Annotated in this window: 50 protein-coding genes and 3 rRNA genes; 22 read left to right on the plus strand and 31 right to left on the minus strand. The window is 59.6% G+C overall.

Annotated elements, in window-relative coordinates; genetic code table 11:
• Positions 1–325: 325 nt before the first annotated feature.
• From RVM26_RS08260 to RVM26_RS08275, 4 genes are all read right to left on the minus strand, one after another.
• Positions 326–1,312, minus strand: a complete 987-nt coding sequence (locus tag RVM26_RS08260) for a metallophosphoesterase (protein WP_039179469.1) — start codon at positions 1,310–1,312, stop codon at positions 326–328.
• Position 1,313: 1 nt separating this feature from the next.
• A complete protein-coding gene (locus RVM26_RS08265) occupies positions 1,314–2,246 on the minus strand; it encodes an NAD(+) kinase (protein WP_039179466.1) in 933 nt (310 codons plus the stop codon).
• Between the two features lie 108 nt (positions 2,247–2,354).
• On the minus strand, positions 2,355–3,224 hold the full coding sequence (locus tag RVM26_RS08270) for a carboxylate/amino acid/amine transporter (protein WP_039179463.1): 870 nt from the start codon (positions 3,222–3,224) through the stop codon (positions 2,355–2,357).
• Positions 3,225–3,303: 79 nt separating this feature from the next.
• The gene (locus RVM26_RS08275; RefSeq protein ID WP_498941627.1) at positions 3,304–3,891 is read right to left on the minus strand and encodes a YqaE/Pmp3 family membrane protein; all 588 of its coding nucleotides are present in this window, start codon (positions 3,889–3,891) and stop codon (positions 3,304–3,306) included.
• Positions 3,892–4,041: 150 nt separating this feature from the next.
• Between RVM26_RS08275 and RVM26_RS08280 the strand changes: the two genes are divergently transcribed.
• The 6 genes from RVM26_RS08280 to RVM26_RS08305 all read left to right on the plus strand — a co-directional run bounded on the left by RVM26_RS08280 (position 4,042) and on the right by RVM26_RS08305 (position 12,101).
• On the plus strand, positions 4,042–4,449 hold the full coding sequence (locus RVM26_RS08280; protein ID WP_081191941.1) for a CBS domain-containing protein: 408 nt from the start codon (positions 4,042–4,044) through the stop codon (positions 4,447–4,449).
• A 229-nt stretch (positions 4,450–4,678) separates the two neighbouring features.
• A complete protein-coding gene (locus RVM26_RS08285; protein WP_039179455.1) occupies positions 4,679–5,038 on the plus strand; it encodes a hypothetical protein in 360 nt (119 codons plus the stop codon).
• 24 nt (positions 5,039–5,062) lie between these two features.
• Positions 5,063–5,890 (plus strand): helix-turn-helix domain-containing protein, encoded by an 828-nt coding sequence (locus tag RVM26_RS08290; protein ID WP_498941628.1) that lies wholly within the window; start codon positions 5,063–5,065, stop codon positions 5,888–5,890.
• A 280-nt stretch (positions 5,891–6,170) separates the two neighbouring features.
• A complete protein-coding gene (putA, locus tag RVM26_RS08295; RefSeq protein WP_498941629.1) occupies positions 6,171–9,362 on the plus strand; it encodes a bifunctional proline dehydrogenase/L-glutamate gamma-semialdehyde dehydrogenase PutA in 3,192 nt (1,063 codons plus the stop codon).
• A 354-nt stretch (positions 9,363–9,716) separates the two neighbouring features.
• Complete coding sequence (gene putP / locus RVM26_RS08300) at positions 9,717–11,207, plus strand: sodium/proline symporter PutP (protein ID WP_096922728.1); 1,491 nt, start codon at positions 9,717–9,719, stop codon at positions 11,205–11,207.
• A gap of 267 nt (positions 11,208–11,474) precedes the next feature.
• Positions 11,475–12,101 (plus strand): OmpW/AlkL family protein, encoded by a 627-nt coding sequence (locus tag RVM26_RS08305; protein WP_498941630.1) that lies wholly within the window; start codon positions 11,475–11,477, stop codon positions 12,099–12,101.
• Between the two features lie 99 nt (positions 12,102–12,200).
• On the opposite strand, the gene RVM26_RS08310 is transcribed toward RVM26_RS08305, so the two are convergent.
• Positions 12,201–12,533: a YqcC family protein gene (locus RVM26_RS08310; RefSeq protein WP_498941631.1), complete on the minus strand. Its 333-nt coding sequence runs from the start codon at positions 12,531–12,533 to the stop codon at positions 12,201–12,203.
• A 284-nt stretch (positions 12,534–12,817) separates the two neighbouring features.
• Between RVM26_RS08310 and RVM26_RS08315 the strand changes: the two genes are divergently transcribed.
• The 4 genes from RVM26_RS08315 to RVM26_RS08330 all read left to right on the plus strand — a co-directional run bounded on the left by RVM26_RS08315 (position 12,818) and on the right by RVM26_RS08330 (position 15,849).
• Entirely contained in the window at positions 12,818–13,864 is a 1,047-nt protein-coding gene (locus RVM26_RS08315) for a DUF3549 family protein (RefSeq protein WP_287804969.1), read from the plus strand.
• Positions 13,865–13,922: 58 nt separating this feature from the next.
• Complete coding sequence (locus RVM26_RS08320) at positions 13,923–14,363, plus strand: ATP-dependent zinc protease family protein (RefSeq protein WP_039179438.1); 441 nt, start codon at positions 13,923–13,925, stop codon at positions 14,361–14,363.
• A 42-nt stretch (positions 14,364–14,405) separates the two neighbouring features.
• Positions 14,406–15,314 carry a 30S ribosomal protein S6--L-glutamate ligase gene (gene rimK, locus RVM26_RS08325; RefSeq protein ID WP_016914261.1) on the plus strand — a complete coding sequence of 303 codons (909 nt, stop codon included), beginning with the start codon at positions 14,406–14,408 and terminating at the stop codon, positions 15,312–15,314.
• Between the two features lie 88 nt (positions 15,315–15,402).
• Complete coding sequence (locus RVM26_RS08330; RefSeq protein ID WP_039179432.1) at positions 15,403–15,849, plus strand: hypothetical protein; 447 nt, start codon at positions 15,403–15,405, stop codon at positions 15,847–15,849.
• 19 nt (positions 15,850–15,868) lie between these two features.
• Here the strand turns inward: RVM26_RS08330 and RVM26_RS08335 are convergent, their stop codons facing one another.
• From RVM26_RS08335 to RVM26_RS08380, 10 genes are all read right to left on the minus strand, one after another.
• On the minus strand, positions 15,869–16,669 hold the full coding sequence (locus tag RVM26_RS08335) for a SanA/YdcF family protein (protein ID WP_287804971.1): 801 nt from the start codon (positions 16,667–16,669) through the stop codon (positions 15,869–15,871).
• 18 nt (positions 16,670–16,687) lie between these two features.
• Positions 16,688–17,257 (minus strand): putative Fe-S cluster assembly protein SufT, encoded by a 570-nt coding sequence (sufT, locus tag RVM26_RS08340; RefSeq protein WP_039179426.1) that lies wholly within the window; start codon positions 17,255–17,257, stop codon positions 16,688–16,690.
• Between the two features lie 8 nt (positions 17,258–17,265).
• Entirely contained in the window at positions 17,266–18,531 is a 1,266-nt protein-coding gene (locus RVM26_RS08345; RefSeq protein WP_218313522.1) for a SufS family cysteine desulfurase, read from the minus strand.
• A gap of 14 nt (positions 18,532–18,545) precedes the next feature.
• Positions 18,546–19,886 (minus strand): Fe-S cluster assembly protein SufD, encoded by a 1,341-nt coding sequence (gene sufD / locus RVM26_RS08350; RefSeq protein WP_016914266.1) that lies wholly within the window; start codon positions 19,884–19,886, stop codon positions 18,546–18,548.
• Positions 19,883–20,632, minus strand: coding sequence for a Fe-S cluster assembly ATPase SufC (gene sufC, locus RVM26_RS08355; RefSeq protein WP_039179419.1), 750 nt, complete (start codon positions 20,630–20,632; stop codon positions 19,883–19,885). The genes sufD and sufC overlap by 4 nt, the downstream gene beginning before the upstream one ends.
• A gap of 39 nt (positions 20,633–20,671) precedes the next feature.
• Positions 20,672–22,114, minus strand: a complete 1,443-nt coding sequence (sufB, locus tag RVM26_RS08360; protein ID WP_227406654.1) for a Fe-S cluster assembly protein SufB — start codon at positions 22,112–22,114, stop codon at positions 20,672–20,674.
• A 69-nt stretch (positions 22,115–22,183) separates the two neighbouring features.
• The gene (locus RVM26_RS08365; RefSeq protein WP_016914269.1) at positions 22,184–22,648 is read right to left on the minus strand and encodes an SUF system Fe-S cluster assembly regulator; all 465 of its coding nucleotides are present in this window, start codon (positions 22,646–22,648) and stop codon (positions 22,184–22,186) included.
• 233 nt (positions 22,649–22,881) lie between these two features.
• Entirely contained in the window at positions 22,882–23,223 is a 342-nt protein-coding gene (locus tag RVM26_RS08370; protein ID WP_287804980.1) for a zinc ribbon domain-containing protein YjdM, read from the minus strand.
• 94 nt (positions 23,224–23,317) lie between these two features.
• Positions 23,318–23,794: a YbhB/YbcL family Raf kinase inhibitor-like protein gene (locus tag RVM26_RS08375; RefSeq protein WP_498941632.1), complete on the minus strand. Its 477-nt coding sequence runs from the start codon at positions 23,792–23,794 to the stop codon at positions 23,318–23,320.
• A gap of 53 nt (positions 23,795–23,847) precedes the next feature.
• Entirely contained in the window at positions 23,848–24,615 is a 768-nt protein-coding gene (locus RVM26_RS08380; RefSeq protein ID WP_287804983.1) for a hypothetical protein, read from the minus strand.
• Here RVM26_RS08380 and RVM26_RS08385 point away from each other — a divergent pair.
• A complete protein-coding gene (locus tag RVM26_RS08385) occupies positions 24,614–25,075 on the plus strand; it encodes a flavodoxin family protein (RefSeq protein ID WP_498941633.1) in 462 nt (153 codons plus the stop codon). The genes RVM26_RS08380 and RVM26_RS08385 overlap by 2 nt on opposite strands.
• Positions 25,076–25,159: 84 nt before the next feature.
• On the opposite strand, the gene fadA is transcribed toward RVM26_RS08385, so the two are convergent.
• Positions 25,160–26,338, minus strand: coding sequence for an acetyl-CoA C-acyltransferase FadA (gene fadA / locus RVM26_RS08390; protein WP_287804987.1), 1,179 nt, complete (start codon positions 26,336–26,338; stop codon positions 25,160–25,162).
• Positions 26,339–26,362: 24 nt separating this feature from the next.
• Positions 26,363–28,549 carry a fatty acid oxidation complex subunit alpha FadB gene (gene fadB, locus RVM26_RS08395; RefSeq protein WP_287804989.1) on the minus strand — a complete coding sequence of 729 codons (2,187 nt, stop codon included), beginning with the start codon at positions 28,547–28,549 and terminating at the stop codon, positions 26,363–26,365.
• A gap of 291 nt (positions 28,550–28,840) precedes the next feature.
• Here fadB and RVM26_RS08400 point away from each other — a divergent pair, with 291 nt between their 5' ends.
• The gene (locus RVM26_RS08400) at positions 28,841–29,998 is read left to right on the plus strand and encodes a DUF5924 family protein (RefSeq protein WP_287804990.1); all 1,158 of its coding nucleotides are present in this window, start codon (positions 28,841–28,843) and stop codon (positions 29,996–29,998) included.
• A gap of 71 nt (positions 29,999–30,069) precedes the next feature.
• Positions 30,070–30,528 (plus strand): transcriptional regulator SlyA, encoded by a 459-nt coding sequence (gene slyA, locus RVM26_RS08405; RefSeq protein WP_287804992.1) that lies wholly within the window; start codon positions 30,070–30,072, stop codon positions 30,526–30,528.
• Between the two features lie 29 nt (positions 30,529–30,557).
• Here slyA and RVM26_RS08410 read toward each other — a convergent pair whose 3' ends face one another.
• The gene (locus RVM26_RS08410) at positions 30,558–31,091 is read right to left on the minus strand and encodes a hypothetical protein (protein WP_039179390.1); all 534 of its coding nucleotides are present in this window, start codon (positions 31,089–31,091) and stop codon (positions 30,558–30,560) included.
• Positions 31,092–31,232: 141 nt separating this feature from the next.
• Here RVM26_RS08410 and RVM26_RS08415 point away from each other — a divergent pair, with 141 nt between their 5' ends.
• Positions 31,233–31,685, plus strand: coding sequence for a universal stress protein (locus tag RVM26_RS08415; RefSeq protein ID WP_016914281.1), 453 nt, complete (start codon positions 31,233–31,235; stop codon positions 31,683–31,685).
• 64 nt (positions 31,686–31,749) lie between these two features.
• Here RVM26_RS08415 and RVM26_RS08420 read toward each other — a convergent pair whose 3' ends face one another.
• The gene (locus RVM26_RS08420) at positions 31,750–33,669 is read right to left on the minus strand and encodes an ATP-binding cassette domain-containing protein (RefSeq protein ID WP_498941634.1); all 1,920 of its coding nucleotides are present in this window, start codon (positions 33,667–33,669) and stop codon (positions 31,750–31,752) included.
• Between the two features lie 153 nt (positions 33,670–33,822).
• On the opposite strand from RVM26_RS08420, the gene RVM26_RS08425 reads away from it, so the two are divergent.
• A complete protein-coding gene (locus RVM26_RS08425) occupies positions 33,823–34,836 on the plus strand; it encodes an AraC family transcriptional regulator (RefSeq protein WP_498941635.1) in 1,014 nt (337 codons plus the stop codon).
• Positions 34,837–34,840: 4 nt separating this feature from the next.
• Here the strand turns inward: RVM26_RS08425 and RVM26_RS08430 are convergent, their stop codons facing one another.
• From RVM26_RS08430 to RVM26_RS08450, 5 genes are read right to left on the minus strand one after another with little or no spacing between them, the layout of a single operon-like run.
• A complete protein-coding gene (locus tag RVM26_RS08430; protein WP_498941636.1) occupies positions 34,841–36,493 on the minus strand; it encodes a fatty acid--CoA ligase in 1,653 nt (550 codons plus the stop codon).
• A gap of 39 nt (positions 36,494–36,532) precedes the next feature.
• A complete protein-coding gene (bktB, locus tag RVM26_RS08435; RefSeq protein ID WP_498941637.1) occupies positions 36,533–37,717 on the minus strand; it encodes a beta-ketothiolase BktB in 1,185 nt (394 codons plus the stop codon).
• A gap of 36 nt (positions 37,718–37,753) precedes the next feature.
• Positions 37,754–38,896: an acyl-CoA dehydrogenase family protein gene (locus tag RVM26_RS08440; protein ID WP_498941719.1), complete on the minus strand. Its 1,143-nt coding sequence runs from the start codon at positions 38,894–38,896 to the stop codon at positions 37,754–37,756.
• Positions 38,896–40,470: a fatty acyl-CoA synthetase gene (locus RVM26_RS08445; protein WP_498941638.1), complete on the minus strand. Its 1,575-nt coding sequence runs from the start codon at positions 40,468–40,470 to the stop codon at positions 38,896–38,898. The genes RVM26_RS08440 and RVM26_RS08445 overlap by 1 nt, the downstream gene beginning before the upstream one ends.
• Before the next feature lie 6 nt (positions 40,471–40,476).
• A complete protein-coding gene (locus tag RVM26_RS08450; RefSeq protein WP_287805006.1) occupies positions 40,477–41,706 on the minus strand; it encodes an ABC transporter substrate-binding protein in 1,230 nt (409 codons plus the stop codon).
• A 255-nt stretch (positions 41,707–41,961) separates the two neighbouring features.
• Between RVM26_RS08450 and RVM26_RS08455 the strand changes: the two genes are divergently transcribed.
• Both RVM26_RS08455 and RVM26_RS08460 read left to right on the plus strand, forming a co-directional pair.
• On the plus strand, positions 41,962–42,822 hold the full coding sequence (locus tag RVM26_RS08455) for a TatD family hydrolase (RefSeq protein ID WP_100731697.1): 861 nt from the start codon (positions 41,962–41,964) through the stop codon (positions 42,820–42,822).
• Between the two features lie 14 nt (positions 42,823–42,836).
• Positions 42,837–43,316, plus strand: coding sequence for a hypothetical protein (locus RVM26_RS08460; protein ID WP_016914304.1), 480 nt, complete (start codon positions 42,837–42,839; stop codon positions 43,314–43,316).
• On the opposite strand, the gene RVM26_RS08465 is transcribed toward RVM26_RS08460, so the two are convergent.
• Positions 43,313–43,894: an elongation factor P hydroxylase gene (locus RVM26_RS08465; protein WP_287805009.1), complete on the minus strand. Its 582-nt coding sequence runs from the start codon at positions 43,892–43,894 to the stop codon at positions 43,313–43,315. The two genes, RVM26_RS08460 and RVM26_RS08465, sit on opposite strands and share 4 nt — an antisense overlap.
• A 137-nt stretch (positions 43,895–44,031) precedes the next feature.
• Here RVM26_RS08465 and RVM26_RS08470 point away from each other — a divergent pair, with 137 nt between their 5' ends.
• The 3 genes from RVM26_RS08470 (at position 44,032) to RVM26_RS08480 (ending at position 47,300) form a co-directional block, all read left to right on the plus strand.
• On the plus strand, positions 44,032–45,450 hold the full coding sequence (locus RVM26_RS08470) for an MATE family efflux transporter (RefSeq protein WP_287805010.1): 1,419 nt from the start codon (positions 44,032–44,034) through the stop codon (positions 45,448–45,450).
• Positions 45,451–45,454: 4 nt separating this feature from the next.
• Positions 45,455–46,468 (plus strand): DUF3080 family protein, encoded by a 1,014-nt coding sequence (locus RVM26_RS08475; protein WP_498941639.1) that lies wholly within the window; start codon positions 45,455–45,457, stop codon positions 46,466–46,468.
• Positions 46,469–46,580: 112 nt separating this feature from the next.
• Positions 46,581–47,300 carry a hypothetical protein gene (locus RVM26_RS08480; RefSeq protein ID WP_498941640.1) on the plus strand — a complete coding sequence of 240 codons (720 nt, stop codon included), beginning with the start codon at positions 46,581–46,583 and terminating at the stop codon, positions 47,298–47,300.
• A 60-nt stretch (positions 47,301–47,360) separates the two neighbouring features.
• Here RVM26_RS08480 and tusA read toward each other — a convergent pair whose 3' ends face one another.
• The gene (tusA, locus tag RVM26_RS08485; RefSeq protein ID WP_039179343.1) at positions 47,361–47,612 is read right to left on the minus strand and encodes a sulfurtransferase TusA; all 252 of its coding nucleotides are present in this window, start codon (positions 47,610–47,612) and stop codon (positions 47,361–47,363) included.
• Between the two features lie 28 nt (positions 47,613–47,640).
• Here tusA and RVM26_RS08490 point away from each other — a divergent pair, with 28 nt between their 5' ends.
• A complete protein-coding gene (locus tag RVM26_RS08490) occupies positions 47,641–47,928 on the plus strand; it encodes an antibiotic biosynthesis monooxygenase family protein (protein ID WP_016914310.1) in 288 nt (95 codons plus the stop codon).
• A 25-nt stretch (positions 47,929–47,953) separates the two neighbouring features.
• Here RVM26_RS08490 and rlmM read toward each other — a convergent pair whose 3' ends face one another.
• From rlmM to RVM26_RS08505, 3 genes are all read right to left on the minus strand, one after another.
• Positions 47,954–49,021, minus strand: coding sequence for a 23S rRNA (cytidine(2498)-2'-O)-methyltransferase RlmM (gene rlmM / locus RVM26_RS08495; RefSeq protein ID WP_287805019.1), 1,068 nt, complete (start codon positions 49,019–49,021; stop codon positions 47,954–47,956).
• Between the two features lie 307 nt (positions 49,022–49,328).
• Positions 49,329–49,444, minus strand: a 5S ribosomal RNA gene (rrf, locus tag RVM26_RS08500).
• A gap of 134 nt (positions 49,445–49,578) precedes the next feature.
• Positions 49,579–52,471, minus strand: a 23S ribosomal RNA gene (locus RVM26_RS08505).
• A 138-nt stretch (positions 52,472–52,609) separates the two neighbouring features.
• Between RVM26_RS08505 and RVM26_RS08510 the strand changes: the two genes are divergently transcribed.
• A complete protein-coding gene (locus RVM26_RS08510; protein ID WP_498939990.1) occupies positions 52,610–52,768 on the plus strand; it encodes a hypothetical protein in 159 nt (52 codons plus the stop codon).
• Here RVM26_RS08510 and RVM26_RS08515 read toward each other — a convergent pair.
• Together RVM26_RS08515 and RVM26_RS08520 are read right to left on the minus strand one after the other, a co-directional pair.
• Positions 52,766–54,298: ribosomal RNA gene (locus RVM26_RS08515) — 16S ribosomal RNA — on the minus strand. The genes RVM26_RS08510 and RVM26_RS08515 overlap by 3 nt on opposite strands.
• Together the 16S, 23S and 5S rRNA genes form the textbook arrangement of a ribosomal RNA operon.
• Positions 54,299–54,861: 563 nt before the next feature.
• Positions 54,862–56,667 carry an acyl-CoA dehydrogenase C-terminal domain-containing protein gene (locus tag RVM26_RS08520; RefSeq protein WP_287806687.1) on the minus strand — a complete coding sequence of 602 codons (1,806 nt, stop codon included), beginning with the start codon at positions 56,665–56,667 and terminating at the stop codon, positions 54,862–54,864.
• Positions 56,668–56,813: the final 146 nt, after the last annotated feature.

The raw sequence follows: 56,813 nt of genomic DNA on the forward strand, positions 1-56,813 counted from the left end.
CTTTTGGCCCGCTCGCCCTGCTTGGCAGTGCCTCGTATCCGATTCTTGTTCATCGGCTCACGGTTTACGCTCCACGCTTCCTCCCCACGGTCGGTCGCCCTTCCGCAGTTGCGCTTCGCTTCGTTCGCTGTGGCCAGCTCACGGGAGGACTTGCACCTCCAGGAGTGCGCCCGTGCCGGGCGCACCAAAAAAATCCGGCGGAGGGGGCCGCCGGATAAAAGCAAGGGATCATTCAAGGGAACACTTACTCTGATAGCCGGCAGCAGGGTTAGTTCAGCAGTTTTGCAAAAAATATGTAACCAATTGTAATAATTGCTCAAAAGGGTCAATCAAAATCGATCTCCCAGGGCTTGGGCAATGCCCGCTCTTCTCTAGGCACTTGAATCCAGACGAAATGATCGGCATTCAACTGGCGTTCACCGCTCCAACGATAGGCCACCAGCCGACCAAATTTTACCGCACTGTAGTCCAGGCAAGCGATATTGGCGGCGGGCAAGGCGGGAATGCCCTCGCACCAGTAGTGGCCGATGAACAGCGGCGGCTGCTCCGGGCCGTAATAGCTGAGCCGCTCGCGCTCCTGCAGCGTCAATGGCCGCGTCTCCAGGTCGCCCGGCAGGTTATCCGGCTGGAATACCACATCGCCCCACTGCTGCGGGTTGGCCGACCAGAAGTGCGCGCGAAAGGTCTGGCGGGTAAAGCCGTCGCCCGAGTGGATGGCCACGCCCTCCGGTAGCCGAATGTGCGGGCCACGGGTCAGGCGGTCGAGAATTCGGAACGCTTGGGTCGAGGGGTCGGTGGACTCCACCAGAAAGCGGTCGTCCAGTTGGGCAGACGGGGAGCGCTGGCGAAGCTGGCGAATCAGCTCGTCGTCCCAACAGGCGTGCACCACCCGGATACCGTCCAGTTCCAGGCACAGCGGAATGGTCTTGAACCAGGCCAGGGTATCTTCCCACTCGTTGGTATGGTCACGATACTGGTCGAGGGTATCCTGAATGATGCGATTATGGCGCGGCGTATGCTCGCGCAGCCAGCGCTTGGCGCTGCCCGGCGGGGCCGGGTGCATATAGGCCAGGGCGTTGTATTCATGATTGCCCATGACGATATGCGCCTCGCCCTCCTCGACCATGCGCCGCGCGATGGACACCGCCAGCCGAATGCGGGGGCCGCGATCGATCAGATCCCCCAGGAAGATCACCTTGCGGCGCGGGTGGCGATACACGCCCTTGCGCTGATGGTAGCCAAGCTTCTCCAGCAGCGAGGCCAGTGTGGCACCGCAGCCGTGGACATCACCAATGAGATCGTACCCCTCCATGTCAATCTCCTAGCCGATGGCTCCAACCGAGTTTGCTGCGCAGCACTTCATAGAAGTTATGCCCCAAGGGGTGTACCAGTTGAACGCGCTCCGGTTTGCGGGTAATCACCAGCACATCGTCGGGTTTGGCCACCGCGCGGGTTTGCCCGTCGCAACTGATATGCGGGTAGGTCTGGTTGGTTTCGCCGATGTGTATACGAATCTCGCTGGCGGCATCGATCACGATCGGTCGGCTGGAGAGGGTATGCGGGAACATGGGCACCAGCGTGACCACATCCAGCTTGGGGTGCATGATGGGGCCCCCACCGGAAAGCGCATAGGCCGTCGAGCCAGTCGGGGTAGCGACGATCAAGCCATCGCTGCGCTGGCTGTAGACGAACTGGCCATCGATGAACAGCTCGAACTCGATCATGCGAACCGCTTTGCCAGGGTGCACGACGACTTCGTTGAGCGCTTCGCCGTTACCCACCGCCACGCCATTGCGGTACAGCACGGCATCCAGCAGAAAGCGCTCTTCTATTTCGAACTCGCCTGCCAGCACCTCCCCCACGCGCTGCTCCAGCTCGTCGGGGGAGATATCGGTCAGGAAGCCGAGCCGCCCGCGGTTGACGCCCAGAATCAGCGTGCCACTGCGGCACAGGGTGCGGGCGGCGCCCAGCAAGCTACCGTCGCCGCCCACCACGATGACCAGATCGCACAGCTCGCCCAGCATGCGACGACTGGCTTCCGGCTGGCCATGATGCGGCAGCGCGGTGGCGGTACGGTCCTCGATCAGCACCTTGTAGCCATGGCCAACCAGGTAATCCACCAAGCGCTGGAGCGAGTCCAGCACCTTGTCGCTGCCCAGGCGGCCAATCAGGCCAATGGTCTTGAACGGCGGCGTGGCTGGACGCTGGCGCCCGGCGGCGGTTTGTGAGGTTGAGGTATGAGACATGGGCGACTCTCGCTGGCATCAGCCCACATTATGGGGAGTCACGAGGTATCGGGCAAATCCGACGGCGTGGCGATGCCCCCTGCCACGCCGTAAAATCAGCAGCTTGGGTCAGGCCAGGGCAACCTTGCGGCGCTGCAGCCACCAGTGGTTGAGCCACAGAGACGCCCCCATGATGGCCGCGCCCAGCAACAGCTTGCCCAAGTCTGCATCGCGGTTCCAGATGACCAGGTTGACCACCAGCCCGGCAGGCACCAGCGCGTTGTTCATGATGGCCAGGGTGCCCGCATCCACCCGGGTGGCGCCCTGGTTCCAGGCGAAGTAGCCCACCCCGGAAGCCACCAGGCCCAACCACGCCAGTACGCCCCACTGCACCGGAGTGCTGGGTAGCGCTGACACGTTGCCGAACAGCAGGAAGGCCGGCAGCGCCACCAGCATGGCGCCGATGAAGAACCAGCCAAACACGTTGTGCCAGGCCAGGGTGGGCGGCAGGTCTGCCGCTAGACGCCGATAGCCCACCTGACCAATCGCAAAGCACAGGTTGGCCCCTTGAACGACCAGAAAGCCCAGCCAGAAGCCGCTGTCGATGCCGTCGTAGCGGATCACCCCGGCCCCGAGCACCGCCAGCAGCGCTGTGACCAGATAAATGGGCGTGAATCGCTTGAACATCAGGTCATCCAGCAGGGCGATATACACGGGGGTGAAAATGGTGAACAGCAGGACTTCCGGCACCGACAGCAGCAGGAAGGATTGGTAGAAGAAGGTGTACATGACGCCCAGCTGAATGGCGCCCAGCGCCATCAGTGCCAGCCGCTGCTTACCCTGCAGCAGGCCCGGCCGTAGAAACGGCAGGAACACCAATGTAGCAAGTGCCACCCTGATCAGAACGGCAAAGTAGCTATCCACCTGCCCCGCCAGGTAGACGCCAATCAAGGAGAAAGAGAAGGCCCAAAGCGCCGTGACACCGACCAGATAGCTCATCAGTAAACCCCGAAAAACATAAAAGTTGACGGAGATTATACGCAGTTATCGTTGGCTGCCAATGGCCACGGCGAGGAAATCAGCGCTCAGCGTGATGTTTGCCAAGCCAGCGCCAGGCGTAGATCACCCCAGGTACCCAGCCCAGCAGGGTCAAGAGCGTCGCCGTGGCCACCCGCTGCCCGCCTCCATCGGTCAGCCCCACCGCCAAAGGCGGCAGCAATATGGCCAGCGCGCGATAGGCCAGGCGCAAAGCGGCCGGTTCCTGCATGGCGGGCTGCCCAGGTGATGCCTGCGATGCGTTCAATGACGCAGGCTGCGCCACCGCTGGCGGCGTATAGTGCCCTACCGGGTCCGGGGCATGGGCTGGCGTGTTTGTGGCCTGCGTAGCCGGGGCCTTCGCCTCTGACGCTTCGGCCTTCTCCTGAGCGCGGGCCAGCGCTTTGCGGTGCGCTTCCTTGTTGATTTTTTGCTCCAGGGTCTCGACGCCTTCGGTTAGGTCATCGTGAAAACGCTCCCAGTCTTCCCAGTCATGGGGCGTACCCGCCTTGGGGCGCTGGTTACCGGAGCCGCGCGCCCGCTCCCAGGCTTTCTCTTCCAGGGTATTGGGGCGCTCCGGCTCTCGCTCCAGACCGACTCCCTTACGGTTGAGGTATTCACGTGCGTCCATAAAAGCTCCTGACTACGTCGCTGACGATTCGACCATGGTCAACCGTTGAATGTCTGGAGTATGGGGGCAAGGCAGGGCAAGTTAAATCTCCTACAGTAAAAGAGTTGGCCGTGCCTGGCGGCCACTGCGTCACGCTCGAGGAGACTGCCCATGAACAACAAGATTCCGGATACCGTACGCGATATCATGTCCCGCGATTGCTACCGCGTCTCGGGGGAGACGTCCATCACCAACCTGGCGCAAGGCCTGGCGCTGCACCGCCTGCCCGGCGCACCGGTCGTCGATGCAGCCGACCGGCTGATCGGCTTCATTTCCGAACAGGACGTGCTTGGCCGCGTACTGGACAGCATATACCATGACGACGAAGCTCCACTGGTCAAAGAGCTGATGCGCCAGGATGTGCTGACCGCGTCGCCCAATCAGAGCATCACCGACCTGGCTCAGGAGATGCTGGGCAAGAAGCCCAAGATCTATCCGGTGGTCGAACAACAGCGGTTGGTTGGCATCGTCACCCGTCGCGACATCCTGATCGCCCTGTTGACCATTCGACGTCATTGAGCCGACATTTTCTTCATCGCAAAAAAACCGCTGCTTGAAAAAGCAGCGGAAGCAAGGGATCGAAAACAATAGCCAGAACAACACTATTAGCGACTGCCATCGCGATGTTGCCTGTACACTATCAGACACTGCCCAGAGGAAAAGTTCGCACAAAGGTCAAAATTTTCGTCTTCCCCAAGGGACGCGTATACTAGCCACTCCTCTCTCACCGCGACACAGGGAGCGTGACATGGCACTTTATTTACTGGTCTTTGGCGTTTGCGTCGTGGTGATTGGCGGCGTGCTGTTGGCGCTGATGACCGCCAGCACACCGCGCTACCGCACCGAGCCTCAGGATCTGATCGCCCTTTTCGACAAGGCCCTGGCCAGTCAGGTGAGCGAAACCGAGTGGAACACCATCATTGGTTACCCCATTCGTCATGACGAATATCTGGATAACATACGCCGTCGCGCCTCGCACTTGATGGATAGCCACGGCAGACGTTGGCAGATCGCCCAAGGCAAACCGCTGCTCAACGCCACCGGGCAGGAAGAGCTTCAGGCCCTGCGCGATCATCTGGCGGCCCATACCGCGCTACGCCAGCGTTAGCCTTGCATCGTCGAGGAGACCTTCATGCCCAGCACCATTCGCCAAATCCCGCTGGAGAGCGCTACCCGCCACCACGCCCATGACTTTCATCAGATCGTCATTACCCTGTGCGGCTCGTCCGAGTTCGAGATCGAGGGATTGGGCGGACGCGTCAATGCGTTTTCAGGCTGTATCGTCCCCGCCAATCACGAGCATTACTACTCCGGCAGCGGCCATAACCGCCAGCTGATTCTGGACCTTCCGGAAGACGCCCCCGCACTGACGGGAGAGCATCGCGAGCTGGTGGCGCTGTTCGATGCGCCGCGTTTTTTTGCGCTGGACAGCGCATTACGCCACTACCTGACCTTCGTCGAAAGCGAGCTGGCCCGAGGATTCGACAATTCGGCCACCTCCTTTCAGCAGGACCGTCTGGCCGCGACGCTGCTGGGGTCGTTGAAAGCCCGCCTGGGGGCAGAGCCATCCGCTGCCCAACGGCGCATCGACCTGCACCAGATCGACCGTTTCATTCGCCGCCATCTGGCCGATGAGCTGCGCGTTGCCGACCTGGCCAAGCTGGCCTGCCTGAGCGAGGCCCACTTCTCGGAACGCTTCCGTGCCCAAACAGGCTTGTCGCCTTGGCAATACGTGCGTCGACAGCGCCTGCACGCCGCTCGGCAGCTGATTCTGCAAAGCCGCCTGCCTTTGACCGACATTGCCATCCAGACCGGCTTTGCCAACCAGAGTGCGCTCTCTCATGCGTTTCGACGCAGTTACGGCGCGTCGCCTCGTCAGTTGCGCCAGGGCACTGCCAGCGCCACCCTCCCCACGACCAATGGAACGCCGAGCACTGCCTCTGCTGCTCCCTCACGCTAGGCTCGGTTCGGCTGGCACAGACTGGCATTCCCCTATGACGGCCCGGCAGCGTTGATAGCGGTGCTGGCAAGGCGCCAACCGCTCTACTAAAGTCGTAACCAGGCACTTCTTGCCGAGAATTTGACACGTTTTGCCATGAAAACGACATACAACTGACGGGCGCGCGCTCTACATTCGACAACATACTGGGCACCTGCCCTGCTATCACTGTTTTTAAATGCTGGTGAATCCAGCCATTCGCTTCAGCAGCCTGTTTCAGACCTGTCTTACGGGGGCCTCAATGCTTAATGCCAAGAAAATGCGTGACCCAGTCATCTGGCAAACCGACCTTGATACGCTGATGGCGCGTATTAGCGACCACTACATCGTGGATGAGGATGCCTACGTCAGCGAGCTGATCAAGGTACTGAACGCCGACTCGGACGATTTCTCCCGCATCGAAGCCAACACGGCCGCGCTGGTACGAGAAGTGCGCAACATGGATACCGCCGTCGACACCATCGACGAGCTGCTGCAGCAGTACAGCCTGGACACCCATGAAGGCCTGATGCTGATGTGCCTGGCCGAAGCCATGCTGCGCATCCCGGACACCGCCACCGCCGACGCCTTGATCGAAGACAAGCTGGGCCCGGCCGACTGGCAGTCCCACGTGGGCAAGAGCGAGTCCTGGATGGTCAACGCCTCGACCTGGGGCCTGCTGATGACCGGCAAGGTACTGAAGCTGGACCACCCAAAAGAGGGCCAGCCTGCTCACTTCATCAATCGCATGGTCAACCGTATGGGTGAGCCGGTGATTCGCCGGGCGATGATGGAAGCCATGAAAATCATGGGCAAGCAGTTCGTGCTGGGCCGCGATATCAACGAAGCGCTCAAGCGCTCGAAGCGGCTGTTCAACAAGGGCTACACCTACTCCTACGACATGCTGGGGGAAGCCGCCCGCACCCGCGCCGATGCCAAGCGCTACTTCGACGACTACGCCCGTGCCATCGAGCAGGTGGGCAAAGCCTGCAAGACCCTGGGCGACAAGACCCCCGCACCGTCGGTGTCCATCAAGCTGTCGGCCCTGCATCCGCGCTATGAGTTTGGCCGTCGCGAGCAGGTGCTGGCCGAGCTGGTGGACACCGTGATCAAGCTGGTCACCAAGGCACGCGAGCTGGACGTGGCCGTCACCATCGACGCCGAAGAGGTAGACCGCCTGGAGCTCTCGCTGGAGGTCTTCCGCGCCATTTACCAAAGCAGTGCTGCCAAGGGATGGGGCCACTTCGGCCTGGTGGTGCAAGCCTACTCGAAGCGTGCGCTGCCCGTGCTGCACTACCTGAACCGACTGGCCGACCAGCAAGGCGACGAAATTCCGCTGCGCCTGGTGAAGGGCGCCTACTGGGACAGCGAGATCAAGGAGTCGCAGCAGCTGGGGGTCGATGGCTACCCGGTCTACACGCGCAAAGCGTGTACCGATGTGGCCTACCTGGCTTGCGCCCAGTTCCTGCTCTCCGACGACACCCGCGGGCGCATCTTCCCGCAGTTCGCCACCCACAACGCGCATACCGTGACCACGATTCTGGAGCTGGCCAACCAGGACAGCCGCCCGTTCGAGTTCCAGCGCCTGCACGGCATGGGCGAAGCGCTGTATGACGCCGCCCTGGCCCGTGCCCCCAAAGGCACCTACTGCCGCATTTACGCCCCGGTGGGCGCCCACAAGGACTTGCTGCCCTACTTGGTGCGCCGTCTGCTGGAAAACGGCGCCAACTCCTCGTTCGTGCACCAGATCGTCGATCCCGAAGTGCCAGTGGAGTCGCTCTGCAAGCACCCCATCGAAACCCTGCGCCAGCAGAAGAGCTTCTACAACAAGCGGATTCCGCTGCCCAAGGACATCTACGGTGCGAAACGCCGCAATTCCCGTGGCGTCAACCTCAATATCCGCAGCCAGTACTATCCGCTGATGGAGAAGATGGCCACGTTCATGGACAAGCAGTACCCCACGCGGCCGCTGCTGGCGTTCGACGTGGCCGAAGATGCGGGCAATACCCATCGCGTGACATCGCCCTTTGACCGTCGCCAGACCGTGGGCAGCGTGCAGTGGACCAGCAAGGAGCAGGCGGCCAAGGCACTGGACGCTGCCTGGGAAGCGTTCCCGCGCTGGGATGCCACGCCGGTTGCCGAGCGCGCGGCCATCATTCGCCGCCTGGGCGACCTGATGGAAGAGCACATGGCCGAGCTGATGACACTCTGCTCACGAGAGGGTGGCAAACTGCTCACCGACGGCGTGGACGAGATCAAGGAGGCCGTGGATTTCTGCCGCTATTACGCCATGCGCGCCGAAGAGTCGTTCGGCGCGCCCATCGAGCTGCCCGGCCCCACCGGTGAATCGAACCGGCTGTCCATGGGTGGCAAGGGCGTGTTTGCCGCCATCAGCCCCTGGAACTTCCCGGTGGCCATTTTCTGCGGGCAGATCGTCGCAGCCGCCGTGGCAGGCAACACCGTGCTGGCCAAGCCCGCCGAGCAGACCTCCATCGTCGCGCATCGCGTCATCGAGCTGCTTTACGAAGCGGGCATGCCCCGCGATGTAGTGCAGCTGCTGCCGGGCGACGGCCCCACCGTGGGTAGCGTGCTGACCTCCGACCCGCGCATCACCGGCGTAGTGTTCACCGGCGGTACCGATACGGCTCAGATCATCAACCGCGCCCTGGCCGCCCGCGAAAACGCGCCGCTGCCAACCCTGATCGCGGAAACCGGCGGCATGAACGCCATGATCGTGGATTCCACCGCCCTGCCCGAGCAGGTGGTCATGGACACGATCCAGTCAGCGTTCCAGAGCGCCGGGCAACGCTGTTCTGCCCTGCGTGTGCTTTACCTGCAGGATGACGTGGCCGACCGCGTCATCGAGATCCTCAAGGGGGCCATGAGCGAACTGCGGATCGGTGATCCGCGCGATTTGGGCACCGACGTGGGCCCGGTCATCGATGAGGACGCGCGCAAAGGGCTGCTGGCACATATCGACAAGCTCAAGGGCGAAAACCGGCTGGTCGCCGAAACCCCGATGACCGCCGAGCATACTCAGCACGGCACTTTCGTGGCCCCGGTCGCCTTTACCATCGACAGCATCGATGCGCTGACCCGCGAGCAGTTTGGCCCCGTGCTGCACATCGTGCGCTACAAGGCCCGCGAGATCGACAAGGTGATCAACGACATCAACGGTCGGGGATATGGCCTGACGTTTGGCGTGCATAGCCGTAACGAATCCTTTGCCGCTGAAATAGCGCAGAAAATTCGAGTAGGCAATGTGTACATCAACCGTAATATCATCGGCGCAGTGGTCGGCGTTCAACCATTCGGCGGTCAGGCCCTTTCGGGCACCGGCCCCAAAGCGGGTGGCCCGCACTACCTGCAGCGCTTCGTGACTGAAAAGACGATCACCAACAACACCGCCGCCCTGGGTGGCAACGCGTCGCTACTGGCGCTAGGGGATGAGTAGAACGCTCATCGACATAAACTAACCTGAACTCCTGAAAAGGATCCGTCTCATGGTTGACAATAATAGCGTGACTGCCTGCGCTGCCACGGCCCTCCCAGACCGTGCACCAGGCACAGGGAACTCGACATCGATACTCCGCCATACCCTTTCCGGCGCCCTGCTTGACGGCTCGAGCCGTGGCCAGCCACTGGCCACGCCGAATCGGCAGGGAAATTAACAACAAGATCAACGCGCTTTGGCCACCTATCGCCAAAGCGCTGACGCTGTCGGAGTCAAGGATGTACGAAAGAGCCGCCAGCACGCGCGGGCTTTCGTAGGTCACCTGACTCCGTTCTGACGAACTGGAGAAGTGTTATGGCTACTGGTGTTTGGATTAGCTTGCTTGGATATTTTGCGCTCATGATCGCCATCGGCATCTATGCCATGCGCAAAGCGACCTCTTCCTCGGAAGATTACATGTTGGGGGGCCGTACTCTCAGCCCGCAGGTCGCGGCACTCTCGGCAGGGGCCTCCGATATGAGCGGCTGGCTGCTGCTGGGCTTGCCCGGGGCCATGTTCGTGTCTGGGCTGGGCTCTGCCTGGATCGGCATTGGCCTGCTGGTGGGCGCACTGCTCAACTGGATACTGGTCGCGCCTCGCCTGCGCGAGCAGACCATTCATTACGGCAACGCGATTACCATTCCGGCGTTTCTGGCCAACCGATTCCCGACCCGTGCCCTGGCACTGCGCACCGTGTCGGCCATCGTGATCGTGATCTTCTTTGCCGTGTATACCGCCTCGGGCCTGGTAGCCGGTGGCAAGCTGTTCGAAACGGCCTTTACCGGAGTGTACAACTTTGGCGACATGAGCAATTACGCCATGGGCGTCATCATTACCCTCGGCGTGGTGCTGATCTATACCGTGGTAGGCGGCTTCCTGGCCGTGAGCATGACCGACTTCGTGCAGGGCTGCATCATGATGCTGGCCTTGATCATCATGCCTGCGGTGGTGCTGTTCGGTGACGGCGGCGGTGGTTTCTCACAGGCGTCGGAGACGCTCAACAGTGTCGATCCCACGCTGCTCTCCTGGACCACGGGGCTGACGTTCGTAGGCTGGCTGTCGGCGGTGACCTGGGGCCTGGGCTATTTTGGTCAGCCGCATATCATCGTGCGCTTCATGGCCATTCGCTCACAAGAAGACGTGCCTGTAGCGCGTAACATCGGTATGGGCTGGATGCTGGTTTCGCTGATCGGTGCCGTGTCGCTGGGCCTGGCGGGTCGCGCCTTCGCAGTGCGTAACGGCATGGACATCCAGGATCCTGAAACCATCTTCATCGTGCTGGCCAACCTGCTCTTCCATCCGCTGATCACCGGCTTCCTGTACGCGGCGCTGCTGGCAGCGATCATGAGCACCATCTCCAGCCAGCTGCTGGTGTCCTCCTCTTCGCTGACGGAAGACTTCTACCGCCTGTTCCTGCACAAGAATGCCACCGAGCAGCAGTGCGTGGCGGTGGGCCGTGTGTGCGTCGTGCTGGTGGGTATCGTGGCCGCCATCATTGCCTCCAATGAAGACTCGCAGGTGCTGGGGCTGGTCAGTAACGCCTGGGCAGGCTTTGGTGCCGCCTTTGGTCCGCTGATCATCCTCGCGCTGATGTGGCCGCGCACCAACGGTGCCGGCGCATTGGCCGGCATGATCGTCGGTGCCGCCACCGTGATGATCTGGATTTCGCTGGGCTGGAGCGGCTCCTTCATGGGCGGCCCGGGTGTCTACGAAATCATCCCCGGCTTCATCGCTTCCTTCATCGCCATCCTGGTCGTCAGCAACATGACCGCCGATGCCGGTGAGTACCAGCACATCGAACGCTGATCCTGACCATTACGCCTGGCGACGATTTTTAGCCACGGCTCTTGGCCAGCATGCCACCCTCACCGCCTGCTTCGGCAGGCGGTGAGCATCGGCAAGCAGTCATCCGAGACCTCCTCGTCAAGGCCCCGCCTTGCAGGAGGTCTCTTGCATTGTTGGCCGCTTGCGCACCGCTCTTTGCCTCAGGTCAATAACGCACCGCTTCTGGCTGGTTATAGTGGCGCCATGGATCGCGAACCACTCACCCTCATCATGGTCAGGAGCAACATTATGCCCCCGTTCAAACCCTCTCGTCTCATCGCTGCCAGCATGGCCGCTGCAACGCTGGCCGCCAGCAGCCAGGCCTTTGCCTACGGCGCAGGTGACTTCTTTACCCGCGTGGGCGTGGCACAAGTGACACCCAAAAACGACAACGGCGCCTTGGCCAACGGCGCACTGGCGGTGGACGTTCAGGACAAGACCGACTTCGCCTTTACGCTGGGCTATCGCTTTCACGACAAGGTGGGCGTCGAACTGCTGGCCGCACTGCCCTTCAAGCACGACATTGCCCTGAACGGCGAGAACCTTGCCTCGACCAAGCACCTGCCACCCACCCTGACGCTGCAGTATTACCCGCTGGGCGGCACCCAGGCACGGGTTCAGCCCTACATTGGCGCCGGTATCAACTACACGCGCTTCTCGGACGAACAGCTGGCGATTGGTGAGCTGGATCTGGACGACTCCTGGGGTCTGGCAGGCCAATTGGGTATCGACCTGCTGATCGACGACAACTGGGCGCTCAACGCCGCCGCCTGGTACCTGGACATCGATACGGACGCCACGGTGAACGGCGCCGCAGCGGGCACCGTCGAGATCGACCCCATTGTGGTCATGGCGGGTCTCAGCTACCGCTTCTAGAAGATGCGGAGCTACCCATCAAACCTAACAGGCCCGGGGCATTTGCTCCGGGCCTGTTCGGTTGAGAAGCACGGCAGCGCCGCGCTGACGGCTACCTGTTCAGTTGTCCGTCACCAGTTGGTCGACTCTTTCCATGGCGCGAATCACCAGCACCTGGTCGCTGGCGCGCACTTTTTCCTGCATCAGATAAGCGGCCATGGCGGGCGCTACCTCACATTTGGCGGGCAGGGTCGCCTGAGCTTCTACCAGCGCGGTCAACCGGGCCACGAACACATAGCGCACCCACTGGGGCAGCGACATGGTATCCACACAAAAGGGCTCCTGACTGGCAAACGCACTCGCCTCTGGAAGGGGGAGTCGCCATAGGTTGGCGGCTTTCATCGCGGCTTCAAGCTCGAGAAGCGCGGTTTGAAGCTGTTGATGGACGCTCATAAACAGTCTACTCATAAGGAATGGTCGGCGTGATTATCCCAACTCTGTGGGTAACTTGCCACCGAGAGGCATGGCCAACGCGTTTATGCACAGATTCACAGAAAACCTGCAAGAGACTGTGGATAAACTATGGAAAGGTGTCGCAACGGCTACTCCCACGGGGCCTGGCGAATGTTGTTCACTTTTTGACCACTTCGACGATAAGGCATGGTTTTATCAACGGTTACGGCTGACAGTGACCGAGCATCAAGGTAGAGTGCACGCTTGAAATGCGGAAGGATGTCATGCAACCAATTACTACCCTCGACGAGTTCTTTACCCGCAGCGGTGCCGACGTGACGCTCTACCATATGGGGCGTCGTGTGGTGCCCTGCTCGCGGGATACCCTGCGCGGCTTCGAGCAGGCCGAACACGCCTGGCCCGAGCCCTGGCTGGGTCAGGCGCGTCTGGGCATCGTGTTTCGGCTGGGTGCGATGCCTGAACCGGCCATCTGGTTCCTCGCCCTGCCCTTGGACGAGCAGGGCATGCTCTCGCCTGCACAGCGGGATGGCTTCATCAATCGCTTGCTGGAAACCCTGGGGCGTAATGCCCTGGCGTCAGAGCAGACATTGACAGCTGACGCCAGCGTTGGCGTTGACGACCTGATGAAGGACAACCCGCTGGCCTTCACGCCCGACGTCACCTTTCAGGCCATGCTCAATGCCCGTGCCACGCTGCACCTGGGGCTACCTGCCAGCCAGCACCTGGAACCGGTTGAAGCTTATCTGAGTGGCCAGCAGTCGATCGATTGGCAAGCGCTCGGCGTGCAGGGGCTGGCTGACTTTGCGGTGCGCATGGACGACGATGCAGCCAGAGCGCTGGCCGAACGGCTGTCTGACCTGCCCGCCAGCGTTACGCGTGCGCTATGCTACTGCCTCGAGCATCAGCCTTTGCCAGGCTGCCTGCTGGAAGCGCTTCAGGCGCGTGGCGAGCAGGCGGCCAGCGAGGGAGACGTGGAAACCGTGTGCGCCTGCGTAAGGGCTGTCGGCAGCTCACCAGAGCCCACGGTAGGCGATTGGTACACGAGCTTGCTTCAGGATAGCGCTGCCTGCGGCCCTGACCTGATGGCTGCCATGGCCGGGCGCGGCTGGCAACTGCTGGAAGACGAGACGCGCCTGCCGCTGTTCCTGAACCGACTGGCCGAAGACGAGCGTGCCGATTTCTCAGCCGTCGTGCGTGATATCGCCCTCGTTCCCAGGCTACGCTTGCCTGTCATGTTGACCCTGCGTGACGCACCTGTCGGTTCACCCATGCACGCACGCCTGGCAGGCCTGATGCCGCGCCGCGCATAAATTCGTAACAGGTGACGGTTATCATGCTGTTCTTCCAACTAGATGTCAGGAGTCAACCGTGAAGGAATTACCCTATCAGGCCAAGGCCGTGATTGGCCGCCGTGAAATGGTCACGTTGACCGACCTTGGCCTTCACCTGTGCTGCAAGGCCGATACTGGCGCGCGCACCTCTGCCCTGCATGCCGAAGAGATCGAGACGGAAGAAGACGCCCATGGGCAGCTGTGGGTCAGTTTCGTGACACATAGCGGGGGTCCCGACACCCCTGGGCATCGTTATCGTCTACATTTACATGACAGAAGACGGGTGACCAGCTCGAATGGGCACAGCGAATGGCGCTACGTCATTCGCACACAGATGGAACTGGGCCAGCTCAGCTTTCCCGTCGAACTTACCTTGACCGACCGCAGCAATATGCGCCACCCCATGCTATTGGGCAGGCGCGCCATGCGTCGTCTGTTAGTCGCACCCGGCGCTGCCTTTTTGCACGGCGAGCCTTGAATATACTTAACACGCCTTTCCTGTTTTGGCCCGGAGCCCTGCATGCATATTGCCCTACTTTCGCGTAACCGCAATTTATACTCGACCCGCCGCCTGGTCGAAGCCGCCGAGCAGCGCGGCCATACGGCTCGTGTCGTGGATACGCTGCGCTGTTACATGAGCATCGCTTCGCATCACCCCTCGATTCATTACAAGGGGGCCGAGATCGAGCCCTTCGATGCGGTCATCCCCCGCATTGGCGCCTCGGTGACTTTCTACGGCTGCGCCGTGCTGCGCCAGTTCGAAATGATGGGCACCTACGTGATCAACGACTCGGTCGCTATCACGCGCTCCCGCGACAAGCTGCGCTCGCTGCAGCTACTTTCCCGCAAGGGGCTGGGGTTGCCCATCACGGGGTTTGCCCACTCGCCAGACGACATTCCCGACCTGATCACCATGGTCAAGGGGGCGCCGCTGGTCATCAAGCTGCTGGAAGGCACCCAAGGCATTGGCGTGGTACTGGCCGAGACCAACCAGGCTGCCGAGTCGGTGGTGCAGGCGTTCATGGGCATGAAGGCCAACATCATGGTGCAGGAGTACATCAAGGAAGCCAAAGGCGCCGACATTCGCTGCTTCGTGATTGGCGACAAAGTCGTGGCCTCCATGAAGCGTCAAGCGGCCGAAGGCGAGTTTCGCTCCAACCTCCACCGTGGCGGCACGGCCAGCGTGATTCGCATTACCCCTGAAGAGCGCTCCACCGCCATCCGGGCAGCCAAGGCCATGGGCCTGCGCGTTGCCGGTGTCGATCTGCTGCGTTCCAACCATGGGCCGGTGATCATGGAGGTCAACTCTTCTCCTGGGCTGCAGGGAATCGAGAGTGCCACGGGCAAGGACATCGCGGGCATGATCATCGAACACATCGAAAAAAACGCAACGCCTGCCCGAAAAGCGCCCCCCAAGCCTAAAGGCTAACGTCCAAAGGTAAAAATAATCCGCATTAGGGGTGGCAAATCAACGCTGCCCCCCCCACAATCTGCGTCACCGAAGGAGGTAGACGCTCATGTTTCTCGACAATCGCCAAGTGGCGATGGACAGCGTGCTGGAAGCGCTGGCCGATAGCATTGATTATTTCCAGGACAATATCGAACGCCTGCGCCCCTCGCTGCGCGATGCGCTGAAGCCTCACTACACGGCTCGACTGAAACAGATGCGCAAGCTGCAGGAGTTGGCCCGTGCCCATCTGAAAATGCTTCCCAGGGATGCCGACGTGGAGCGCGATGACTTTCTGTGGCTGTGGAGCCGCCTGAAAAGCTTCGTGGGCAACGATAGTCAGGTTCTGATCAATGAACTGTTGGAACAAGAGCGTGTCTTGATGCAAGCCCTCTCGACCCTGTTTACCCATCCGCTGCCCGACCCCATCGAACCCGTGGTGGAAGAGTGCATGCAGGGCTGCCGTAAATTGATCCGCGAGCTGTATAGCCTGCAAAAGCGCAAAGCTCGCCGCTAAGCGCCCCTTTCGCGCACCTTCAAGGAGCCGCCGACGGCTCTAGCTGCCGCCCTGGCTCTCCGAGCAGAGGGAGTTCCGGATAGAGCAGGCGCACGCCTTCCAGGTCGATCAGCACATCAGTGGTCACGGGTGGCGGCTCCAGAGGCAATCGATCACGGCTCAGCACGATAGGCTCGGCCGGCCCCAAAAAGTGAGGCTCCCTGCCCCACAGGTACAGATCCCCTAGCGTCGCCATACGCGCCAGCCATTCACGCACCTTGAGCCGCCACTCGCCCGCCGAGGGCTGCTCTTCGGCCACACAGCCCGTCACGTCCATGCCCAGCGAACGGCCGATAAAAATCGCTCGTGGCAAGTGCCAGCTCTGGGTCACCAACAGCGCCTGCTCCAGCTGAAACACATGCCGCGCTCGCACCATGGTGTCGTAGGTACTGAAGCCCGCGAAATCCATGGTCAACCTGTCGGCTGGCACTCCTCGTCGATAAAGGTCGCGCCACATGGCTCGGGGCTCGTTGTAGGCCTGGGTGCGGTTATCACCGGAGAGCAGCAGATGCTGCACGCGCTCATCGGCTATCAGGCGCGCCGAGGTGCGCATACGCGCGTGAAAATGGGGGTTACGCAGCCCGCTACGTGTCCAGCGAGAGGTGCCAAAAACGATAGCGACATCCGTTGGACGGCACTCTTGCAGCTGCGTATGGATATAGCGTGAGGTGCTCAGCAGTACCCAGGCGTTGCCTGCCGCCAATAGCAAAGCCGCCAGCAGCACCATGGCTACCAGCGACAGCAGACAACGTTTTACCCAACGAAATAACAGGCTGTGCATCCAGCTCCCCAGCAGGGGTTAGAACATGCCGAGCTCAAGCTTGGCTTCATCGCTCATCATGTCACGACTCCAGGCGGGGCTGAAGACGATTTCGGTATGCACCTTGCTGATCTGCGGCGCTCCCAGAATCTTGTTGCGCGCATCGGCAGCGATGACATCGCCCATGCCGCAGCCAGGCGCGGTCAGCGTCATGCGAATGGTGACGATGCGCTCACCGCTGATCAAGCGCTCGATACGACACCCGTACACCAGCCCCAGATCGACGATGTTGACCGGGATTTCCGGATCGAAACAGGTGCGCAGCTGATCCCAGACGAACTGCTCGATCTCGTCATCGCTGGCGGATTCAGGCAGCGTAGGTCGTGGCAATGCTTCAAGCCCCAAGGCATCGAGATTGCGACCCTCGATCAGATACAGCCGCCCTTCGTATCCAACGCTGACAGAGCTGCCTTTCGCCTGCATGACACTGACGATGCTATCTTCTGCCAGCGTATCCGTCTTGCCGAACGGAATGGCAATGGCTTCTACATCACGCTGTAGCGGCAGTTTCTGACCTCGTTCGAGGCTGGCCACTTGCTCGATATCCATAGATGTCCTTAGCGTACCATTTGGATCACACGGTTCAGCGCCGCAACGAACGCATCGACCTCTTGCAGGGTATTATACGCTGCAAACGAGGCACGACAGGTAGCCTCGACGCCAAAATGGTGGAGCAGCGGCTGAGCACAGTGATGCCCCGTGCGAATCGCCACGCCCAGCTGGTCGATCAATAGCCCGATATCCTGAGAGTGGGCACCGTCCACCACGAACGACAGCACTCCCGCCTTGTGCGGCGCCGTGCCTAGAATACGCAGTCCGTCGATGTGGCTGACGGCCTGAGTGGCATGGGTCAACAGCACGGCTTCCCAGTCGCCAATGGCCTCGACCCCCACGTCCTCTATCCACTGCAGCGCACGCCCCAACGCAATCACTTCCGCAATGGCGGGCGTGCCGGCTTCGAACTTGTGGGGAATGTCCGCGAAGGTCGTGCCCACGTCGAACGAGACGGTCTTGATCATCTCACCGCCCCCCTGCCAGGGCGGCATGGCCTCCAGCAGCGCCGCCTTGCCATACAGCACGCCCACGCCCGTGGGGCCATACACCTTGTGACCGGAGAAAGCGTAGAAGTCGGCGTCGATGTCCTGAACATCCACTTTTTGGTGCGGCGTCGCCTGGGCACCGTCGACCAGAATCAGTGCGCCCTGCTGATGGGCCAACGCAGCCATTTCCTTGACCGGGTTGATGGTACCCAGCGCATTGGACACATGATTCACCGCCACCAGCCGGGTTCGCTCGTTGAGCAGTGTGCGATAGGCGTCCATGTCCAGCGCACCATGAGCGTCTACCGGGATCACCTTGATGGTGAAACCACGCTCGGCGGCCAACAGCTGCCAAGGCACGATGTTGGAGTGGTGCTCCAGCATCGAGATGAGCACTTCGTCGCCCGCCTGCAGCTGGCTTCGCCCCCAGCTCTGGGCGACCAGATTGATCGCCTCAGTGGTGCCCCGGGTGAAGATGATCTGGCGAGCATCCTCGGCATTGAGAAAGTCCCTGGCGCGATGACGTGTCGCTTCGAACGCGGCCGTCGCCTCATCCGCCAGGGTGTGCAGCCCACGGTGGATGTTGGCGTTGTAGCGAGCGTAGTAGTCGCCAAACACGTCGATGACCGCCTGGGGAGTCTGGCTGGTAGCAGCATTGTCCAGATAGACCAGCGGCTTGCCGTGCACTTCCCGCTGGAGCACGGGGAATTCGCGGCGCAGGGCCTCGATATCGTAGGCGGCAGTGCTGGCCGTGGTCGCTTTCTCAATCACGCTCTGGGGCATGGGGGACTCCTTGATTAATCGTTCAGCGCAGCCGCTGCTTCCACCAGCCCTGCCAGGTTGAAGCGCTCGGGCAGTTTGCCTGCCACCGCCAGCTCGACTCGCTCGGCAATGGCATCCAGCGTGACCTGTTCCAGCACTTCACCGGCAAAGGCCAGCGTCAGCAGGCCACGCGCCGTGGCTTCGTCGATACCCCGGGTACGCAGCGCATAGACGGCTTCTTCATCCAGCTGGCCCGTGGTGGTGCCGTGGGAGCACTTGACGTCATCGGCGTAGATTTCCAACTCCGGCTTGGCGTTGATTTGCGCGCGGTCGGAAAGCAGCAGGTTCTGGTTGCTCTGGAAGCCTTCGATTTTCTGGCTGTCGCGCTTGACGTATACCCGGCCGTTGAAGACGCCCTGCGCACGGTCATCCAGAATGCCCTTGTAATTCTCGTTGGAGAACGTCAGCGGCGCGTTGTGGTTGACTTTGGTGTGGTTATCCACGTGCTGGCGACCCTGACCGAAGAACAGCCCGTACAGGTTGCTTTCGGCGCCCTGCCCGTCCAGCTCGCAAATCAGGTCGTTGCGCACCAGCGCACCGCCCAGATTCAGGTTGTAGGAGGTGTAGCGGCTGTCGCGACTCTGCTCCACGTGGATACTGGCAATGTGCAGATCGCCAAGCGGAGCTTCCTGAAGCTTGTAGTGGTTGAGGATCGCACCACGGTCCAGCATCAGCTCACCGACCACGTTGGTGAAGTTGGCAGCATCGGCTTCCCCCACGTAGTGCTCGATCAGCGTGGCCTCGCTGCGCCCGGCCGCTTCGACCAGCACCCGAGGGTGGCTCATGACCGGCGCCCCGGCCCGTGAGAGAAACTGCAGCAGAATCGGCTTTTCCACTACCGTGCCGGGCGCAATACGCACCACGGCCCCTTCTTCCACGAACGCGGTGTTGAGCGCCGAGAAGGGCGAGAATTCCACGCCGGTCAAACGACCCAGCGGGCCACCCACCGCTTCATGGTTGTCGCTGAGCGCCTTGGAGAGCGGCATGACCTGCACGCTGGAAGGCAGACCTTCCAGGTCAGACAGCGCCGCCGAAAATACGCCATCGACGAAGGTTAGTCGATAGGCTTCCAGTGGCAGCGTCAGCGCAGCCGCCTGCGCCTGGGAGAACTCGGCGTTATCGGCCAGGGCAAAATTTCCCTGAGCAATGGCGCGTACATCGGTGTATTTCCACTCTTCATCGCGACGGGTGGGAAAGCCCATCGCCTCGAAGCGTGCGGCCCCCGCCTGGCGGCGTGCGGCCATCCAGCTGGGCTCTGCGCCACGCTGTTGGCTGCGCGCCGCCAGCGTATCCAGAAAGGTTTGTGTCTCGCTCATGCCACGGACTCCTCGATGCCTTCGTAACCGTTGGCCTCCAGCTCTTTGGCCAACGCCGCGTCACCGGTCTTGACGATACGACCATCCATCAGGACGTGGACCTTGTCAGGCACGATGTAGTCCAGCAGGCGCTGGTAGTGCGTGACCAGCAGAATGGCACGCTCTTCGGCGCGCAGGCTGTTGACCCCATCGGCCACCACCTTCATGGCGTCGATATCCAGGCCGGAATCGATTTCGTCCAGCATGGCCAGCTTGGGCTGCAGCACCAGCATCTGCAGGATTTCGTTACGCTTCTTTTCACCGCCGGAGAAGCCTTCGTTGACCGCGCGCTGCAGGAAGCTGGCATCCATTTTCATGAAGTTCAGCTTCTCTTTGACCAGCTTCATGAACTCTGGGGCGGGCATCTCGCCTTCACCGCGGGCAGCACGCTGCGCGTTCAGCGCCGACTTCAACAGGTAAATGTTCTTCACCCCCGGAATCTCGACGGGGTACTGGAAACCCAGCAGCAGGCCTGCCTGGGCGCGCTCTTCGATTTCCATTTCCAGCACGTCCTGGCCTTCGAAGGTGATGCTGCCCTGGGTGACTTCGTAGCCATCCTTGCCCGCAATGACCGCTGACAAGGTGGATTTACCCGCGCCGTTGGGGCCCATGATGGCGTGCACTTCACCGGCATTGATGGTGAGCGTCAGGCCTTTCAGAATCTCTTTGCCGTCGACGGTGACGTGTAAATCATTCACTTGCAACATAGTAATCGCCTTTTAAAAAATAGGGGGATGCCTGCGCGGTTAGCCCACCGCACCTTCAAGAGTGACGTTCAACAGTGCTTCCGCTTCTACCGCAAACTCCATCGGCAGCTCCTGGAAGACATCCTTGCAGAAGCCGTTCACGATCATGCTCACCGCATCTTCTTCCGAGATGCCGCGGCTCTGGCAGTAGAAGAGCTGGTCTTCACCGATTTTCGACGTGGTGGCTTCGTGCTCGATGGTCGCCGTGCTGTTGCCGATTTCCTGGTACGGGAAAGTGTGGGCACCGCACTTGTCGCCGATCAGCAGCGAATCGCACTGGGTAAAGTTACGTGCGCCTTTGGCGCGCGGACCGATCTTGACCATACCGCGATAGGACTGATCACTCTTGCCCGCCGAGATGCCCTTGGCCACGATGTAGGAGCGTGTACCTTCACCGATATGGATCATCTTGGTGCCGGTATCCGCCTGCTGGCGCCCGTTGGTCACGGCCACCGAGTAGAACTCACCGATGCTGTCCTTGCCACGCAGTACGCAAGAGGGGTATTTCCAGGTAATGGCCGAGCCGGTTTCCACCTGCGTCCAACTGATACGCGAGCGCTCACCACGGCAGTCGCCGCGCTTGGTCACGAAGTTGTAGATACCGCCTTTACCCTCTTCATCACCGGGGTACCAGTTCTGAACGGTGGAGTACTTGATGTAGGCATCATCCAGCGCCACCAGCTCGACCACCGCTGCGTGCAGCTGGTTTTCATCGCGCATGGGCGCCGTGCACCCTTCCAGGTAGGAGACCTGGGCACGACTTTCGCAGATCACCAGCGTGCGCTCGAACTGTCCAGTATTGGCCGCGTTGATACGGAAGTAGGTGGACAGCTCCATCGGGCAAGTGACGCCTTCCGGCACGAAAACAAACGAGCCGTCGGTGAACACCGCAGAGTTCAGCGCAGCAAAGTAGTTGTCGGCGACCGGCACGACGGTGCCCAGGTACTGCTTGATCAGCTCCGGGTAGTCGCGGATGGCTTCCGAGATGGAGCAGAAGATGACCCCGGCTTCCGCCAGCTCTTTCTTGAACGTGGTGGCTACCGATACCGAATCGAATACCGCATCGACCGCCACACCCGCCAGGGCAGCACGCTCGTGCAGCGGGATACCCAGCTTCTCGTAGGTTTCCAGCAGCTTGGGATCTACCTCATCGAGGCTTTGAGGACGGTCTTCCGGACGCTTTGGCGCGCTGTAGTAGGAGATCGCCTGATAATCGATGGGCGGATAATCGAGGTGTGCCCAGGAGGGCTCTTCCATTTTCAGCCACTGACGATAGGCATCCAGACGCCACTCCAGCATCCATTCCGGCTCGCCCTTCTTCTTGGAAATGAAGGCAATGGTGTTTTCATCCAGGCCAGGTGGCAGTGTGTCGCTTTCGATATCGGTGACAAAGCCATCTTTGTACTCGCGACGAACCAACTGTTCCATTTCTTCGCTTGCCATGGTGATACCCTCCGGGCAGTTGGGTGGCGAGTTGAGCTCGCCGTCAATAAGAGTGAATGTGGTTGCGACTTACGCCGAAGCCGCCGATAGCGTAATGCTTTGAATGGGTAGCTGAACGGGCAGCTTGATGGGCGCGGTGTCGGCGAGGTGCGCCAGGGTGACGCTCTCCAGCAGCGTGCGAATAGCCAGGGAAACGCGCTGCCAGTTGTCGGCCACACCACAGGTAGCCACCAGGTCGCACTCGCCTTCCGCCTGGCTGCACTCGGTCATGGCCACGGGACCTTCGATGGCACTGATGATATCGGCGGCGGTAATCCGCGAGGCGGGGCGTGCCAGCCGATACCCACCCTGGGCGCCGCGCTGGGACTCCAGCAACCCGGCCTTGACCAGCATTTTAAGCGTCTTGCTCACAGTCGGGTGCGGCAGCTGAACGGCTTCGGCCAGATCGGCGGCGGCATGGGAGGTGTTCGGATGGCGCGCGATTTGCGCCATCACCACCGCCGCATAGTCGGTCAGCCGAGAAAGCTTGAGCATGGTGACTCCCGTATGTAAGGCCCCGTGTGCGAGGAAGAGGCTTACCCATTAATTGGGGACCATTTTAGTCCTGTATAAAAATGATGTGAAGCCCTTCTGCAAAATCCTTCGCAAAAGTCGCTACTTCCTGGCACGTTCGCCGCTGATAACTTCAAAAAAGCCAATCATTCTCATTCATAAAAGCTATGACCGGCGACCCAGAAATGAGCATCGACCCCTGGCAGGTGGCAACATCAAGCTTTCTTGACGAAAATCGACTTCAATTTCATCGGGCCAATGCCATCTATCTTGCAGTCGATGTCGTGGTCACCGGAGACCAGGCGGATGTTCTTGACCCGCGTTCCCACTTTGACCACCAGCGAGCTGCCCTTCACCTTGAGATCCTTGATCACGGTCACCGTGTCGCCATCAACCAGCGGGTTACCGTTGGCATCACGAATGCCGGAGCTGGCGGATTCGGTTTCCTCTTCTCCACCTTTCGACCACTCATGGCCGCATTCCGGGCACACGAATTGAAGGCCGTCGTCATAGGTGAATTCAGAGGCACAGGCGGGGCAGTTGGGAAGGTCACTCATGAAAAGGCTCCATCGCTATCGGGTCATCTGCTGGACGTAGAAAGCGGTGGAGCCTACACGGCTTGGGCAAAATGCTCCAGCCTGAAGAGATAGGTCAGTCGCGCTGGTAGGTACCGACCAGCCGGTTCATGCCCAGCAGGTGCGGCTCGACGGCACGCAGCAGTTTGGGCAGCGTCAGTCCTTCGGGAAGCGTGGTCGCCTTGTCCAGCGCCAGCACCCAGAAATAGTAGAGGTGGCTACCATGGCCTTCCGGCGGCATTGGACCACCATAGCCCGGCTTGCCGAAATCCGACATCCCCAAGGTGCCTTGAGTAGTATTCTCTTCCAGCGACGTCATATCGCCCGGCAAGTTGTATAGCACCCAATGCACAAAACCGTAGCTGCCCTCTTTCACCAGCGGGGCATCGGGATCGTGGCAGATCACCGCAAAGCCCTGGGTTCCTTCAGGTGCTCCCTGCCAGGCCAGATCGGGTGAGATGTCCTCGCCTTCGCCGGTATGCTTGGCAGGGATGGCCTGATGCTGACCAAAGGCCGCACTGCTGACCTGCATGGAAGATAGTGCAAATCCCATTGTCATCTCCAAATCGTCGATCGTAGGTTCAGCTCATCAATGTAGCCAAACCGTTAGCCTAAATCCAACGCCGCCGCATGGCGCTGCTGCCACTCTTCGACGAGGCGCCGATTGTCGGCATTCATGCGCTCGTCCAGCACCCCCGGCAGCTGCACGGATTCCCCACGGGTCTGGAAGGTGATCAGCGGGTCTTGCGTGGCCAAGTGCAGGGCATACAGCACCAGCATCAGCTCGTAGTCATCCTGCGTATTGAGCCTGGCCAACAGAAGTGGCACTGCGGGCGCCCCGATCTCACCCAGCCGCTCAGCGGCAATGTACCAGGGGCGCGGATTATCCGGGCCACCATATTGCGAAACGAAACTGCGGTCTGCCAAGCGACTGACATAATAAGCCGCTTCTTCTTCGGGGCTGGCCAGCAGCGGCGGCACCCAATCCGTGACCGGTGAGGCGGACCCGCGCGTGGCCGACGGCGTAACAGGTGATATCGCAGGCTCCACCGCCGAAGGAGACTCCCCTGCGCTACTGGAGGGCGAGGGCTGGCCTGCACACCCCACCAACAGCAGCACGGCTGCGCATGCTGCCGCTTTCCCTACGCGCTTCCCCGCTATCTGCCCTACTCTCTTCCCCACGCTCCTGGCCTGCAGATACATGACTCGCTTCCCTTGTTGAGCTTTCAACAGATTGCCCTCTATCGTGATACTCGCCTGGCTAGCCATGACGTCAGCACGACGTTTGAGCAGTGCTTTACCAGCCGTCATGCTGCCTTTAGTGTGGCAGCTACGGGGCACACCGCCAATCGCCACTGCGCAGGTCTTTGCCATGAAACAGCTATTAATCGTCGCTCACGCCCCTTCCGTCAACACCCAGGCCTTGAGGGAAGCTGCCAGGCGAGGGGCAGAGCATCCCGATCTCGAGCATGTCGTCTGTACGGTGAAGACTCCCTTCGAAGCAGGGCCCGCCGACCTGCTGGCCTGCGACGCCGTTCTGCTCGGCACTACCGAAAACCTCGGCTACATGAGCGGTGCCCTGAAGGATTTTTTCGACCGTAGCTACTACCCAGTGCTGGATGAGAAGCAGGGCTTGCCCTGTGCGCTCTACATTCGCGCTGGCCACGACGGCACGGGCACCCAGCGAGCCGTGGAAAGCATCGTGGCCGGGCTGCGCTGGCGCTGGGTTCAGCAACCGGTGGTCTTGCGAGGCGAGTGGCAGGAGACATATGCTGCACAGGTCGAGGAGCTGGCCATGGCGTTGGCGGCCGGGCTGGATAGCGGCATGTTTTGATGCCACGCCCCCCCCCTGCAAACGGCAAAACGGCAAAACGGCACCCGAAGGTGCCGTTTTGCAATCACATGGCTGGCGAGCGCGTTATTTCAAGCGCTCGAACACCGTGGCAACGCCTTGGCCCATACCGATACACATGGTCGCCAGGCCCAGGGTGGTATCGCGCTGCTGCATCACGTTGAGCAGCGTGGTACAGATGCGCGAACCGGAGCAGCCCAGCGGGTGTCCCAGGGCGATGGCACCGCCGTTCAGGTTGACCTTTTCGTCCATGGCATCGAGGAAGCCCAGGTCCTTGAGCACCGGCAACCCCTGGGCAGCAAACGCCTCGTTGAGCTCGACGGTTTGAATATCCGCTGCCGACAGGCCAGCGACCTTCAAGGCCTTTTTGGACGCGGGTACCGGGCCGTAGCCCATGATGGAGGCATCACAGCCTGCCACACCGGTCGACAGTACGCGGGCAATCGGCTCCAGCCCCAGCGCCTGGGCACGCTCGTAGCTCATCACTGCCATGGCGGAGGCCCCCACCGACAGCGCCGATGAAGTACCGGCCGTGACGGTGCCACTACGGGGGTCGAACACCGGCTTCAGGTTCGCCATGGACTCCAGGCTGGCATCGGCACGGATCACTTCGTCGTTCTTCACCAATACCTTGAAGCCGCGCTGGTCGTGGCCCTCGACACCGATGATCTCGTTATCGAAGTAGCCCTTCTCCATGGCTGCCTGGGCGCGCTGATGCGAGCGTACGCCGAACTTGTCCTGGTCTTCACGGGAGATGCCGTGCATCTTGCCCAGCAGTTCGGCGGTCAGGCCCATCATCATGGCGGCCTTGGCAGCGTACTTGCTGGCTGCCGGGTTCACGTCCACACCGTGGGCCATGGGCACGTGCTCCATGTGCTCCACGCCACCAATCACATAGAAGTCGCCCATGCCGGCCTTGATGTTGGCCGCCGCAATGTGCAGCGCGGTCATTGAGGAGCCACACAGACGGTTCACCGTTTGCGCAGGCACGCTACGAGGAATGCCGGTCATGATCGCCGCGTTGCGGGCGATGTTCATGGACTGTTCCAGGGTCTGGTTGACGCAGCCCCAGATCACATCGTCCACTTCCGACGGGTCCAGATTGGGGTTCCGGCTGAACAGCGCCTGCATCACGGCAGCGGACAGGTTCTCGGCACGTACGTTACGGAAAGCGCCGTTCTTTGCTTTTGCCATGGCGGTACGAACACCGTCCACCACCACGATATCTCTCGGATTCAAACTCATCATATTTCTCCTGTGGGTGGTGACTTAGGCCTGAGCACCGGCGGTGGAACCGGCATAGAACTGCTCGTTGTTCTTGGCCATGGCGCGCAGTTTCTCGGTAGGTGCGTAGAGCGGTCCCAACTCTTCGGCCAAGCGGTCGGCCAGAGCGACGAACTCGGCCACGCCCAGCGCATCGATGTAGCGCAGCGCGCCACCGCGGAAGGGCGGGAAGCCAATGCCGTAAATCAGTGCCATATCGGCTTCTGCGGGCGTCTCGACGATGCCGTCTTCCAGGCAACGTACGGTCTCCAGGCACAGCGGCACCATCATGCGCGCCACGATGTCCTCGTCGGAAAACTCTTTCTGCTCTTTCACGACGTCTTTCACGAGGGCATGGGCCTGCTCATCGCTGACCTTCTTCGGCTTGCCTTTCTTGTCCTCTTCGTAGGCGTAGAAGCCCTTGTCGTTCTTCTGGCCCAGGCGCTGGTTGTCATACATCACCTGAATGGCGGTTTTGCCTTCACGCGCCATGCGGTCAGGGAAGCCTTCGGCCATTACCTCGTTGGCGTGCACGGCGGTATCCATGCCGACCACGTCCAGCAGGTAGGCCGGGCCCATGGGCCAGCCAAACTTCTCCATGACCTTATCGACACGCTGGAAGTCGGCCCCTTGCTCTACCAGGAAGCTGAAGCCGCCGAAGTAAGGGAACAGTACGCGATTGACCAAAAAGCCAGGGCAGTCGTTGACCACGATGGGCGTCTTGCCCATGGCGCGGGCGTAAGCCACGGTGGCGGCCACGGCGGCGTCGGAGGTTTTCTCGCCACGAATGACTTCCACCAGCGGCATGCGGTGCACGGGGTTGAAGAAGTGCATACCGCAGAAGTTTTCCGGGCGCTTCAGATTCTTCGCCAGACGGTTGATCGAAATGGTGGACGTGTTGGAGGTAAGAATCGTGTTCTCACCCACCATGCCCTCTACTTCGGTCAGCACCGCATCCTTGACGTTGGGGTTTTCCACCACCGCTTCGACCACCAGATCGACATTGCCGAAATCGCCGTAAGAGAGCGTCGGGCGGATGTTGGAGAGTTTCTCGGCCATTTGCTCAGTAGTGAGCTTCTTGCGCTCTACCTGCTTGGAAAACAGTTTGCGAGCCTCTTTCAGGCCAAGCTCGATGGCATCGTCCTTGATGTCTTTCATCAGGATCGGAGTGCCTTTGCTGGCACTCTGGTAGGCGATACCGCCACCCATGATGCCAGCACCCAGCACGGCAGTCTGCTTGACCGGCTGCGCCTGCTTCTCGTATTTGCTGCCTTTCTTCTTGACCACCTGATCGTTGAGGAACAGCCCCACCAGGTTGAAGGCCACGCTGCTCAGCGCCAGCTTGGCGAAGGACTTGGCTTCAATGGCCTGGGCACGCGCACGGGTTTCTCCGGCCCCTTTCTGGATGACCTTGATGGCTTCCACGGGTGCCGGGTAGTGCGGGCCTGCTTTACCGGCCACATAGCCTTTGGCGGTTTCGAAGGCCATCATCTGCTCGATGGCGTTGAGCTTCAGCGGAGAGGTTTTCTCCTCGCGGCGGGCCTGGTAATCCAGCTCACCGGCATTGGCGCGGTCGAGGATGTCCAGCGCTGCCTCTTCCAGCAGCTCGTGGGGAACGGCAGCATCAACGGCGCCTACTTTCAAGGCGGCATCGGCACGGTTTTCGGTGCCACCGGCAATCCACTCCACGGCGTTATCTGCCCCGATCAGACGTGGCAGGCGCACGCAGCCACCCCAGCCTGGCAGAATGCCCAGCTTGGTTTCCGGCAGGCCAATCTTGGCTTTCTCGCTCATCACGCGATAGTCGGTGGTCAACAGTACTTCACAGCCGCCGCCCAGCGCCAGTCCATTGATCGCCGTCACGGTGGGATACGGCAGGTCTTCGATGGCGTTGAAGATATCGTGAACCTTGAGGTTCATCTCCACCAGATACTCTTCGCCCTTGTCGAACAGGCTGTGGAATTCGGTAATGTCGGCACCGACGATAAAGACGTCCTTGGCACTGCGGATCATCAGACCTTGCACACCACTTGCGGCCTGCAGCGCCTTGACCGCGTCTCCCAGCTCCGCCACCACGGCACTGGAAAGCTTGTTGACGGACTCATCTTTCAGATCGAAAGTGAGCACTGCGACATCATTGCCACCCTGGGTGTCACGACGCTCCACCGTGATGGCATTGCCTTGATAGATCATTCGCGCTCTCTCCACATAGTGTCGGGCAGGTTAGCTTCGGCGAACCCGCCGCGCATTCATACGGTCGTTTGATTACCTTAGCTTGGTGGAGTTGCTCGAGTACGTCAACCCCTGACTTTTGGCTAATCCAGCCCTCAGCATAGTCCTTGTGGGGACCTTTCATGAATCTCGGCAGCCATCAGCGGCTGCCATCATTTTTGCGTTTTTGTTCTGCAGACTGCGACGTATGCGGAAATTAGTGCGTATGCTAAGGAATCATCACACTTCACGATTGAATCGAGCGATCAGACGATGGGCACTTTATTGAATCCCGCTCGGACACGGGCCGTACAGGCCTGGGTCGAGCGTCTTGTAGAGCGCCTGAAACCATGGAGTTGGCTGTGGCCGCCCATGGCATTTGCAGCAGGCCTGGGCAGTTTTTTTCTGGTGAATCGTCAGCAGTGGCTGGGAGTGGCCCTGGCGGTGGGGCTGCTGGTGGCTTGGCTTCTGCTGCTGTCGGAAAGCCTGATCGGGCGGCTGCTGGCCAGGCGCGGCCACCCTACCCTGCCCAAGGGCATTGCCTCTTTCATTGCCCAGATGATTCACCAGGAGACGCTATTTTTCACCCTGCCGTTCATCCTGATCACCACGGTGTGGAATAGCGGGCAGACGCTGTTTGCCCTGCTGGTCATGGCCATGGCCGTGCTATCGATCATCGACCCATTGTATTACAAGCTGGCCGGACGATGGCGCAGCCTGTACTTCATGTTTCATGCGCAATGCGTCTTTCTGGTTCTGCTGGTGATCTTGCCGATCATGCTGCATCTGACCACCCGGCAAAGCCTGCTGCTGGCGCTGGTGCTCACCGTCCTGGTGGCCCTGCCCAGCTTCTGGCATCTGCTGAAGCAACGCAGCCTGGCGCGCTGGTGTGGTTTTCTTGCCTTGACCATGGTGCTGGCCTACGGCGCTTGGCTTGGCCGCGTCTGGGTGCCCCCCGCCAGTCTGTGGATGACGGGCAGCGCGCTGTCGCCTGCTTTCGATACCCAGCAGCGTGTGCCACAGGGTGCCACTCCGCTGACTCCCGAGGCCCTGCGCACCCATGGGCTCTATGTATATACCGCCATTCGCGCACCACGCGGCTTGAGCGAAACCATTTATCATGCCTGGCATCATAATGGTACGCCCATGGACCGCGTTGCCCTGACCATCAACGGCGGCCGTGAACAGGGGTATCGCGCCTGGAGCCATAAACGCAACTTCCCTGAAAACCCCGCAGGGGATTGGCGAGTCGACATCATGACCGAAGGAGGACAACGATTGGGGCTGATCCGATTCACGGTCTCGGATGACGAGCAGCAGGCCTCCATGGCCGACAGCACCATTCAGCGCAGCGGATTGAGCGCGCTAAATTTGCGGCGATTCGTGGCAGGCAGCCGCTCTGACCAGCAGGCCCCCGACGCCACCGATTAGCATAACGCCTTGCATTCAGCGGCGCAGCTTATGACAATTCGCCCACTCACATTTTCTGGTAGCTAGCGACTATGGCTTCAACTATAACTATTGGTTTTCGTATTGCCCGATTGCCCCATTTATGGCGCTCCATCATCGACCGCAGACTGGCACCGCTGGGGCTGACCCAAACGCGCTGGGTCACCCTTTATCACTTGTGGAAGCTCGGCGAAGGCAACCCGCAGTGCGATCTGGCGCGGGCCATTGGCGTCGAGGCACCTTCGCTGGTACGCACGCTAGGGCAGTTGGAAGAGCAGGGGCTGGTGGAGCGGCGCGCTTGTGACAATGACCGTCGCAGCAAGCGCATTTATCTCACCCCGGCGGCGATGCCGCTGCTGGAACAGATCGACAGCGTAGTGCTCGCCGCCCGCAAGGAGATCTTCGCCGGGTTGAGCGACAGCGACCTGATCCAGTTGGACCAGTGGCTGGCGCAAATCGAATCCAATGGTCTGGCCATGCAGGCCAGAGACCAGGACAAGCCGTCGGTATGATCCACCGGCGGCCGCGAACAGCTATCTCGTCAGGAGGGTCGACCGCCTGACGACAGCGCCTTGCCTGGGGGGCGGTCTGACAGGCCGCCCAGCGCCTCTTTCAAGGTCATGATATCGCCCAGGTAGCTGGTAAAGCGTTCGGCGGTTTGTGATTCCCACCACCATAGCGTCAAGGCGTACGAGTTGCACTCCAGCACCAGCGCATCCTGGGGCAAACGCTCCAGCAAGGTGCGCAGCGTGGCGTCGGCGCTCTCCGGCAGCGGCCGCAGCGGCGCAATACGCCACCGCCAGCCAGCATGAAAGGCTTCCAGTGCCGCGCTGGCATGGCTATCGCGCACCAGAACGAAATCCGGCCCCGGCGTCTCTTGGCCAAACCGCCACCGATAGGCTGGCATGGTGCCTTTGAAATGATGCAGCGGCGGCACGGCCATCTTGATGGTCACCCCCTGCTGCCGCGCACTGTCGCGTAGCGCCATCTGGCGCTTCTGGCGGGGGCTGGGCTTGAGCCACATCACCGGCGCCATCACGAACAGTAGAATCAGAACAATCACCAACCATTCCATTTAGCCACCTCTTGCATTGCCGTGCAGGGCAACGATTGCAAAAAACCATGATCCAGGTCGTTGTGCTGCGCCACTACCCAGCCTAAAGTAAGGTTATCTAACGAAGCTTCTCTTTGTTACATACCACCAAGGAGATACGCCATGAGCTATCACCACATTCTGGTCGCCGTCGACCTCACCAAGGACTCGCACAAGATCCTTGAGCGCGCCGTGGCAATTGCCGAACGCAATAACGGCGCCAAGCTCTCGATCATGCACACGCTGGAGCCGCTGGGCTTCGCCTACGGTGGCGACATACCCATGGACCTGACCAGCATTCAGGACCAGCTGGACGATCACGCGAAAAAACGCTTGGCCGACATTGCCGCTCCGCACGTCGAGCCCGCCGACCAGCACGTGGTGGTGGGCATGCCTGACACCGAGATCCATCGCTTTGCCGATGAGCACAATGTGGATCTCATCGTGGTGGGTTCCCACGGCCGCCACGGCTTTGCCCTATTGCTGGGCTCTACGTCCACCGGCGTGCTGCATGGCGCCCAGTGCGACGTACTGGCCGTGCGCGTCGGCAAGAAAGGCGAAAAGAGCGACGAGTGATCGCCCATGACCGACCCTAACGCCAAAGGCCCCTTACGGGGCCTTTTTTGTAGCGCCTTGAAGGCTATTCGCCGTTCGCCATCGCCTCCAGCTCCATCCAGCGCTCCATGGCCGTTTCCAGCGACTGCTGCACTTTTTCCAGGGCTTGCAGCCTGGCAGTCACGGCGGTGGCTTCCTGCTGGTAAAACCCCGGATCGCCCACTTCCTGCTCAAGCGTCTCGACTTCCTGCTCCAACCGCTCTATTTCAGCAGGCAGCGCATCCAGCTCTCGCTGCAGCTTGTAGGAGAGCTTCACGGACTTCCTGGCAGGCTCGTTGACAGGCTTTTCGACCACTTCTGGTGCAGGTGCCGATGTCGGCTCCGTCTGCTGGCGGGCAGCACCCTCCCAAGGGGCCGGGGGCAGCTTGCCGCCTTGTCGAATCCAGTCGGTGTAGCCACCCACGTACTCGCGCACGCACCCTTCGCCTTCGAAGGCCAGCATACTGGTCACCACGTTATCCATGAAGGTACGGTCGTGGGAGACCAGCAGCAGCGTGCCATCGAAGTCAAGCAGCAGCTCTTCGAGCAGCTCCAGGGTTTCCATGTCCAGGTCGTTGGTGGGCTCATCGAGCACCAGCACGTTGGCAGGCTGGGTGAACAGCTTGGCCAGCAGCAGGCGGTTGGACTCGCCCCCCGACAGCGCCTTGACCGGCTGACGCACACGATCCGGCGTGAACAGGAAATCCTGCAAGTAGCTCATCACATGGCGGTCCTTGCCGCCGACAGTGACCCGATCGCTGCCCTGCGCCACGTTGTCGTAAACGGTTTTCTCCAGCTCCAGCCCCGCCCGAAGCTGGTCAAAGTAGGCCACCTTCAGGTTGGTGCCCAGCTGTACGCTGCCTTCGCTTGGAGCAAGCTCTCCCAGCAGGATTTTCAACAGCGTGGTCTTGCCCGCGCCATTGCGACCCAGGAAACCGATACGGTCGCCGCGCATGACTTCCAGATTGACGTTGCGCAAGATGGTGTCGTCGCCAAAATACTGGCTAACGCCCTTGAGCTCGACCACCCGCTTGCCCGTGCGCTCGCCGCTGTCCACGGTCAGGTTGGCCGTGCCCTGGCGCTCACGGCGCTGGCTGCGCTCATTGCGCATCGCTTCCAGAGCCCGCACGCGCCCTTCGTTACGGGTTCGGCGCGCCTTGATCCCTTGACGGATCCAGGCCTCCTCCTGGGCCAGCTTCTTGTCGAACAGCGCATTTTCACGCGATTCGATTTCCAGCTCGTGCTGCTTGCGCTCTTGATACTCCGCGTACACGCCGGGGTAGCGGCCCAGCTTGCCTCGGTCCAGTTCCAGAATATGGGTAGCCAACTTCGACAGAAAGGCACGGTCGTGGGTGATCAGCAGCACGGCGCCATTGAACGCCAGCAGTTGCTCTTCCAGCCACGCAATCGTATCCAGATCCAGGTGGTTGGTGGGCTCATCCAGCAGCAGCAAGTCCGGTTCCGACACCAGCGCCCTGGCCAGGGCCACGCGACGACGCCAGCCACCGGAGAGCGCGCTCATCTCCGCTTCGGGCGGCAGGCCCAGGCGCGTCAGCACCACGTCGATACGCTGATGGAACGACCAGCCATCAATCGCTTCCAGCCGCGTTTGCAGCGTGGCCATGCGGGTCATGTCCGGGTCGGGGTCGTTGATCAGATGCTGGTACTCCGACAGCAGCTCGCCCGCTTCGGGCAGCCCCTGGGCCACCATGTCAAAAATCGTCATGCCCGATGATTCGGGCAGCTCCTGAGCCAGCACGCCGATTTTCAGCCCCGGCGCGCGCCAGATGGTGCCGTCGTCCGCCTGGATGTCGCCTGCCACGAGTTTCAACAGGGTGGATTTACCGGTGCCGTTGCGCCCGACCAGCGCCAACCGCTCGCCCTTTTCAACCGTGAGGTCGGCGCGATTCAATAGTACCTGAGTGCCGTAAGCGAGTTGCAGCTGTTCGAGTCGTAACAGGGTCACGCAGTGTCCTCCTTCGTCGTGAGGCGCACAGTGTAACGCATGGATCACTGTAACGGTGCACTCATGTAGAGCCCGACGGTACAACGTGCTAACGTCCAGCATGAAAGGGGCAACGCCTACGGCTGTCTTGTGGCACTTCCAGGGTGGAAAAGCGTGACCGTTACCGTCTCCATGCACTTTGTCAACGAGCTGTTTCGTGGCTTGGCTCCCACCGGGCAAGCGGCCACGCATTATTTGATGCTGTCTGGCATCTCCCCGTTCTTGCTTGAGGCTCCCAATGGCCGTGTAACGGTGGAACAGTTTGCCCAGCTTTACCGGCTTCTGGCGGTGGAGTTCGACGATGAGACGCCCGGTTTTTTCTCTCGACCGCTGCGCTGCGGCACCCTCAAGCTGCTGTGCCTCAGCATGCTGGATGCTCCCACGCTGCGTATCGCACTACATCGCTACACCCAGTTTTTTCGTATTGTGCTGGATGACTTTGGCTATTGTTTTTCCGTGGAGGGCGACCTGGCTCGTATGGCCCTCGAGGAGCACAAACCGCTTCAGGGCAGCCACATTCTGGTGCATGAGCTGATGTTGAAGCTCTTTCACGGCATTGCTTCCTGGCTGATCGCGCGAAAAATCCCGCCCATATTGATGGAGTGCAGCTATCCACAGCCCGCCCACCAAGCTGACTATCTCTATTTTTATCCAGGCAAGGTGACCTTCAACCAGCCGAAAACGGCGGTCTATTTCGATACGGCTTTTCTGGAACATCCCGTCCGGCAACGCAAGCAGCATCTGGGGGCTTTTTTGCAGCGTGCGCCAGCAGACTGGTTTTATGTCTCTTTCGAAGACCGTATCGCCACCCATCGCGTGCGGGAGTACCTGCACCGTCACCGGCTCTCTTCCAGCACCATTCACGACGTGGCCAATGCGCTGCACGTGTCCGTCCGTACCTTGTCGCGCCACTTGCAGGCAGAGGGCACCCACTTTCAGGCGGTAAAGGACGAGTATCGGCGGGACGTGGCCATTCAGGTATTGACCCGAAGCAGGGAACCACTCTCCGCGCTGGCCGAAACCCTCGGCTTCGAGGACCAGGCCTGCTTCAGCCGAGCCTTCAAGCAATGGACCGGCAATTCGCCTGCCGCCTACCGCAAAGCGCAGACAGCAGGCACCACGCTCTGAGCCGCTAGATCTCCGTACGGATACGTTTTTTATCCAGCTTGCCTACGCTGGTCTTGGGTATTTCATCGACGAAACGTATCAATGAAGGCACTCCCCAACGGTTGAGCTTGCCCTGCGCCACGAACTGCTCCATGAACCCCTGAATCGCCTCGACGGTAGGTGGCCGATTGAGGTCGCTGGGCACGACGAGCGCTGCGGGGCGCTCCCCCCACTTGTCATCCGCCACGCCGATGACCGCCACTTCAGCGACGCCGGGGCATTGACTGATATAGCTTTCCAGTTCCAGGGAGGACAGCCATTCGCCGCCGGTCTTGATGACGTCCTTGATGCGATCACTAATGGCCAAAAAGCCATGCGCATCCAGCGACCCCACATCCCCGGTGTGTAACCAACCCTCTCGCCATAGCTCTTCGCTACGCGTCTCTTCCTTGTAGTAAGCCTGGGTGAGCCAGGGCGCTTGTACGCGGACTTCCCCCACACTATGGCCATCATGAGGAAGCGGCTGACCGTCCACATCGACCACCTGCAGCCGCACGAACGGCACCGGAAGACCAGCCTTGCAGCGCCAGGGGAGCTGGCTTTCGAAGTCAGCCTCCACGACCTCCTTCGGCAAGATATCGGCCGTGAGCAGAGGACACGTTTCCGACATGCCGTAAGCGCTGCGGGTGTCGATCCCCAACGCCCAGGCACGGCTTGCCAACGCCTGGGTCAAGGCGCTGCCTCCGACCAGCACTTTCCAGCCGGTCAAATCGACTTTTTTCGTCGCGATGGCCTCCGCGCTCACCACCATGTTGAGCAGTGTCGGTACGCAGTGGGAAAAATCGACCTTTTCACTGACCAGCAGCTTCACCAGCATCTCCGGCTCGTATTTGCCCGGGTACACTTGCGTCGCGCCCAGCAGCGTGGCGGTGTAAGGGACGCCCCAGGCATGTACGTGAAACATCGGCGTAATGGGCATATACACCTTGTCTCGGTTCAACAGCTCGAAGCCAGGCGCCTGAAACGTGCTGGCTTCGCCCAGCGTGTGCAACACCAGCTGACGGTGAGTGAAGAACACCCCTTTCGGGTTGCCGGTCGTGCCGGTCGTGTAGAACAGCGTGGCCACGCCATTTTCATCGAACGTGGGGAAATCATAATGGCTGGGCTGGTCAGCCAACAGGGCCTCGAACTCCCCCACCAATCGCAGCGACGTCGAGACGTCACGGCGCTCTTCCTGACAAAGCACGTAGCCACGAATATCGGGAAGTTGCTGCGCCAGCGGCTCCAGCAGAGGCACGAAGTCCTCATGCACCAGCACGAAGACGTCTTCCGCATGCTGCATGGTGTAGAGAATCTGTTCGGGTGCCAGGCGGACGTTCACCGTGTGCAGCACCGCGCCTATCATGGGAATGGCGAAAAAGCATTCCAGATAGCGGTGGCTGTCCCAATCCATCACCGCCACCACATCTCCTGCCTGCACTCCCTGCGCCGTCAACAGATGAGCCAGTTGATGGACACGCTCTTGAAAACGGCGGTAGTCGTGACGGCCTTGATCGCGGTACACGATCTGATTATTGCCCGCCATGCGAACGCCAGACTCCAACAGATCCTTGATCAGCATGGGAGGGTTGGTGGCGGAGGATGTCGAAGTAAGCAGTTTTGGCGTTATCGTCGGCATAAAACGTACCTTTGATTGTTGTTGGATGTCTGGGGCAACTTAACGCTCGATCAGTAGCGCGATACCTTGCCCGCCGCCAATGCAGAGCGTAATCAGTCCAAAGCGCCCCTGAATGCGCTCCAGCTCATGCAGCGCTTTAAGGATCAAAATGGCGCCGGTGGCCCCCACCGGATGCCCAAGAGCGACCGCACCGCCATTGGGGTTGAGTTTTTCCAGCGGAAAATCGAGCGTGCTGGCCACCGCCATGGCCTGGGCCGCAAAGGCTTCATTGGATTCGATCACATCGATATCGTGAATGGTCAATCCAGCCTGCTGCAAGCAACGCTTGACGGCGGGAATGGGGCCCAACCCCATCAATGATGGTTCCACGCCCGCCGTGGTGGCCACCCGCAACCGCCCACGCACGGTGAGCCCGCGCTCCCGGGCCTCTTCAGCATGGGCCAGTACGAGGGTGGCGGCGCCATCGTTGATCCCTGAGGCATTGCCTGCGGTCACGACCCCTTCACGCTTGAAAGCCGGTTTCAGCCGGGCCAGGTCACTGAGCACCACGTCTTCCCGGACATGCTCATCACGGGCAAAGGTCAGCGTCTGCTTGCCCCGGGTCACCTCTACCGGCACGATCTGCTCATCGAAGCGGCCTTCCGATAGTGCCCGCGCTGCTTTTTGATGGCTCTTGAGGGCGAATTGATCCAACTGCTCGCGGCTGAAACCGTACTGCTGCGCGATATTTTCAGCGGTGATTCCCATGTGACCACTGCCGAACGGGTCACTCAACACGCCAAGCGTCAAATCCTCGATGCGGGTGTCCCCCATTCGAATACCGTGGCGCGCCTGCGGGGCCAACACGTAGGCTCCGCGAGACATGCTTTCGGCACCGCCCGCCAAAGCGAGGCGACTGTCGCCCAGGACAATCTGCTGAGCCGCAGACACCACCGCCTGGACGCCAGAGCCGCACAGGCGATTAACGTTGAAGGCACCGGCCTCTTTGGGAACGCCTGCACTGAGTGCGATGTGGCGGGCCAGATAGGCATCCTGCGGGCCAGTAGTGATGATATGGCCGTAAACCGAATGATCGATGTCGGCGCCCTCCACCCCGGCCCGGCGCAGGGCTTCCACGGCGGTGATGGTGCCTAACTCATGGGGGGCGAAGGCGGATAGCGAACCGCCGAACCCTCCGATGGCGGTGCGCGCGCCCCCTACAATCACCACGCTATCCAACTGCATATAGACTCCTTGTCGACCGTTTTTTGGACCTCTTGCTCAAGAGGCTTTGCCCAGCAGCGAGCGCGCAATCACTTCTTTCATGATCTCGGAGCTGCCGGCATAAATGGTTTGTACCCGAGCATCGAGATAAAAGCGCGAAATGGGGTACTCATGAGTGTAGCCATAGCCACCAAACAGCTGCAGACAGCGATCCACCGCATGACACTGCAGTTCGCTCAGCTGTAATTTAAGAATCGCCGCCTCGGTGCTGCTCATGCTGCCTTGCCGATACCGCTCCATGCACTGTTCGAAGTAAGCCCGGGCCATGTCAAGCTGGGCTTTGAGCTGCGCCAGCGTAAAGCGGGTGTTTTGAAAATCGGCAATCCGCTGGCCGAAGGCTTCCCGCTGGGTGACGTATTCGAGGGTTAGCGCTAGCGCCCCTTCTATCGCCCCCAGGGCCTGGGCGCCCACCCCCAAACGCTCACGAGGCAGCTCTTGCATGAGGTAAAGAAACCCTTCGCCCTCGTTGCCCAATAGCGCGTCTGCGGGCAACTTCAACTGATCAAAGGCCAGCTCCGCAGTGTCGCTGGCATGCTGGCCTATTTTCTTGATCGGTTTACCTCGGGAAAAGCCGGGCAGCGACGTTTCCACTAAAAATAGCGAGACCCCTTTGGCGCCGGCACTGGGATCGGTTTTCGCGCACACGATCACCAGATCGGCCACCTGACCATTGGTGATGAACAGCTTGCCGCCGTTGAGCAACCAGCCATCCTCTACCCGCGTGGCGCGGGTTTTCATCGCGGCCAAATCACTCCCGGCGTGGGGTTCGCTCATGGCAATGGCCCCCAGGCACTCCCCCAAGGCCATGCGCGGCAGCCACTTTTCCTTCTGCCCAGGTGTCCCCAGCTTCTGGACATACGGCATGACGATATTGGCGTGGATGTTGTAGGCACTGGCGAGGCCACCAAAGCCCTGACGAGACATCTCTTCGAGCACCCTTTGCGTGATGGCGATATCGGCCTCTGAGCCACCGTACGCTTCTGCCAGGTCAATACCCAACAGCCCTGCCGCCCCCAGCGCCAGCCACAGGGAGCGTGGTATTTCCCCCGCCTCCTCCCACTGCTGGTAAAAAGGCGCTACTTCCTGCGCTAAACAGCGGGTAATCATGGGCTGAAAGAGCCCCAGCTCCTGGTCGTCCATCATGACTCTCCCAGCGCCTGGCGCAGATGGCGCTTGAGAATTTTACCTGCCGTGCTCTTGGGCAGTGCGTCGGTAAACATCACCCGCTTGGGTACCTTGTAAGGGGCGATCAGGTCCTTGGCGTGTAGAATCAGCTCCGCTTCACTGGCGTTTTGCCCCTCCTTGAGCACCACCACCGCGGTAATCGCCTCGATCCATTTGTCATCGGGGAGCCCCACGACCGCCACCTCTGAAACCGCCGTGTGCTTGAACAGCACCTCTTCCACTTCTCGACTGGCGACCAGCACACCGCCAGTATTGATCACGTCCTTGATACGGTCGACGATGTACAAATAGCCCGCTTCATCGACATACCCCACGTCTCCAGAGTGGAACCAGCCTCCCTGAAATGCCTCTGCGGTCATCTCGGGTTTGTCCCAGTAGCCCAGCATGAGCTGCGGAGAACGATGGACGATTTCCCCATGCTCTCCCGGCGGAACATCGTTGCCCTCCAGATCGACGATGCGCGTTTCGACCGTGAGAATCGGTCGTCCAGCAGAGGCCGGCCGTTCGGCATGCTCTTCTGGTCGCAAAACAGTTGCCAGGGGCGCTATTTCGCTCTGTCCGTAGCAGTTGTACAGGCCGACACCATGAAAGCGCTGCTGCATCTCTTCGAGTACCGGCACCGGCATGATGGAGGCCCCGTAATAGGCTTTTCTGAGGCTCGAGAGATCGTACTGATCAAAGTGAGGGTGCCGTAACAGACTGATCCACACGGTAGGAGGGGCAAAAAAAGAGCTGATCTGGTGCTGTGAAATGGCAGCCAGGCAGCTTTCCGGCAGGGGGGCTTCCAGCAGAATGACGGGCGCTCCCAGCAGTAGCGCAGGCATCAGAAACACGTGCATTTGCGCCGAGTGGTACAAGGGCAGCGCTGCCAGCACGGCGTCATCTGCCTGGATATCCAACGCCACCATGCACGCCATGTATTCGGCTATGAGCGCTTGATGGCTCATGATGGCAGCCTTGGGCGCTGCCGTGGTACCAGAGGTATATAGCAACTGGGCAACGCTGGCCCCCTCCAGCGCGACGCTTGGCTCATGGGCAGCATGAGCCAGAGAAGCATGAACCCCGTGGGTACACGCCAGTACATCGAAGGCGTCTTCTTGAAGCGATGCCCCCTCCGCCTGCAGGGTACCGTTGACGACCAGCGACAGCCCCGCGACGGCAGCGCGAACCTTGTCACCTAGCACCGCGTCGCTCAGTACCCCTTTTGCGCCCGACTGCTCCAGAATGTAACGAAGCTCGTCACTGCTCAGCGCAAAGTTGACAGGGACGTGAATCAGGCCCGCCTTGCTACAGGCCAGCCACGCGATCACATAGGCATCCGAGTTTTTACCGTATACCGCCAGGCGGTCGCCCGGCGCCAGCCCTGCTTCCAGCAGCGCATTTGCCACCTGGTTGGCCGCGTTATTGAGCGCTTGATAACTCCACGTACGCTCGCCGAACGTCAAGGCCCGCTTCTGGGCATGCTTGCGCGCGCTGCGGTTAAGCGCAGCGCCAATCGTATTGCGATGAATGTTATCTACAGACGTCATGGCTGTTTAACCCTTTACGAGTGGGCAGACACTTTCAGACAGTGGCCGGAACGCTTCCTCGGCAGGAATGGTGCGGACCACCCGGAACAAGTCGTCTTCATCTGCTGACTCTGCCGGGGTTTTGACTTCCACCAGGTACATGTCGTGGACCATACGGCCGTCTTCGCGGATATAGCCGTTCTGGGCAAAGATATCGTTGATAGGCGTGTCGGCCATCTGCTGACGCACCGTCTGGGTATCGTCTGTCCCGGTGGCAGCGATGGCGTCCAGGTAGTGGCGAGTGCTGGAGTAGAGGCCAGCGTGCACCATGGTAGGCATGCTGCCCGTACGCTCCCGGAAGCGTTCTGCCCAGGCGCGGGTTTCCTCGTTCAAGTCGTAATACCAGGCTTTGGTGAACTGCAGCCCTTGGGCATTTTCCAGCCCGATACTGCGCACATCGGTACTGAACAGCACCATTCCCGCCAGGATTTGCCCGGCCTGGGTAATACCAAACTCCCCCGCCGTCTGAACCGCGTTGATGGTGTCCCCGCCCGCGTTATTCAGCGCAATGACGTCAGCACCAGAGGCCTGCGCCTGTAACATGAACGATGAAAAGTCGTTATTGGGGAATGGATGACGCGCACGCCCTACGATGGTGCCACCGTTTTCAGTGACCACGCGCTCGACGTCTGCTTCCAACGCATGACCAAAAGAGTAATCGGCACTCAACAAGTACCAGTTTTTGTAGCCTTCTTCGGTAATGGCTTTGGCGGTGCCGTTCGACATTGCCCAGGTGTCATACACCCAGTGAATATGATTCGCAGAGCAGTGTTCGTTGGTCACGCCAGAGGAGACGGCACCATTCACCAGCCCCAGCTTGTCGGCCTCCTGCAGCAGACTGACAGCCGCCAACGTGACCGATGATGCCACTAGGCCCGTGACCATATCGACGTTGCGCTCATCGATCCATTCACGCACCACGCTGGAGCCCACGTCAGGGCTGTTACGATCATCGGCACTGAACACCACGATATCCGCACCGTTGACACTGCCGCCAATATCCTCGATCGCCATCTGAATGGCATCGAGCCCCAGAGGACCGATAGGATCGCGGTAAACGCCTGACATATCGGCCAGATAGCCAATGCGGATTTCGTTATCAGAAATCCCTTCATGGGCGGCAACGAACGGAACGAAGCCTGCAGCAACCACCGCAGAAGCTAACGCAGACAGGGTGAAACGACGTGATAACGGCATGAGGGTACCTCTCTATTGTTGTTATTGAGGTGAAAATCACAACGCTGGCGTTGCGCCTTCACTCATTGAATCACGGGCATGGCGGTGACTCATTTTCATGGTAAGAGCAAACAGGCCTGCACTGTTTACCTATTGAGCCAGTTTTTTTGCAATTCATGCCATTTGCAGTGTCATTACTTGCCACGTGCATGGCGGCTTGCGTTGGCGAGCCAAGCGGCTCCAGCGTTACAATGGGGCCACTGGCCCACAGGAGAGATGACCACATTGGCGACTCAGCAAGCACACGACGCGTTACCTGAAGCGCTACAGTTTCGCCCCAGCACACCGCTGGTCGACATTGGCGCCAACCTGACCCATGAGAGCTTTCAGCGCGACTTGAGCGACGTGATCGCCAGAGCCCGAGCCGCCAACGTGACCAGAATGATCGTCACGGGAACGGATGTCGCCCACGCCAGGCAGGCCGTCGAGATGGCTCGGCAGTTTGCTGGGCTGTATGCCACTGCGGGGGTGCATCCCCATGATGCCAGCGGCTGGAGCGAAGACGTGGCCCAGGCGCTGGGCAATCTCTATACACTGCCCGAGGTGGTCGCGGTCGGTGAGTGCGGGCTCGACTTCAACCGCAACTTTTCCACACCGCAGGAGCAGGAGCGCGCCTTTGAAGCGCAGTTGGCCCTGGCGGCGGCATCCGGGCTACCGCTGTTTCTTCATGAGCGTGATGCAGGCCAGCGCATGCGAGAGATCCTGCACCACTGGCGCGACGATATCAGCCACGCGGTGATCCACTGCTTTACCGCAGACCGTGAAACGCTGCGGGGCTATCTGGAGCTGGACCTGCACATCGGCTTGACGGGCTGGATCTGTGACGAGCGGCGCGGGCATCACCTGCGTGACCTGGTGCGCGAGATCCCGCTGGATCGATTGATGGTCGAAACCGACTGCCCTTACTTGCTGCCCCGTAATTTGCCCGCCAAGCTGAAAGGCAGACGCCATGAGCCTGCCCTGCTGCCCTGGATCGTGCAGGAGATTGCTCGTTGGCATCAGGTGAGTGACACTGAACTCGCGGCGGCGACCACCCGTACCGCCCTGCAGTTTTTCCGTATCGACACGGATACCTAGAAGGAACGACAACCATGGCCGACTACCCCGGTTTTATTGCCATAGAGATAGGTGAAGACAATGGCTTGCCGCTGTCGATTGCATGGTCACTGCCCGATGGGCGCATCAAGCAGACCTTGATCCAGCCGGATGACAGCTGGATTACCGAAGACAGCAATGTCATGGGGGCTTACAGCATCGAAGAGCTGGAGAGTCTGGGGGTCAGCCCGCTGGATGTGATCCGCGAGCTGGAGAACGACCATTTCTCGGCCACGCTGTACACCAGCGACAACGGCGAAGATGAGGCCGCCCTTGCCCGCTTGTTCGACACCTACGGACTGGACCCTTTTGTGGAGCTGGCACCCGCACAAGTGCTGTATGAAACCCTCAGCTCAAGCGAATGGCACCGCCTGCGCAGTGATACCTTCAACGACCTGGGCCTAGAACCCATGCGCCCCGAGCACGAAATCGAGGTCATGCTGACCCTGCATCAGCAGTTGTCCGAGGCTGACTAACCCACTTTCATCAGAGCATCGTCCAGCAGGCGGTGCCCCTGCCGAATCGCCTGCTCCAGCGTGTCCTGGTGCTGATAGTAGCGCGCCAATGCCGTCCGAAACGCATTGGCGCGCAGGGGCAGTCCCTCTTGCCGATAGCGCTCGGCCCTCGCTGCCACGCGTCTTGCGAAAGCCTCCCGGTCCACCTCGCCCGCGCCGCCCAGATTGTCCACACTGACATGGAACGTACGGCCACACGCCTGGGTAAACAGTTGCTCCAACGCCTGAGGGGACACTTCGGCCTGTTCGAATGCCTGTTGCTGTTCCGCCGTGCGCCCGTCCGGGTAATACCAGTAGCCATAATCTTCCCACTGGCGGCGTTTTGCGCCTGCGATGCACCAGTGGCTGATCTCATGTAACGCACTGGCAAAATAGCCTCGTGCAAAGATCACCTGATGGTAAGGCGTCTGCTCACTCATCGGGCGGTAAAGCGGCTCATCGCCACCGCGAATCAGCCGAGTCTGATAGTGGTCTGCAAACACCCCATCAAACAGCGCAGTAATATCGTCGAGCGTCCAGCACTCTTGCGGGTCAGTCACACCGTTATCTCATTCATGAACGTTGCACTAGTATAACGAGGGACCCATCCCTGGCTAAAGAGGAGAGCGCAAGGTATAGCGACTCCTGCTACTCTATCGCCTTTTCCTGGGTCTCTTTGCTAAATAGGAACCATACCTTGGGCGGCTTCACTAGCGATATCAAGAAAATTTACTGGCCTGAAACACGCACACTCATGGCCCTGGCGCTGCCTATCTGTGGTGCACAGCTTGCTCAGGCAGGCATGAGCGTTGTCGATGTGATGATGACCGGGCGACATGACGCCACGTCGCTGGCGGCGGTGTCGGTAGGCTCCAGCCTGTGGATGCCCCTGATGCTGTTCATGACCGGCACGCTGATGGGGCTGACGCCCATCGTGGCTCAACTGCTGGGAGGGCAACGCCACGTCGCCATTCGTCCCGCCGTACATCAGGCGCTCTGGGTGGCCCTGGCGCTGGGCTTGTTGGCCGCCCTGCTGCTGCGTACGGCCGTCATGCCGATCTTCGAGCTGATGAACGTGCCACCGGCAGTGGCCAGCGAGTCGGCTGCTTACCTGAGCGCGGTGGCCTTCGGCATGCCAGGTATCGCGCTATTTCAGGCATTGAGAGCGTTTTCGGATGGCATGAACCATACCCGGCCAGCCTTGTGGATCAGCCTGATTGGCCTGGCCGTCAATATTCCCAGCAACTATGTACTGATCTACGGGGGTGATGGGCTGGTCAGCCTGTTCGGCGCCGCGCTGCCGGATACGCTGCAGCAGCTACCCGCGCTGGGCGCCTTTGGCTGTGGCATTGCCACGGCCTTCTCCATGTGGACCATGACCATTGCCATGGCACTCTACACACGCCGTGGCACGGTATACCACAGCGTTTCCTTGTGGCATGGCGCCACCTGGCCACAGTGGTCAGGCGTGCGTGAGCTGCTCGTGGTCGGGGTGCCCATCGGCGTCGCGATTTTTGTCGAAGTGACGCTGTTCACGCTGATCGCCCTGTTCATTGCCAGCCTTGGTGAAGTGACCGTGGGGGCTCACCAGATCGCGCTGAGCTACACCTCGATCCTGTTCATGTTGCCCATGTCACTGAGCATGGCACTGACGGTGCGTGTCGGTAATACGCTGGGGCAGCAGCGCCTTTCCCTGGCCCGCAAGGTTGCCTGGAACGGTGTCGTGATCAGCGTGATCGTCGCCGCGTTCAACAGCACGCTGCTCTGGTTCACTGCCGCACCGGTCATCAGCCTGTATACCTCCAATAGCGACATTCAGGCCCTGGCGCTCACGATCATCGCTCTGGCGGTCATCTTTCAGCTGTCGGACTCGCTGCAAGTGAATCTGGCCGGCGCGCTGCGAGGCTACAAGGATACCCGCATCGTCATGGTGATCACCGTTCTTTCCTACTGGATCGTCGGGCTGGGGGGCGGTCATTGGCTGGGAACCTATGGCATGGGGGGTGAGTCACAGCCGCTGGGGGTACACGGCTATTGGATCGGCCTGATTGCAGGGCTCACGACAGCGGCCATCTTGCTGGCTTGGCGATTACATCGAATCAGTCAACGGGAGTGACCCCATGCGGCCTTCAAGTTTCTACCGCTCATGCCTCGTGATGCCCGTCGTCATGTCGGCCAGCTTGGTGCTGGCTGGCTGCGGCGACAACAGCGCGGACGAGGCCTGGGCGGCCTACCAGCGCTCGACTGCCGAGGAGCTCGGCATTTCCGCTCCTGAACGCCACCAGCCCCGTAACATAGGCGCCTTTCCCGACCGACGCCAGCGCGTGATCGAGCTGCCGGAGATACGCGAAGGCATGCTCAATATCTATGCGTTACGCGAGTGTCAGATCACCTCCCTGATTGCTGCCAGAAACAACCAGCTAGGCCGTGTCGCACCGCCCAGCCAGCAATGGATCTACGAGCGCACGCTGTGGCAACGCCTGGATCACTGCTGGAACAGCGATATTCCTGAACGGCTGGGTGACGATGACGCCCATCGCCTGGCACAGCTGACCCAGCTCAAAACCGAGCAGCTGCCCTTTGCAACCTGGAACGCCATCTTTGCCTCGGAAGAGTGGGAGAAGAGTTTCGCTCGCGCCAGTCACCCTCTGCACACGCTCCCCGATCAAGTCTGGGCAGAACAGCGGGCAGCACTGGATTATCTTGAGCAGATGATTACCCAGCAGTTCAATCAGGCCTGGCAACACGACTCCTCGACCCTGGAAAACCATCTCAAAACGCTCCAGCAGCGTCCGCTGACTGCCGAAGTGCTGCGCGCCTTGCTGCTGGCTGAGCAGCGCCTGAACGAGCTAAACGCGGCTATCGCGCAGGCCGAACCAGACGCAGGGAGCACCTGCTGGTCAGAAGCCCTGCCTGACTGGGTAGACCAGCTGGAGCAACGCGCAGAGCAGTGGCTGGTGTCGGTGAATAGCCTTTTCGATACCCATGCCGTCAGCCCACCGCCAGCGGTGTCTGACTACCAGCAGACCTGGCTCGACATGCAGAACCCGGAGGCCCCCTGGCAGCAGTTTCAACGGGCTCTGGCGCATCATCGCCAGTTGGCGCTTACCCTGGCGCCCTGCACACAGCATTAAATATGCTCGTCATGCTTAACCTTCCAGAAAAGGTGTGCTATTGGTGAAGGTAGCGGCAGATGAAAATCACTGTCTGCCAATGTCGTGACCACGCAGTACAAGGAGGGACACCATGGGCTCACCCCTGTCAACTCGCTCTGCCCAGGTCATCGACCTGGATACCGTGCGTCAGCGTCAGCAGGCGCGAAAATATCTCGTTCGTCTGGCTCCGGAGCTGGACGGACTGGAAATGGTTTACCAGCTCGCTGCGAGTCCCGACACCTACCCCGACACCTACTATGGTCTCCCCATTCTGGCCTGGGGCTTGAGAGAAGATGGCAGCATTACCGGGCTGGTACCCTGGATGGAGTCTCTGGCGGCCTGCCATGAGCTGGACAGCGAGGAAAGCGGTTGCTTCGTCGGTTACCGTGACCCCGAAACCGATGAAATCTTCGATGTTCCCCCCGACCACAAGTACGACGAACTGGTCGCGGCGGCAGGCTATTTCGAGTATGAGGCGTCCGGTGAAGTGACGCTGATCCAGCAACTTCCCGATACCCTGGGAACCCATGCCTTGTGCATGAATCGGCCCAATGCCCCCTGGCACATGAAGCCGGTCTACGGGTGGCGCCTGTACAGCGACGGCAGCGTAGACGCACTGCTGGCTGACGAGCAAAAAGCCACTCTGATGCCGATCCTGCTGGGTGATAACTGCCTGTATGACGCCCATTCGCGCCATCACACCGTCTATTTTTTCCAACGCCACATCGCTAATCGCATCCTCGAAGAGGACCCGGCTACGCTTGAGGCCCTGGCCATGATGGTGGTCTCCGACAGCAACGAGCGCTCTTGAAGCCATCCCGACAAGGCATTGCACCATGGTCGATGCATGCCTTGCCAGGACTCCCCAGCATCACGCCAAACGGATAAAGTAGACGTAGTGGTCGTCAGAGCCCTGCTGCTCGATAAGCTCGTGCCCCAGGAATTGACAAAACTTGGGGACATCGCGCGTCGTCGCAGGGTCCGTCGCCACGACCTTCAGCACCTGGCCCGACGCCATGTCACGCACCTTGTTGTGCATCAGCATGATGGGCTCTGGGCAGTACAGCCCAGTGGTGTCCAATTCGGCATCGAAAGCACTGGGGGCTTGTGTAGGATCAGTCATCGACTCTCTCGGTTAGGAAACAGACACTATGATAAAAGTCATCATTGAACGACGCATCATGCCCGGCCTGGAAGATGAATACGAGCAGGCCGCACGCGAAGCCATGCGAGTATCATTGGGCATTCGTGGCTTCGTTGGTGGTGAAACGCTGGTAGAGCGCGGCCACACCGACCGTCGGCTGATGATCACCAAATGGCGTGACCTGCGCGCCTGGAAAGAGTGGCACGCCAGCGAGGCGCGCGCCATGGCCATGCAGCGCATTCTGCCTCTTCTCACCGAAGATGAAGCCATTCGTATCTATGAGCCGGGGTACTAGACGAGCGTTCAGCCAGTCAAGCTTCTCAGTGTAGCAACCTGACATGCACCGTCACCTCTTCCCGGTCATGGTAGAGATGACGGCAGCTTATTTTAGCGCTTACCCCGGCTGACGCCAACGAGGCTTCCAGCGTCGTCAGGCAGCGCGTCACTTCGTCCCAGCGTTTCTTCATGGGCAGCTTCAAGTTGAAGATAGCTTCACGACACCATTTACGTGTCAACCAACGCTCTACCATGGCCAATACCCGCACAGGCTTGTCCACGATGTCGCACACCAGCCAATCCAGACGCTGAGGGGGCTCCCAGGTAAAGCCATCTTCACGCAGGTGGTCGATCTGACCAGTCGCCATCAGGGCTTTGTCCATCGGTCCGTTATCGATGGCATATACGTACATGCCCCGCTGCACCAGCTGCCATGTCCAGCCTCCTGGCGCCGCCCCCAGGTCCGCTGCCTGCATGTGCTCCGCCAGGCGAGTATCCCACTGATCGCGTGGAATGAATTCGTGCCAAGCCTCTTCCAGTTTCAGCGTCGAGCGGCTTGGCGCACGGGAGGGAAAGCGTAGCCGCCGGATTCCGTTCAACAGTTCGCTACGATTGTCAGGGAAGCTCATGCCAAGCTGCACACGGTCTCCGTCCGTCCAGAAAATATGCAGCCGCCTTCCGCCAGCCTTGCCTCGCAGCGCCCCACGCTTTTTCAGCGTGTTTTGCAGCGGGCGAGTGAGCGCCTTGATCAACCCCGACAGCGCTTTGCCATCGTTGGTATCCGGTGTTTCGTGCCAAATCTCTTCAAAGCTCCAACGGCTGGCTTTGACCTGATCGAGAATGGCGCTCAGACGATCCTCACGGGACAGCACCAAGGGCGGCAGGGCTGCCAGACTCTGCCTGGCAAAGATGAGATGCTGGAAAGCTGCCTGGCGGTGCAGATCATTGATCGCCTCACCATCCTGCCGCGTCAAGCTGACCCATCCGGCCCCATGGGCTGGTTCGCAGTTCACCCCCTGCTGTTTGGCATGGTGCTGCATTTCCGCCAACGTATCGCCCTCGAAACCGGGTCGACAATAGACCAGCCACGCCGTGGGTATCGTGTCACTCACCTTTCACCTCTCTGTAAACATGGAGCCGTCACTGCCCTCTCGAAAACACATGATAACATCGCAGCGAAGCAACAACGGCTCCCCAAGGCAGCCTATCAACGCATACCCCCCACAGCCTGAGCCATGAAGGTTTTGCGCAAGTGCCAAACGCAAAAAGCCCCGAACACAGTGTGCTCGGGGCTTTCTACGGGATAAGTGCCTGACGATGTTTGGGCCGGCCACCCGGCGGGCGGCGCTCCGCTACTCTTCAGGGGGAGACCCCCAAAAAGCAAAACCCCGACCATAAGGCCGGGGTTTCGTAATAAGTGCCTGACGATGACCTACTCTCACATGGGGAGACCCCACACTACCATCGGCGCTAAGCGGTTTCACTTCTGAGTTCGGCATGGGATCAGGTGGTTCACGCTCGCTATGGTCGTCAGGCGTAACAGGTAATGCATATCATGCTGAGGTGTTCGTTGACGTGTATTGTGATCGTCTCTTGTCAGCAAGCGCCTTGGCTCACTGCTGCGTATCCGGTTTTCGTTATCATCACGACCAGACCCCTTGGGTGTTATAGGGTCAAGCCTCACGGGCCATTAGTACACGTTAGCTCAACGCCTTGCAGCGCTTCCACACCGTGCCTATCAACCAGCTGGTCTCGCTGGGCCCTTCAGGAGGCTCTAGGCCTCAGGGATGTCTCATCTTGAAGGGGGCTTCCCGCTTAGATGCTTTCAGCGGTTATCCCGTCCGACCATAGCTACCCGGCAATGCCACTGGCGTGACAACCGGAACACCAGAGGGTCGTCCACTCCGGTCCTCTCGTACTAGGAGCAGCTCTTCTCAAACATCCAACGCCCACGGCAGATAGGGACCGAACTGTCTCACGACGTTCTAAACCCAGCTCGCGTACCACTTTAAATGGCGAACAGCCATACCCTTGGGACCGACTTCAGCCCCAGGATGTGATGAGCCGACATCGAGGTGCCAAACACCGCCGTCGATGTGAACTCTTGGGCGGTATCAGCCTGTTATCCCCGGAGTACCTTTTATCCGTTGAGCGATGGCCCTTCCATACAGAACCACCGGATCACTAGAACCTGCTTTCGCACCTGCTCGACGTGTCTGTCTCGCAGTCAAGCACCCTTATGCTCTTGCACTCATTGCACGATGTCCGACCGTGCTGAGGGTACCTTCGTGCTCCTCCGTTACGCTTTGGGAGGAGACCGCCCCAGTCAAACTACCCACCACACACTGTCCTCGATCCGGATCACGGACCTGAGTGAGAACGCCAATGATGCCAGGCTGGTATTTCAAGGTTGGCTCCCCCGAACTGGCGTCCGGGGTTCAAAGCCTCCCAGCTATCCTACACAGGCAACATCAGCGTCCAGTGTGAAGCTATAGTAAAGGTTCACGGGGTCTTTCCGTCTAGCCGCGGGTACACCGCATCTTCACGGCGATTTCAATTTCACTGAGTCTCGGGTGGAGACAGCGTGGCCATCATTACGCCATTCGTGCAGGTCGGAACTTACCCGACAAGGAATTTCGCTACCTTAGGACCGTTATAGTTACGGCCGCCGTTTACCGGGGCTTCGATCAAGAGCTTCGGACGAATCCTAACACCATCACTTAACCTTCCGGCACCGGGCAGGCGTCACACCCTATACGTCCTCTTACGAGTTAGCAGAGTGCTGTGTTTTTACTAAACAGTTGCAGCCACCTGGTATCTTCGACCGGTTCGGGCTTGGAGAGCAAGTCTCATCACCCTACGCCGGCGTGCCTTCTCCCGAAGTTACGGCACCATTTTGCCTAGTTCCTTCACCCGAGTTCTCTCAAGCGCCTTGGGATTCTCACCCTGACCACCTGTGTCGGTTTGGGGTACGGTCGCACATGATCTGAAGCTTAGAGGCTTTTCCTGGAAGCGTGGCATCAATGACTTCGACACCGTAGTGTCTTCGTTTCGTGTCTCGGCCTTGGAGGGTCCCGGATTTACCTGAGACCCCAGCCTACTCACTTTCACCAGGACAACCAACGCCTGGCTCACCTAGCCTTCTCCGTCCCCCCATCGCAATCATGTCCGGTACGGGAATATTGACCCGTTTCCCATCGACTACGCCTTTCGGCCTCGCCTTAGGGGCCGACTCACTCTGCTCCGATTAGCGTCGAACAGAAACCCTTGGTCTTCCGGCGAGGGAGTTTTTCACTCCCTTTATCGTTACTCATGTCAGCATTCGCACTCGTGATACCTCCAGCATGCTTCTCAACACACCTTCATCGGCTTACACGACGCTCCTCTACCGCTCATCCGTAAGGATGAACCCGTAGCTTCGGTACCTGGTTTAGCCCCGTTACATCTTCCGCGCAGGCCGACTCGACTAGTGAGCTATTACGCTTTCTTTAAAGGATGGCTGCTTCTAAGCCAACCTCCTAGCTGTCTGAGCCTTCCCACATCGTTTCCCACTTAACCAGGATTTGGGGACCTTAGCTGACGGTCTGGGTTGTTTCCCTTTTCACGACGGACGTTAGCACCCGCCGTGTGTCTCCCACGCTGGCACTCACCGGTATTCGGAGTTTGCCTCGGGTTGGTAAGTCGGGATGACCCCCTAGCCGAAACAGTGCTCTACCCCCGGCGGTGATACGTGAGGCGCTACCTAAATAGCTTTCGAGGAGAACCAGCTATCTCCGAGCTTGATTAGCCTTTCACTCCGATCCACAAGTCATCCAAATCTTTTTCAACAGATCCTGGTTCGGGCCTCCAGTTGATGTTACTCAACCTTCACCCTGCTCATGGATAGATCGCTCGGTTTCGGGTCTATATCCAGCGACTGTGTCGCCCAGTTAAGACTCGGTTTCCCTACGGCTCCCCTATACGGTTAACCTCGCCACTGAATATAAGTCGCTGACCCATTATACAAAAGGTACGCAGTCACCCAACAAGTGGGCTCCTACTGCTTGTACGCACACGGTTTCAGGATCTATTTCACTCCCCTCTCCGGGGTTCTTTTCGCCTTTCCCTCACGGTACTGGTTCACTATCGGTCAGCCAGGAGTATTTAGCCTTGGAGGATGGTCCCCCCGTCTTCAGTCAAGGTTTCTCGTGCCCCGACCTACTCGATTTCACGTGATCAGATTTTCGACTACGGGGCTATCACCCGCTATGGCCAGACTTCCCAGTCTGTTCGTCTAATCTTTCACACGCTTAAGGGCTGGTCCCCGTTCGCTCGCCGCTACTGGGGGAATCTCGGTTGATTTCTTTTCCTCAGGGTACTTAGATGTTTCAGTTCCCCTGGTTCGCCTCTTACGCCTATGTATTCAGCGCAAGATACTCATCTTGTGATGAGTGGGTTTCCCCATTCAGAGATGTCCGGGTCACAGGTCGTTTGCCACCTCACCGAACCTTATCGCAGGCTACCACGTCTTTCATCGCCTCTGGCTGCCTAGGCATCCACCGTGTGCGCTTCATTGCTTGACCCTATAACCCGAAGGAGTCTGGGGTTCGCAATGATAACGATTGCCGGATACGCTTGAGACGTATCACAATACAATTTACGTAGAAACGCGTTCAACGCGTTTCTGTCAGCATGATATACATTGTTAAAGAGCGACTGCTATGCGCAGTGGTAAGCGGATGCTTTTTTCACTTCAAAAGAAAAAGAAAGACCTTTTTTCTTTTTTTAATGTGAAGAAAACGCTTATCACTGCTCATCAACAGCATTCTGATCAGGTAATTCATTGTGAGCGCTTGCCGCGAGGGGAAGACATCGTTTAAGGAGGTGATCCAGCCGCAGGTTCCCCTACGGCTACCTTGTTACGACTTCACCCCAGTCATGAACCACACCGTGGTGATCGCCCTCTTGCGTTAGGCTAACCACTTCTGGTGCAGTCCACTCCCATGGTGTGACGGGCGGTGTGTACAAGGCCCGGGAACGTATTCACCGTGGCATTCTGATCCACGATTACTAGCGATTCCGACTTCACGGAGTCGAGTTGCAGACTCCGATCCGGACTGAGATCGGCTTTTCGGGATTGGCTCACTCTCGCGAGTTGGCAACCCTTTGTACCGACCATTGTAGCACGTGTGTAGCCCTACTCGTAAGGGCCATGATGACTTGACGTCGTCCCCACCTTCCTCCGGTTTGTCACCGGCAGTCTCCTTAGAGTTCCCGCCATTACGCGCTGGCAAATAAGGACAAGGGTTGCGCTCGTTACGGGACTTAACCCAACATTTCACAACACGAGCTGACGACAGCCATGCAGCACCTGTCTCTGCGTTCCCGAAGGCACTAAGGTATCTCTACCGAATTCGCAGGATGTCAAGAGTAGGTAAGGTTCTTCGCGTTGCATCGAATTAAACCACATGCTCCACCGCTTGTGCGGGCCCCCGTCAATTCATTTGAGTTTTAACCTTGCGGCCGTACTCCCCAGGCGGTCGACTTATCGCGTTAACTTCGCCACAAAGTGCGCTAGGCACCCAACGGCTGGTCGACATCGTTTACGGCGTGGACTACCAGGGTATCTAATCCTGTTTGCTACCCACGCTTTCGCACCTCAGTGTCAGTGTCAGTCCAGAAGGCCGCCTTCGCCACTGGTATTCCTCCCGATCTCTACGCATTTCACCGCTACACCGGGAATTCTACCTTCCTCTCCTGCACTCTAGCTTGACAGTTCCGGATGCCGTTCCCAGGTTGAGCCCGGGGCTTTCACAACCGGCTTATCAAGCCACCTACGCGCGCTTTACGCCCAGTAATTCCGATTAACGCTCGCACCCTCCGTATTACCGCGGCTGCTGGCACGGAGTTAGCCGGTGCTTCTTCTGTGAGTGATGTCTTTCCTGATGGGTATTAACCACCAGGCGTTCTTCCTCACTGAAAGTGCTTTACAACCCGAGGGCCTTCTTCACACACGCGGCATGGCTGGATCAGGGTTCCCCCCATTGTCCAATATTCCCCACTGCTGCCTCCCGTAGGAGTTCGGGCCGTGTCTCAGTCCCGATGTGGCTGATCATCCTCTCAGACCAGCTACGGATCGTCGCCTTGGTGAGCCGTTACCTCACCAACCAGCTAATCCGACATAGGCTCATCCGATAGCGGGAGCCGGAGCCCCCTTTCTCCCGTAGGACGTATGCGGTATTAGCCTGGGTTTCCCCAGGTTATCCCCCACTATCGGGCAGATTCCTATGCATTACTCACCCGTCCGCCGCTCGTCAGCATCCAGCAAGCTGGATCTGTTACCGCTCGACTTGCATGTGTTAGGCCTGCCGCCAGCGTTCAATCTGAGCCATGATCAAACTCTTCAGTTTAAGATCAATGCGATCCTTACTCGCTGCCCGAAGGCAACAAAAGCGGATCAAACTTGGCTCAAGGTTCAAACGAATTCACTGCGATACTCCGAAGAGCATCTTGGTGTTCGCTTGCCTTGATATTGGGTGATGATTCACCCTCATCGGCAAGCGCCCACATGAATTACCTGATCAAATTGTTAAAGAGCAACTTTCTTAAGTTCGCTGCGACGGACTCGGTGACCTGAACCGTGTTGCCTCAGCGAGGAAGGCGTATTCTACGCATTCCGTGGTGTTTGTCAACCGCTGCTTTCAGCGACTGAGGCGAGCGATCTAAACGACAACAAGATGACTCTAACCTACTGACAAACCAGAGGTTTTTCAACCTCATTCACCGCTGGTAACGCTGGGCGTCCCCGGCAGCGGATGCGTACTTTACGGATTCGCTGCCGGGTTGGCAAGGGGTATTTTGAAAAGTTTTCGTATAGCCGAGATAAAAAAGCGGCAGGCAATGCCCGAGGGCAGACCTGCCGCAAACCACCGATCAGTACCCTGACCAGAGAGTGCCTGGCAAAGGCATGGGCTCAGATCTCGAAGCCCAGGCCAAAATCTTCGCTGGAAATCGCCATCAAGCTACCGGCACCTGCCTGAATCATGGCGGCGTGCGCCTTGGTGCGTGGCAGCAGACGCTGATAGTAGAAACGCGCCGTATTCAGTTTGGCCGTGTAGAAAGCAGCATCTTCACCCCCCTGTGCGCTAGCGGCCTGCTTGGCAGCGCGAGCAAACAAATAGGCGACAGCAACATAGCCGGAGTACATCAGGTAATCGACGCTGGCGGCCCCTACTTCTTCACGATCCTGCATGGCTTTCATACCGATACCCATGGTGAGCTCTCCCCACTCGGCATTCAGCTTAGCCAGCGGCTCAATAAACTCTTTTAATGCGGAGTTATCCGCTTCTGCTTTGCAGAACTTGTGAATCTCTTTGGTGAATACCTTCAGCGACTCACCTTGACTCATCAGCACTTTGCGCCCCAGCAGATCAAGCGCTTGAATACCGGTCGTACCCTCATAGAGGCGTGTGATGCGCGCATCGCGCACCAGTTGCTCCATGCCCCACTCCTTAATAAAGCCGTGACCACCAAAAATCTGCACGCCTTCATTGGTACACTCGAAGCCTACTTCCGTCAGGAAAGCTTTGACGATGGGTGTTAATAGACCGAGCAGCGTCTCCGCTCGCTCTTTCTCCTCGCCCGGCGCGCCGTGCTCAACAATATCGAGCATTTGAGCGGTATACAGCACCAGCATGCGGCCGCCTTCGGCAAAGGCTTTTTGTGTCAGCAGCATACGGCGTACATCAGGGTGCACAATAATAGGGTCAGCGACTTTATCCGGCGCTTGTACGCCAGACAGCCCACGCATCTGTAAGCGGTCACGGGCATAACTTAGCGAGTTTTGGAAGCTAGCCTCCATCAACCCTAAGCCTTGGATACCCACGCCTAAGCGAGCCGCGTTCATCATGGTGAACATGCAGGCCAGGCCTTTATTCGGCGCGCCAACTAGATAGCCCGTTGCGCCATCAAAGTTCATGACGCAGGTAGCGTTACCATGGATACCCATTTTGTGCTCAAGCGAACCACAGCTGACGCCATTGCGCTCGCCAGGGTTACCCGCAGCGTCTGGCAAAAATTTAGGCACAACGAATAGCGAAATACCTTTAGATCCTTCAGGAGCATCTGGAAGTTTGGCCAGCACGAGATGGACGATGTTCTCAGCGAGATCGTGCTCACCGGCCGAGATAAAGATTTTGGTACCCGTAATGTGATAAGCACCATCTTCAGCGGGCACTGCACGGGTTTTGATCAACCCCAGGTCAGTACCGCAGTGCGGCTCCGTCAAGCACATGGTGCCAGTCCAAACACCTTCTACCAGTTTGGTGAGGTATGTCGCCTTCTGCTCGTCGGTACCGTGATGACGCAGCGCATCCGCCGCACCATGCGACAAGCCCGGGTACATACCCCACGCTAAGTTAGTAGCGCAGATCATTTCAGAGAGCATCATCGCCAATGAGTGCGGAAGGCCCTGGCCACCTTGCTCAGGATCTGCCGCCAAGCTCGGCCAGCCGCCTTCAACATACTGCTGATAGGCTTCTTTAAACCCTTTAGGAGCTTTCACCTCGCCCCCTTCCAGCAAACAACCCTCCTCATCACCGCTTTGATTGAGAGGTAGCAGCACCTCACGAGCAAAGCGACCACCCTCTTCCAAAATAGCACTCACGACATCTGGCGAAGCATCTTCACCATTGGGTAATGCGTCGTAGTGGCTTGGGTAATCAAACATTTCGTTCATCACGAAACGCAGGTCACGCAGAGGGGCTTGATAGCTGGGCATGTCACTTCTCCTAAACGGGGGGCTGAAAGAGCGGGTACTCAACAGGCGCTTTCAAACACATGTTTGAAAATTAGCGCGCACGCCCGACGCCGTCAAGCAGTCGTTTGAATTAAACCGAAAAATCGGCTACAACTTTGGTCTTTACC

Source organism: Halomonas sp. KM072, from assembly GCF_050710315.1.
GTDB lineage: Bacteria > Pseudomonadota > Gammaproteobacteria > Pseudomonadales > Halomonadaceae > Vreelandella > Vreelandella hamiltonii.

Excerpts from the sequence above, each read along its gene's own strand:
- RVM26_RS08280 (WP_081191941.1), top strand. The coding sequence starts at position 4,042 with ATGAACAACAAGATTCCGGATACCGTACGCGATATCATGTCCCGCGAT.
- slyA (WP_287804992.1), top strand. The coding sequence starts at position 30,070 with ATGGCTTCAACTATAACTATTGGTTTTCGTATTGCCCGATTGCCCCAT.
- RVM26_RS08415 (WP_016914281.1), top strand. The coding sequence starts at position 31,233 with ATGAGCTATCACCACATTCTGGTCGCCGTCGACCTCACCAAGGACTCG.
- RVM26_RS08490 (WP_016914310.1), top strand. The coding sequence starts at position 47,641 with ATGATAAAAGTCATCATTGAACGACGCATCATGCCCGGCCTGGAAGAT.
- RVM26_RS08305 (WP_498941630.1), top strand. The coding sequence starts at position 11,475 with ATGCCCCCGTTCAAACCCTCTCGTCTCATCGCTGCCAGCATGGCCGCT.
- fadA (WP_287804987.1), bottom strand. The coding sequence starts at position 26,338 with ATGAGTTTGAATCCGAGAGATATCGTGGTGGTGGACGGTGTTCGTACC.
- RVM26_RS08330 (WP_039179432.1), top strand. The coding sequence starts at position 15,403 with ATGTTTCTCGACAATCGCCAAGTGGCGATGGACAGCGTGCTGGAAGCG.
- RVM26_RS08440 (WP_498941719.1), bottom strand. The coding sequence starts at position 38,896 with ATGGACGACCAGGAGCTGGGGCTCTTTCAGCCCATGATTACCCGCTGT.
- RVM26_RS08265 (WP_039179466.1), bottom strand. The coding sequence starts at position 2,246 with ATGTCTCATACCTCAACCTCACAAACCGCCGCCGGGCGCCAGCGTCCA.
- sufB (WP_227406654.1), bottom strand. The coding sequence starts at position 22,114 with ATGGCAAGCGAAGAAATGGAACAGTTGGTTCGTCGCGAGTACAAAGAT.
- RVM26_RS08315 (WP_287804969.1), top strand. The coding sequence starts at position 12,818 with ATGCAACCAATTACTACCCTCGACGAGTTCTTTACCCGCAGCGGTGCC.
- RVM26_RS08275 (WP_498941627.1), bottom strand. The coding sequence starts at position 3,891 with ATGGACGCACGTGAATACCTCAACCGTAAGGGAGTCGGTCTGGAGCGA.
- RVM26_RS08285 (WP_039179455.1), top strand. The coding sequence starts at position 4,679 with ATGGCACTTTATTTACTGGTCTTTGGCGTTTGCGTCGTGGTGATTGGC.
- RVM26_RS08345 (WP_218313522.1), bottom strand. The coding sequence starts at position 18,531 with ATGCCCCAGAGCGTGATTGAGAAAGCGACCACGGCCAGCACTGCCGCC.
- RVM26_RS08310 (WP_498941631.1), bottom strand. The coding sequence starts at position 12,533 with ATGAGCGTCCATCAACAGCTTCAAACCGCGCTTCTCGAGCTTGAAGCC.
- putP (WP_096922728.1), top strand. The coding sequence starts at position 9,717 with ATGGCTACTGGTGTTTGGATTAGCTTGCTTGGATATTTTGCGCTCATG.
- RVM26_RS08385 (WP_498941633.1), top strand. The coding sequence starts at position 24,614 with ATGAAACAGCTATTAATCGTCGCTCACGCCCCTTCCGTCAACACCCAG.
- RVM26_RS08475 (WP_498941639.1), top strand. The coding sequence starts at position 45,455 with ATGCGGCCTTCAAGTTTCTACCGCTCATGCCTCGTGATGCCCGTCGTC.
- RVM26_RS08450 (WP_287805006.1), bottom strand. The coding sequence starts at position 41,706 with ATGCCGTTATCACGTCGTTTCACCCTGTCTGCGTTAGCTTCTGCGGTG.
- RVM26_RS08510 (WP_498939990.1), top strand. The coding sequence starts at position 52,610 with ATGCGCAGTGGTAAGCGGATGCTTTTTTCACTTCAAAAGAAAAAGAAA.
- rimK (WP_016914261.1), top strand. The coding sequence starts at position 14,406 with ATGCATATTGCCCTACTTTCGCGTAACCGCAATTTATACTCGACCCGC.
- RVM26_RS08460 (WP_016914304.1), top strand. The coding sequence starts at position 42,837 with ATGGCCGACTACCCCGGTTTTATTGCCATAGAGATAGGTGAAGACAAT.
- RVM26_RS08375 (WP_498941632.1), bottom strand. The coding sequence starts at position 23,794 with ATGGGATTTGCACTATCTTCCATGCAGGTCAGCAGTGCGGCCTTTGGT.
- RVM26_RS08270 (WP_039179463.1), bottom strand. The coding sequence starts at position 3,224 with ATGAGCTATCTGGTCGGTGTCACGGCGCTTTGGGCCTTCTCTTTCTCC.
- bktB (WP_498941637.1), bottom strand. The coding sequence starts at position 37,717 with ATGCAGTTGGATAGCGTGGTGATTGTAGGGGGCGCGCGCACCGCCATC.
- RVM26_RS08430 (WP_498941636.1), bottom strand. The coding sequence starts at position 36,493 with ATGCCGACGATAACGCCAAAACTGCTTACTTCGACATCCTCCGCCACC.
- RVM26_RS08380 (WP_287804983.1), bottom strand. The coding sequence starts at position 24,615 with ATGGCAAAGACCTGCGCAGTGGCGATTGGCGGTGTGCCCCGTAGCTGC.
- fadB (WP_287804989.1), bottom strand. The coding sequence starts at position 28,549 with ATGATCTATCAAGGCAATGCCATCACGGTGGAGCGTCGTGACACCCAG.
- sufT (WP_039179426.1), bottom strand. The coding sequence starts at position 17,257 with ATGGATATCGAGCAAGTGGCCAGCCTCGAACGAGGTCAGAAACTGCCG.
- RVM26_RS08410 (WP_039179390.1), bottom strand. The coding sequence starts at position 31,091 with ATGGAATGGTTGGTGATTGTTCTGATTCTACTGTTCGTGATGGCGCCG.
- RVM26_RS08260 (WP_039179469.1), bottom strand. The coding sequence starts at position 1,312 with ATGGAGGGGTACGATCTCATTGGTGATGTCCACGGCTGCGGTGCCACA.
- tusA (WP_039179343.1), bottom strand. The coding sequence starts at position 47,612 with ATGACTGATCCTACACAAGCCCCCAGTGCTTTCGATGCCGAATTGGAC.
- RVM26_RS08400 (WP_287804990.1), top strand. The coding sequence starts at position 28,841 with ATGGGCACTTTATTGAATCCCGCTCGGACACGGGCCGTACAGGCCTGG.
- RVM26_RS08290 (WP_498941628.1), top strand. The coding sequence starts at position 5,063 with ATGCCCAGCACCATTCGCCAAATCCCGCTGGAGAGCGCTACCCGCCAC.
- RVM26_RS08335 (WP_287804971.1), bottom strand. The coding sequence starts at position 16,669 with ATGCACAGCCTGTTATTTCGTTGGGTAAAACGTTGTCTGCTGTCGCTG.
- RVM26_RS08520 (WP_287806687.1), bottom strand. The coding sequence starts at position 56,667 with ATGCCCAGCTATCAAGCCCCTCTGCGTGACCTGCGTTTCGTGATGAAC.
- sufC (WP_039179419.1), bottom strand. The coding sequence starts at position 20,632 with ATGTTGCAAGTGAATGATTTACACGTCACCGTCGACGGCAAAGAGATT.
- RVM26_RS08455 (WP_100731697.1), top strand. The coding sequence starts at position 41,962 with ATGACCACATTGGCGACTCAGCAAGCACACGACGCGTTACCTGAAGCG.
- sufD (WP_016914266.1), bottom strand. The coding sequence starts at position 19,886 with ATGAGCGAGACACAAACCTTTCTGGATACGCTGGCGGCGCGCAGCCAA.
- RVM26_RS08480 (WP_498941640.1), top strand. The coding sequence starts at position 46,581 with ATGGGCTCACCCCTGTCAACTCGCTCTGCCCAGGTCATCGACCTGGAT.
- putA (WP_498941629.1), top strand. The coding sequence starts at position 6,171 with ATGCTTAATGCCAAGAAAATGCGTGACCCAGTCATCTGGCAAACCGAC.
- RVM26_RS08365 (WP_016914269.1), bottom strand. The coding sequence starts at position 22,648 with ATGCTCAAGCTTTCTCGGCTGACCGACTATGCGGCGGTGGTGATGGCG.
- RVM26_RS08445 (WP_498941638.1), bottom strand. The coding sequence starts at position 40,470 with ATGACGTCTGTAGATAACATTCATCGCAATACGATTGGCGCTGCGCTT.
- RVM26_RS08370 (WP_287804980.1), bottom strand. The coding sequence starts at position 23,223 with ATGAGTGACCTTCCCAACTGCCCCGCCTGTGCCTCTGAATTCACCTAT.